The sequence below is a fragment of the Mycobacterium sp. NGS63 genome, assembly GCF_059812295.1.
Genome location: NZ_JCALCJ010000001.1, coordinates 449,308 through 506,978 on the forward strand (window position 1 = coordinate 449,308; position 57,671 = coordinate 506,978).

41 protein-coding genes (2 of these 41 only partly in view) are annotated in these 57,671 nt (G+C 66.8%); 17 read left to right on the forward strand and 24 right to left on the reverse strand.

Annotation, left to right across the window (positions count from 1 at the left end; all coding sequences use genetic code 11):
* Positions 1 to 1,202: the 3' portion of an aminotransferase class I/II-fold pyridoxal phosphate-dependent enzyme gene (locus AC5Y4Z_RS02190; RefSeq protein WP_499960609.1), read on the forward strand. Its footprint begins 106 nt before the window's first position; the window shows 1,202 of its 1,308 coding nt (coding positions 107-1,308); its start codon lies off the left edge, out of view; it ends in the stop codon at positions 1,200 to 1,202.
* On the opposite strand, the gene mug is transcribed toward AC5Y4Z_RS02190, so the two are convergent.
* The 3 genes from mug to AC5Y4Z_RS02205 all read right to left on the reverse strand — a co-directional run bounded on the left by mug (position 1,180) and on the right by AC5Y4Z_RS02205 (position 4,001).
* Positions 1,180 to 1,770 (reverse strand): G/U mismatch-specific DNA glycosylase, encoded by a 591-nt coding sequence (gene mug / locus AC5Y4Z_RS02195; protein ID WP_499960610.1) that lies wholly within the window; start codon positions 1,768 to 1,770, stop codon positions 1,180 to 1,182. The two genes, AC5Y4Z_RS02190 and mug, sit on opposite strands and share 23 nt — an antisense overlap.
* A 17-nt stretch (positions 1,771 to 1,787) precedes the next feature.
* Positions 1,788 to 2,687, reverse strand: a complete 900-nt coding sequence (locus AC5Y4Z_RS02200) for a class I SAM-dependent methyltransferase (protein WP_499960611.1) — start codon at positions 2,685 to 2,687, stop codon at positions 1,788 to 1,790.
* 84 nt (positions 2,688 to 2,771) lie between these two features.
* A complete protein-coding gene (locus AC5Y4Z_RS02205) occupies positions 2,772 to 4,001 on the reverse strand; it encodes a serine hydrolase domain-containing protein (RefSeq protein ID WP_499960612.1) in 1,230 nt (409 codons plus the stop codon).
* Positions 4,002 to 4,120: 119 nt separating this feature from the next.
* Here AC5Y4Z_RS02205 and AC5Y4Z_RS02210 point away from each other — a divergent pair, with 119 nt between their 5' ends.
* Complete coding sequence (locus AC5Y4Z_RS02210) at positions 4,121 to 4,282, forward strand: type II toxin-antitoxin system VapB family antitoxin (protein WP_499960613.1); 162 nt, start codon at positions 4,121 to 4,123, stop codon at positions 4,280 to 4,282.
* Between the two features lie 137 nt (positions 4,283 to 4,419).
* On the opposite strand, the gene treZ is transcribed toward AC5Y4Z_RS02210, so the two are convergent.
* The 6 genes from treZ to AC5Y4Z_RS02240 form a co-directional block, all read right to left on the reverse strand.
* Positions 4,420 to 6,144, reverse strand: a complete 1,725-nt coding sequence (treZ, locus tag AC5Y4Z_RS02215; RefSeq protein WP_499960614.1) for a malto-oligosyltrehalose trehalohydrolase — start codon at positions 6,142 to 6,144, stop codon at positions 4,420 to 4,422.
* Positions 6,137 to 8,437: a malto-oligosyltrehalose synthase gene (gene treY / locus AC5Y4Z_RS02220; RefSeq protein WP_499960615.1), complete on the reverse strand. Its 2,301-nt coding sequence runs from the start codon at positions 8,435 to 8,437 to the stop codon at positions 6,137 to 6,139. Before treY ends, treZ begins: the two co-directional genes overlap by 8 nt.
* A gap of 3 nt (positions 8,438 to 8,440) precedes the next feature.
* Positions 8,441 to 10,651 (reverse strand): glycogen debranching protein GlgX, encoded by a 2,211-nt coding sequence (gene glgX / locus AC5Y4Z_RS02225; protein WP_499960617.1) that lies wholly within the window; start codon positions 10,649 to 10,651, stop codon positions 8,441 to 8,443.
* Between the two features lie 37 nt (positions 10,652 to 10,688).
* Positions 10,689 to 12,830: an acetyltransferase SucT gene (sucT, locus tag AC5Y4Z_RS02230; RefSeq protein WP_499960618.1), complete on the reverse strand. Its 2,142-nt coding sequence runs from the start codon at positions 12,828 to 12,830 to the stop codon at positions 10,689 to 10,691.
* A 78-nt stretch (positions 12,831 to 12,908) separates the two neighbouring features.
* Positions 12,909 to 13,673 (reverse strand): NlpC/P60 family peptidoglycan-binding protein RipD, encoded by a 765-nt coding sequence (ripD, locus tag AC5Y4Z_RS02235; RefSeq protein WP_499960619.1) that lies wholly within the window; start codon positions 13,671 to 13,673, stop codon positions 12,909 to 12,911.
* A 411-nt stretch (positions 13,674 to 14,084) separates the two neighbouring features.
* A complete protein-coding gene (locus tag AC5Y4Z_RS02240; RefSeq protein WP_499960620.1) occupies positions 14,085 to 14,492 on the reverse strand; it encodes a hypothetical protein in 408 nt (135 codons plus the stop codon).
* A 62-nt stretch (positions 14,493 to 14,554) separates the two neighbouring features.
* Between AC5Y4Z_RS02240 and AC5Y4Z_RS02245 the strand changes: the two genes are divergently transcribed.
* The 3 genes from AC5Y4Z_RS02245 (at position 14,555) to AC5Y4Z_RS02255 (ending at position 17,236) form a co-directional block, all read left to right on the forward strand.
* Entirely contained in the window at positions 14,555 to 15,859 is a 1,305-nt protein-coding gene (locus tag AC5Y4Z_RS02245) for an adenosylmethionine--8-amino-7-oxononanoate transaminase (RefSeq protein WP_499960621.1), read from the forward strand.
* A gap of 96 nt (positions 15,860 to 15,955) precedes the next feature.
* Positions 15,956 to 16,426 (forward strand): YbjN domain-containing protein, encoded by a 471-nt coding sequence (locus tag AC5Y4Z_RS02250; protein ID WP_499960622.1) that lies wholly within the window; start codon positions 15,956 to 15,958, stop codon positions 16,424 to 16,426.
* A gap of 276 nt (positions 16,427 to 16,702) precedes the next feature.
* Positions 16,703 to 17,236 (forward strand): PE family protein, encoded by a 534-nt coding sequence (locus AC5Y4Z_RS02255; RefSeq protein ID WP_499960623.1) that lies wholly within the window; start codon positions 16,703 to 16,705, stop codon positions 17,234 to 17,236.
* A gap of 102 nt (positions 17,237 to 17,338) precedes the next feature.
* Here AC5Y4Z_RS02255 and AC5Y4Z_RS02260 read toward each other — a convergent pair whose 3' ends face one another.
* The 4 genes from AC5Y4Z_RS02260 to AC5Y4Z_RS02275 all read right to left on the reverse strand — a co-directional run bounded on the left by AC5Y4Z_RS02260 (position 17,339) and on the right by AC5Y4Z_RS02275 (position 24,335).
* Positions 17,339 to 17,848: a PE family protein gene (locus tag AC5Y4Z_RS02260; RefSeq protein ID WP_499960624.1), complete on the reverse strand. Its 510-nt coding sequence runs from the start codon at positions 17,846 to 17,848 to the stop codon at positions 17,339 to 17,341.
* Positions 17,849 to 18,012: 164 nt separating this feature from the next.
* The gene (locus AC5Y4Z_RS02265) at positions 18,013 to 20,931 is read right to left on the reverse strand and encodes an MMPL/RND family transporter (protein WP_499960625.1); all 2,919 of its coding nucleotides are present in this window, start codon (positions 20,929 to 20,931) and stop codon (positions 18,013 to 18,015) included.
* A 102-nt stretch (positions 20,932 to 21,033) separates the two neighbouring features.
* Positions 21,034 to 23,922, reverse strand: coding sequence for an MMPL/RND family transporter (locus AC5Y4Z_RS02270; protein ID WP_499960626.1), 2,889 nt, complete (start codon positions 23,920 to 23,922; stop codon positions 21,034 to 21,036).
* On the reverse strand, positions 23,919 to 24,335 hold the full coding sequence (locus AC5Y4Z_RS02275) for an MmpS family transport accessory protein (RefSeq protein WP_499960920.1): 417 nt from the start codon (positions 24,333 to 24,335) through the stop codon (positions 23,919 to 23,921). The genes AC5Y4Z_RS02270 and AC5Y4Z_RS02275 overlap by 4 nt, the downstream gene beginning before the upstream one ends.
* A gap of 421 nt (positions 24,336 to 24,756) precedes the next feature.
* On the opposite strand from AC5Y4Z_RS02275, the gene AC5Y4Z_RS02280 reads away from it, so the two are divergent.
* Positions 24,757 to 26,031, forward strand: a complete 1,275-nt coding sequence (locus tag AC5Y4Z_RS02280) for a glycosyltransferase (RefSeq protein WP_499960627.1) — start codon at positions 24,757 to 24,759, stop codon at positions 26,029 to 26,031.
* A gap of 3 nt (positions 26,032 to 26,034) precedes the next feature.
* On the opposite strand, the gene AC5Y4Z_RS02285 is transcribed toward AC5Y4Z_RS02280, so the two are convergent.
* Positions 26,035 to 27,684, reverse strand: coding sequence for a GMC oxidoreductase (locus tag AC5Y4Z_RS02285; RefSeq protein WP_499960628.1), 1,650 nt, complete (start codon positions 27,682 to 27,684; stop codon positions 26,035 to 26,037).
* 215 nt (positions 27,685 to 27,899) lie between these two features.
* Here AC5Y4Z_RS02285 and AC5Y4Z_RS02290 point away from each other — a divergent pair, with 215 nt between their 5' ends.
* From AC5Y4Z_RS02290 to AC5Y4Z_RS02315, 6 genes are all read left to right on the forward strand, one after another.
* On the forward strand, positions 27,900 to 29,390 hold the full coding sequence (locus AC5Y4Z_RS02290; RefSeq protein ID WP_499960629.1) for a PE family protein: 1,491 nt from the start codon (positions 27,900 to 27,902) through the stop codon (positions 29,388 to 29,390).
* A gap of 268 nt (positions 29,391 to 29,658) precedes the next feature.
* On the forward strand, positions 29,659 to 31,182 hold the full coding sequence (locus AC5Y4Z_RS02295; protein WP_499960630.1) for a PE family protein: 1,524 nt from the start codon (positions 29,659 to 29,661) through the stop codon (positions 31,180 to 31,182).
* Between the two features lie 283 nt (positions 31,183 to 31,465).
* Positions 31,466 to 32,398 carry an ATP-binding cassette domain-containing protein gene (locus AC5Y4Z_RS02300; RefSeq protein ID WP_499960921.1) on the forward strand — a complete coding sequence of 311 codons (933 nt, stop codon included), beginning with the start codon at positions 31,466 to 31,468 and terminating at the stop codon, positions 32,396 to 32,398.
* Complete coding sequence (locus tag AC5Y4Z_RS02305; protein ID WP_499960631.1) at positions 32,395 to 33,156, forward strand: ABC-2 transporter permease; 762 nt, start codon at positions 32,395 to 32,397, stop codon at positions 33,154 to 33,156. The genes AC5Y4Z_RS02300 and AC5Y4Z_RS02305 overlap by 4 nt, the downstream gene beginning before the upstream one ends.
* Positions 33,153 to 33,944, forward strand: coding sequence for an ABC transporter permease (locus tag AC5Y4Z_RS02310; RefSeq protein ID WP_499960632.1), 792 nt, complete (start codon positions 33,153 to 33,155; stop codon positions 33,942 to 33,944). Before AC5Y4Z_RS02305 ends, AC5Y4Z_RS02310 begins: the two co-directional genes overlap by 4 nt.
* 53 nt (positions 33,945 to 33,997) lie before the next feature.
* Complete coding sequence (locus AC5Y4Z_RS02315; RefSeq protein WP_499960633.1) at positions 33,998 to 35,245, forward strand: glycosyltransferase; 1,248 nt, start codon at positions 33,998 to 34,000, stop codon at positions 35,243 to 35,245.
* 84 nt (positions 35,246 to 35,329) lie between these two features.
* Here AC5Y4Z_RS02315 and AC5Y4Z_RS02320 read toward each other — a convergent pair whose 3' ends face one another.
* Positions 35,330 to 36,382, reverse strand: a complete 1,053-nt coding sequence (locus tag AC5Y4Z_RS02320; RefSeq protein ID WP_499960634.1) for a putative capsular polysaccharide synthesis family protein — start codon at positions 36,380 to 36,382, stop codon at positions 35,330 to 35,332.
* Positions 36,383 to 36,730: 348 nt separating this feature from the next.
* Here AC5Y4Z_RS02320 and AC5Y4Z_RS02325 point away from each other — a divergent pair, with 348 nt between their 5' ends.
* Positions 36,731 to 38,020 carry a glycosyltransferase gene (locus tag AC5Y4Z_RS02325; protein ID WP_499960922.1) on the forward strand — a complete coding sequence of 430 codons (1,290 nt, stop codon included), beginning with the start codon at positions 36,731 to 36,733 and terminating at the stop codon, positions 38,018 to 38,020.
* 10 nt (positions 38,021 to 38,030) lie between these two features.
* Here AC5Y4Z_RS02325 and AC5Y4Z_RS02330 read toward each other — a convergent pair whose 3' ends face one another.
* On the reverse strand, positions 38,031 to 39,275 hold the full coding sequence (locus AC5Y4Z_RS02330; RefSeq protein ID WP_499960635.1) for a glycosyltransferase family 4 protein: 1,245 nt from the start codon (positions 39,273 to 39,275) through the stop codon (positions 38,031 to 38,033).
* Between the two features lie 101 nt (positions 39,276 to 39,376).
* Here AC5Y4Z_RS02330 and AC5Y4Z_RS02335 point away from each other — a divergent pair, with 101 nt between their 5' ends.
* Positions 39,377 to 40,357 (forward strand): Gfo/Idh/MocA family protein, encoded by a 981-nt coding sequence (locus AC5Y4Z_RS02335; RefSeq protein ID WP_499960636.1) that lies wholly within the window; start codon positions 39,377 to 39,379, stop codon positions 40,355 to 40,357.
* A gap of 3 nt (positions 40,358 to 40,360) precedes the next feature.
* Here the strand turns inward: AC5Y4Z_RS02335 and AC5Y4Z_RS02340 are convergent, their stop codons facing one another.
* The 3 genes from AC5Y4Z_RS02340 to AC5Y4Z_RS02350 all read right to left on the reverse strand — a co-directional run bounded on the left by AC5Y4Z_RS02340 (position 40,361) and on the right by AC5Y4Z_RS02350 (position 45,251).
* Positions 40,361 to 42,037 carry a GMC oxidoreductase gene (locus tag AC5Y4Z_RS02340; protein WP_499960637.1) on the reverse strand — a complete coding sequence of 559 codons (1,677 nt, stop codon included), beginning with the start codon at positions 42,035 to 42,037 and terminating at the stop codon, positions 40,361 to 40,363.
* Positions 42,038 to 42,152: 115 nt separating this feature from the next.
* Entirely contained in the window at positions 42,153 to 44,330 is a 2,178-nt protein-coding gene (locus tag AC5Y4Z_RS02345) for an acyltransferase family protein (RefSeq protein WP_499960638.1), read from the reverse strand.
* Between the two features lie 126 nt (positions 44,331 to 44,456).
* Positions 44,457 to 45,251, reverse strand: a complete 795-nt coding sequence (locus AC5Y4Z_RS02350) for an alpha/beta fold hydrolase (protein ID WP_499960639.1) — start codon at positions 45,249 to 45,251, stop codon at positions 44,457 to 44,459.
* Positions 45,252 to 45,395: 144 nt separating this feature from the next.
* Here AC5Y4Z_RS02350 and AC5Y4Z_RS02355 point away from each other — a divergent pair, with 144 nt between their 5' ends.
* Positions 45,396 to 46,778, forward strand: coding sequence for a nucleotide sugar dehydrogenase (locus tag AC5Y4Z_RS02355; protein WP_499960640.1), 1,383 nt, complete (start codon positions 45,396 to 45,398; stop codon positions 46,776 to 46,778).
* 49 nt (positions 46,779 to 46,827) lie between these two features.
* Positions 46,828 to 47,829: an NAD-dependent epimerase/dehydratase family protein gene (locus AC5Y4Z_RS02360; protein WP_499960641.1), complete on the forward strand. Its 1,002-nt coding sequence runs from the start codon at positions 46,828 to 46,830 to the stop codon at positions 47,827 to 47,829.
* Between the two features lie 35 nt (positions 47,830 to 47,864).
* Here AC5Y4Z_RS02360 and AC5Y4Z_RS02365 read toward each other — a convergent pair whose 3' ends face one another.
* Positions 47,865 to 50,033, reverse strand: coding sequence for an acyltransferase family protein (locus tag AC5Y4Z_RS02365; protein WP_499960642.1), 2,169 nt, complete (start codon positions 50,031 to 50,033; stop codon positions 47,865 to 47,867).
* A gap of 99 nt (positions 50,034 to 50,132) precedes the next feature.
* Between AC5Y4Z_RS02365 and AC5Y4Z_RS02370 the strand changes: the two genes are divergently transcribed.
* Positions 50,133 to 51,413 carry a glycosyltransferase gene (locus tag AC5Y4Z_RS02370; protein WP_499960923.1) on the forward strand — a complete coding sequence of 427 codons (1,281 nt, stop codon included), beginning with the start codon at positions 50,133 to 50,135 and terminating at the stop codon, positions 51,411 to 51,413.
* Positions 51,414 to 51,419: 6 nt separating this feature from the next.
* Here AC5Y4Z_RS02370 and AC5Y4Z_RS02375 read toward each other — a convergent pair whose 3' ends face one another.
* The 4 genes from AC5Y4Z_RS02375 to AC5Y4Z_RS02390 all read right to left on the reverse strand — a co-directional run.
* Positions 51,420 to 52,520: an NAD-dependent epimerase/dehydratase family protein gene (locus tag AC5Y4Z_RS02375; RefSeq protein ID WP_499960924.1), complete on the reverse strand. Its 1,101-nt coding sequence runs from the start codon at positions 52,518 to 52,520 to the stop codon at positions 51,420 to 51,422.
* 53 nt (positions 52,521 to 52,573) lie between these two features.
* A complete protein-coding gene (locus AC5Y4Z_RS02380; protein ID WP_499960925.1) occupies positions 52,574 to 54,739 on the reverse strand; it encodes an acyltransferase family protein in 2,166 nt (721 codons plus the stop codon).
* Between the two features lie 85 nt (positions 54,740 to 54,824).
* Positions 54,825 to 57,017 carry an acyltransferase family protein gene (locus AC5Y4Z_RS02385; protein ID WP_499960643.1) on the reverse strand — a complete coding sequence of 731 codons (2,193 nt, stop codon included), beginning with the start codon at positions 57,015 to 57,017 and terminating at the stop codon, positions 54,825 to 54,827.
* 105 nt (positions 57,018 to 57,122) lie between these two features.
* Positions 57,123 to 57,671: the 3' end of an Rv1490 family membrane protein gene (locus AC5Y4Z_RS02390; RefSeq protein WP_499960644.1), read on the reverse strand. Its footprint extends 783 nt past the window's final position; only the last 549 of its 1,332 coding nucleotides appear in the window; the start codon falls outside the window, past its right edge; its stop codon occupies positions 57,123 to 57,125.

Genomic DNA, 57,671 nt, shown 5'->3' on the forward strand with positions numbered 1-57,671 from the left:
GCGAGCTGGCCGGCCGGCTGGGCGTCAACGCGAACACCGTGGCCGCGGCCTACCGGCTGCTGCGCGATCGCGGGGCCGTCGAGTCGGCCGGGCGGCGTGGCACCCGGGTGCGGCGGCGCCCGGCGACCACCCCGCGTTCGCTGCTGGGGCTCGACGTCCCCGCGGGTGTCCGCGACCTGTCCACCGGCAATCCCGATCCGGCACGGTTGCCGATCGCGCTCGGCCGGTCCCCGCGGCCCAGGGCGCTGCTGTACGGGGAGTCGCCGATGTCGCCGGAGTTGGTCGCGCACACCCGCGCGGCCTTCGTCGCTGACGGCGTCCCGGCCGAGCATGTGGCGGTGACCAGCGGTGCGCTGGACGGCATCGAGCGGGCCCTGACCGCGCACCTGCGCCCGGGCGACCGGGTGGCCGTCGAGGATCCGGGCTGGGCAAACCTGCTGGATCTGCTTGCCGCGCTTGGTCTTTCGGCCGAGCCCATGCGTGTCGACGACGACGGCCCGCTGGCCGCCGACATGGCGCGGGCGCTGGACCGCGGGGCCCGCGCGGTGGTGGTCACGAATCGCGCGCAAAACCCGACCGGTGCCGCGCTGTCCGCGGAGCGCGCGGATGCGCTGCGCGCCTTGCTGATTGGCTGCGAGGTGCTGCTCGTCGAGGACGACCACTGCGCGGGCATCGCCGGGGCGCCGCTGCACACGCTGGCCGGATCGACGGGCCACTGGGCGTTCGTGCGCTCGGCGTCCAAGGCCTACGGCCCCGACCTGCGCGTCGCCGTGCTCGCCGGTGACCGCCGCACCGTCGAGCGCGTGCACGGCCGGCTGCGGCTCGGGCCCGGCTGGGTCAGCCACCTGCTGCAGGATCTCGCGGTCAGCCTGTGGTTGGACCCGGCGGCGGCCCGCGTCGTCGGGGAGGCCGAGGCGCGCTACACCGGCAACCGCACGGGGCTGCTGGGGGCGCTGGCCGAGCGCGACGTCGCCTGTTGTGGGCGGTCGGGCCTCAACGTGTGGGTCCCGGTGCCCGACGAGACGGTCGCGATCACCCGGCTGATCGGCGCGGGCTGGGCCGCGGCGCCGGGGTCGCGGTTCCGGATCCGCACGGGTCCGGGAATGCGCGTCACCGTCGCCGATTTGGGTGCGCACGAGATCGATCCGCTGGCCGACGCGATCGCCGGCGCGGTGCGCGCTACCGGTCGTTCCAGCGTGTAGGGATGCCCGCCGCGCGGGCGATTTCGCCGTAGGCGGCTGCGAGGCCGGGCAGCGACGCGTGGGCGTTGCGGCCACTCGGATTGGGGACCACCCAGAGCTCGGTCGCCGGGTAGGGTGACGCCTGTTTGCCGGCCGTTGCCCGACGGTCGCCGAAGGCGGCGCGGTACGCGGTGATGCCCAGGACGGCGACCACCCGCGGCGAGAAGCGCCGAATCGTCCGGTGCAGCTTCCGCCCGCCCGCGACGAGCTCGTCGGCGGTGAGTTCGTCCGCGTTCGCGGTCGCCCTCTCGACCAGGTTGGTGATGCCAATCCCGCGGTCCAGCAGGTACTTTCGGTCGTCGGGTGCAAAGCCCGACGAGGCATCGATCAGGCGTTCGGTGATGCCCGCGCGGTAGAGCGCCGGCCAGAACCGATTGCCGCGCGGGGCGAAATGGGCCTGCACCGCAACGGTTCTCAACCCGGGGTTGATTCCCACGAACAGCAGCCGGACCTCGTCGGAGATCAGGTCCGGCAGGGTCTTGCCGCGGAACCGTTGCAGCTCGTCGCGCGTGAACCGGAGCTCGTCCATAGCGCCCGGCGGTGTCCCTAGCCGAGGGTTGCGGTCAGGTAGCCGGAATCGCCGCCGAAGGCGGCCAGCTCGTCATCGGGCAACTCGAAACCGTTGGCGGCGTAAGCCTGCTCGGTGGTCTGGATGTCCACCCGCCAGCCGTGTCCGGCGAGGTACTCGGCGGCGGTGTTGCGCTCGCCGGTGTAGAACAGCTCGGCCAGGTTGATGTTGGAGCCGATGCGGCGGGACCGCTCGGTCAGCCGCTGCGCCCAGTCGTCGGGGACGCTGCGCATGTCCAGGTGTTCGGTCGCGATCCGGCTGCCGGGCGCCGAGAGCGCGACGATGTCGTCGAACAGGCGGTCCTGAGCCTCGGGCGGCAGGTACACCAGCAGGCCCTCGGCGCTCCACGCCGTCGGCTGCGCGGGGTCGAATCCGGCCGCTCGCAACGCCGCCGGCCAGTCGTCGCGCAGGTCGATCGCGGCCGTGCGGCGCTGCGCGGTGGGCTCGGCGCCCAGGCCCGCCAGCGTCCGCGTCTTGAACTCGATGACCGCGGGCTGGTCGATCTCGTACACCGTCACCCCGGCCGGCCACGGCAGGCGGTAGGCCCGGGTGTCCAGGCCGGACGCCAGGATCACCGCCTGCCTGATGCCCGTGCCCGTCGCGCGCAGGAAGAAGTCGTCGAAGTAGCGGGTTCGCACGGTGATCTGCTCGTTCATGGCCTGCCGATTCAGCAGGGGATCGCGGCCGGGCCCGAGCTCGCCGTCGATCAGCTTGATGAACGTGTCGATGCCCACCGCCCGCACCAGCGGGTCCGCCCACGGGTCATGGAGCAGGGCGTCCGGGCCCTGGGAGGCCATCGCGCGCGATGAGGCGACGGCCGTGGCGGTCGCGCCGACGCTGGACGCCAGATCCCAGGTGTCGTTGTCCGTGCGGGTCATCCGCGAGTCCTTTCCGCGGACGCTTTCGCGCGCGCATTACTTAGGTCGTTTAAGTGATACGTCCACTGTACGCCTCGCTACGGTTCAGACTTGGGGTCTGGCTTTCAGGACGTCGTGAAACAGGGCCTGGCGGAGGGCGAGTTCCCGGGGATCGCTGACGAGGTGAAAGCCCAACTTGTTCATCACGTAGCCGTATCCGATGCCGGTGTCCGGGTCGGCGAACCCAAATGAGCCGCCGGCTCCCGGGGTCCCGAAGGCATTGTCCGATGAACCGAAGACGCACACGGGGATCGGCTTGTTGAAGCCCAGGGAGAACGTCGAGTCGACGTGCAGCACCTTGTCACGCAGCCCGTCGGTCGGGGGCAGCGCGGGCCGCTTCAGGGCGTCGAGCGTGCTCGCGTCCAAACCGAGCGCCGGATCGCCGGTGGCGGCGGCGCCGTACAGTTTGGCGATCGCCCGCGCGGTGCCGGTGCCGTTGACGGCGGGCATCTCTGGCACGCGCAACTCGTCGCGGTTGAACACCGCGGGGTTATTGATTCCCTTGACGAAAACCAGCGATCGGGCGGACAGGCTGCGCGGGCTGGCCAAGGCCAGCGCGAACCGCGGCGGCATGGTGTTCATGTGCAGGAGCAGCTTCGGGAACGACCAGGCATGCAGGTGCGCGACGCGGTCGCGGTCGACGGAGTCCGGCAGCCCTATGTAGAAGTCGAGCCCGAGGGGGCGGGCTATCTCGTCGGCGAAAAACCGGCCCAGCGAACGCCCCGCGGGGTCGACCCTGCGGATCAGCTCGCCCTCGTACCAGCCCAGCGTGATTCCGTGGTAGCCGTGTCGCGTTCCGGGCGTCCATGCCGGTTTTTGCGCCGCAAGCTTGGCGGACATCTTCGGTGGGTCGGCCAGTTCCTGCAGCGTCAGCGGCGGGTCGACGGCGACAAGCCCGGCTTGATGCGCCAGCAGTTGGCGCACGGTGATTTCGTGTTTCGCGGATTGTGCGAACTCCGGCCAGTAGTCGGCGACTTTGGCGTCGTACGAGAGGTGGCCGCGCGCGGCGGCGACCGCAACAGTAAGGGAGGCAACGCCTTTGGTGGTGGAGAACACGTTGACGAGGGTGTCGCGCTCCCACGGGGTCTTGGTGGTGCCGTTGCGGTAGCCGCCCCACAGATCGACGACCTTGCGGCCCTCCCGATAGACCGCGATCGCGGCGCCGATCTCCTGTCCGCTGTTCAGGTTGCGACGGAACGCGTCGGCGACCTTGCTGTAGCCCTCGTCGACGTCGCCTCCGACGAGGTCGGTAGGGATCTGAGCCGTTCGGGCCATGTTTGCTCCATCCGTCCGCGTGTAGCGGTCGATGGTAGCGGTGGATGGCCGCAGTTTGCATAGTTGGAGAATGGCGCGCACCGGCATCGACATCGACGACGAGCTAGTCATCCGAGGTAATGCGGCGGTTCGGCCTCAGCACGAAGGAAGCGGCCGTTGACCTTGCTTTGCGGCGGTTGGTCGGTCCGCCGTTGACGCGGGAGTTTCTGTTCGGACTCGAGGGGATCGGGTGGGAGGGTGATCTCGACACCTTGCGAAACGAACAGCCCGACAGCTTCTGATGATCGTTGTCGATACGTCGGCCGGTCGAAGTACGTCGGCTCGAACGACTCGTGAACGGCCTGCCATCTGAGCTCGCGAGCAGACGCAAAAGCACCCAAAACGGCGCGTTTTTGGGTGCTTTTGCGTCTGCTCGGCATTAACTACAGCGCAGGATCGCGAACGAATGTCCTTCCAGCACAGTGCTGTCGGCGCCGACCTGTGGTTCGCCCCACGCGAGCACCACCGCACCGGCGACCGGCAGCGTCACCGGCTCAGCGCCGAGGTTGCACAGGATGCGCAACCGGCCGCGGTGCACGACGATCCAGCGTTGCTCCTCGTCGAACTCGACGGTCAGGTGCTCCAGCCAGGCATCGGCCAGGTCGGCGTCGTTGCGCCGCAACGCGATCAGGTCCCGGTAGACGGCCACCAGGCGGGCGTGTTCCCCGAAGTCGACCTCGCCCCAGTTCAGCTTGGAACGCAGGAAGGTCTCCGGGTCCTGGGGGTCGGGAATCTCGTCGGCGTCCCAGCCGTGCTCGGCGAACTCCTCCTTGCGCCCCTCCGCGGTGGCCCGCGCCAGATCCGGTTCCGGGTGGGAGCTGAAGAACTGGAACGGGGTCGACGCGCCCCACTCCTCGCCCATGAAAAGCATTGTGGTATAGGGCGATCCGAGCACGAGCGCGGCCTTGACCGCCAGCTGGCCGGCGGTCAGATTCTGCGAGGGGCGATCCCCGAGCGCCCGGTTGCCGACCTGGTCATGAGTGCAGGTGTAGGCCACCAGCCGGCCGGCCGGAACGGAATCCGTATCCAGCGGCCGGCCGTGGCGGCGGCGCCGGAACGACGAATACGTGCCGGCGTGGAAGTAGCCGCGCCGCAGCGTCTCGGCCAGCGTGGCCAGCGATCCGAAGTCCGCATAATAGCCCTGCCGCTCGCCGGACACCGCGGTGTGGATGGCGTGGTGGATGTCGTCGGCCCACTGCGCGGTCAACCCGTAGCCGTTGCGGTCGCGCGGGGTGATCAGCCGCGGGTCGTTGAGGTCGCTCTCGGCGACCAGCGAAAGGGGACGTCCCAATTGGCTGGCCAGCCAGTCGGTTTCGGTGGCGAGCTCCTCGAGGATGTGGATGGCCGTCGTGTCGACCAGCGCGTGCACGGCGTCCAGGCGCAGGCCGTCGGCGTGGAAGTCGCGCATCCAGCGCAGCGCGCACCCGATGATGTAGCGGCGCACCTCGTCGGAGTCGGCGTCGGCGATGTTGATGCCCTCGCCCCACGGGTTGCTCGCCGACGACAGGTACGGGCCGAACCGCGGCAGGTAGTTTCCCGACGGGCCGAGGTGGTTGAACACCGCGTCGATCAGGACGCCCAGCCCGCGCGCGTGGCAGGCGTCGACGAACCGGACCAAACCGTCGGGGCCGCCGTAGGGCTCGTGCACGCTGTACCACAGCACCCCGTCGTATCCCCAGCCGTGGGTGCCGGCGAAGGAGTTGACGGGCATCAGCTCGACGAAGTCGACGCCGAGATCGACCAGATGGTCCAGCCTTTCGATGGCGGCGTCGAACGTGCCCGCGCCGGTGAAGGTGCCGACGTGCAGCTCGTAGATCACCGAACCCTCGACCGTCCGGCCCGGCCAGTCGCCGTCGGTCCACGGCGCCGCGGCGGGGTCCCACAGCTGCGAGCGCTCGTGCACCCCGTCGGGCTGGCGGGCCGAACGCGGGTCGGGCAGCACCGTGGGGTCGTCATCGAGCAGGAACCCGTACCGGGCGTCCGCCGGCGCCTCGACGTCGGCGTGCCACCAGCCGTCGCCGGAGCGCGTCATCGGGTGCACGGTGCCGTCGACATCGAGGCGAACGAGCTCGGGTTTGGGCGCCCAGAGGCGGAATTCAGTCATGGTGGCGTTCCAGCAGCACGACGGGCAGGTCGGCGAAGAGCTGGGCCGCCGACGTCGGTCCGTCCGCGACGGCCCCGCTGAGCGCGTCCTTCCAGGTTCCGTCGGGCAGCGGCAGCACCGTGTTGCCCCAGCCGGTTTCGGTCAGCCGCACGGTCCAGCGGGTCACCGCGACCACGATGTCGTCAGCGCGGCGAAACGCGACCACGTGCTCGGCGGCCTCGCCGTCGGCGAGCACGGGCGCGTAGTCGCCGCGCAAGAACGTCTCCGGATGGGTACGGCGCACCCGCAACGCCGTCGTGACGACGCGAATCTTGGGATGCTGCAACTCCTTCAGCGCGGTGCGGCGGGCGGCGTAGTCGACGGCGCGACGGTTGTCGGGGTCGACGAGGCTGTCGTCCCACAGCTCGGTGCCCTGGTAGACGTCCGGAACCCCGGGCACGGTGAGCGCGAGCAGCTTCTGGCCCAGCGCGTCGCTGGCGGCGTGCGGGTTGAGCTTGGCCACGAGCTCGGTCAGCTGGCCGGCCACCGGTCCGTCGAGCACGGTGTCCAGCCAGCGGTGCACCGCGTCCTCGAAGTCGGCGTCCGGGTCGTGCCAGGTGGTGTGCCAGGCCGCCTCCCGGATCGCCTTCTCGACGTAGGCGTGCAGCCGGGCGCGCAGCTCGTCGGTCACCTGGCCGCCCACCGGCCACACGCCGAAGATGTTCTGCCACAGGAACTGTCCGGTCGCGGGGTCCGGGGAGGGGGCCTGGACCTCCCAGCGGGCGAGGAACTCGGTCCACAGCGACGGCACCTGGGACAGCACGCCGATCCGGGCCCGCACGTCCTCGCCGCGCTTGGTGTCGTGGGTGGTCAGGGCCGACATCGTCTGCGGCCACAGCCGGGCACGCACCGCGGCGCTGTGATGGAACTCCGCGAGCCCCACGCCGAAGCGGTGCGGCTCGCCGCCCACCTCGTTGAGGGATACCAGCCTGGCGTCGCGGTAGAACAGGCAGTCCTCGATGGCCTTGGCGGTCACCGCGCCGGACAGCTGCTGCAGCCGGGTGGCGGGCTCGGGGTCGTTGGCCAGTGCGGCGGCGAGCACCTCCAGCGCGGGCCCCAATCGCGGTGACTGCGCCTGGGTTTCGGCCAGCGCGGTGGGCAGCAGCGCGACCAGGCCGGGGTAGTCGCTGCGGTACACGTCGATGTGGGTGAGCAGGGCGGCCACCGCCTCGGGCAGCAGCGGGTGATCGGTGCCCGCCGCCGCGACGATGGACCGCCGCAGCCGGGCCAGCTCACTGGCCAGGGTGTCGCTGGCCGCGCGGATCTTGAGCTCGGCCAGCAGCTTTGGCATGGCCCGGTAGTCCATGCCCGCGGAGTCGACGAGCGCGGTGAGCGCGTCTTCCCCGGCGGGGTCGACGAAGACGCCGCCCACCTGCCGCAGCACGTCGTAGCCCGTGGTGCCGGCCACCGGCAGCGTGGGCTCCAGCGCCTCGTCGACGGCCAAAATCTTCTCGATGACGATCCAGGCGTCCGGTCCCACCAGCTCGCGCAGCCGCGCCAAATACCCGCAGGGATCGGACAATCCGTCGGGGTGGTCGATGCGCACGCCGTCCACGAGACCCTCGGCGAACCAGCGGGCGACCTCGGCGTGGCTGGCGTCGAACACCGCGCGGTCCTCCTGCCGCAACCCGGCCAGCGAGGTGATCGAGAAGAAGCGCCGGTAGCCGCACACCCCGTTGCGCCAGCCCACCAGCCGGTAGTGCTGCGCGTCGTGAACCTGCGGGCCGCTTCCTTCGCCGGTGCCGGGGGCGATGGGCAGCGCCAGGTCGCCCAGGCGCAGCAGGTCGCCGTCGACCTTCAGATCGGCCACGTCGTCGTCAGAACCCAGGATTGGCAGCACGATTCGGCCGTCGTCGTCCAGGTCCCAGTCGATGTCGAAGAACGCCGCGTACGGCGAGTCCCTGCCGTGCCGCAACACGTCCCACCACCAGGCGTTCTGCTGCGGGTCGTCGATGCCCACGTGGTTGGGGACGATGTCGACGACCAGGCCCATGCCGCGCGCGCGGGCGGCCGCGGACAGCCGCGCCAGCCCGTCTGGCCCGCCCAGCTCCGCCGACACGCTCGTCGGGTCGGTGACGTCGTAGCCATGGTTCGAGCCGCGGGCTGCGGTCAGGATCGGCGACAGGTACAGGTGCGAGACCCCGAGCTCGTCCAGGTAGTCCAGCAGGTTTTCGGCGTCGGCGAAGGTGAACGCGAACCCGCTGGACTCACCCCGCAGCTGCAGCCGGTAGGTGGACGAAACGGGTAAGGCCATGCGTCACAGCGTCTTACGAAGTATCAGCAACGAACGCGAGGGCAGCGAGACCTTCTCCCCGGCGTTCACCACCAGGTCGGCGTCGCCTGTTGGATGGTTGGTGTCGAGCTCCGCGGTCCACTCGGCGGCGTAGTCGTGGTTCGGCATCGCGAACTCGATCGGCTCGTCGCCGGCGTTGAAGCACAACAGGAACGAGTCGTCGACGACCCGCTCGCCGCGGGCGTTGGGCGCGGTGATGGCGTCGCCGTTGAGGAACACCGCCACGCACTTGTGAAAGCTCTGGCCCCAGTCCTCGTGCGTCATCTCCCGGCTACTCGGGTTCAGCCAGGCGATGTCGCGGACCTCGTCGCCGGTGCGGATCGGCTCGCCCTCGAAGAAGCGGCGCCGGCGAAATACCGGGTGGTTCCTGCGCAGCGTGGTGACCTTGCGCGCGAACGCCAGCAGGTCCGAATTCTTGTCCACCAATGACCAGTCCATCCAAGACAATTCGGAATCCTGGCAGTAGACGTTGTTGTTGCCGTTCTGGCTGCGCCCGAACTCGTCGCCGTGGGCGATCATCGGCGTGCCCTGGCTGACCATCAGCGTCGCCCAGAAGTTGCGCATCTGCCGAGAGCGCAGCGCAACGATGTCGGGGTCGTCGGTGGGGCCCTCCACGCCGCAGTTCCACGAGCGGTTGTGGCTTTCGCCGTCGCGGTTGTCCTCGCCGTTGGCCAGGTTGTGTTTTTCGTTGTAGGACACCAGGTCGGCGAGCGTGAACCCGTCGTGGGCGGTGACGAAGTTGATGCTGGCGCTGGGGCGCCGACCGGTCACCTCGTAGAGGTCCGACGACCCGGTCAGCCGGGAGGCGAACTCGCCCAGGGTTGCGGGCTCCCCCCGCCAGTAGTCGCGCACAGTATCGCGATACTTCCCGTTCCACTCCGTCCACAAACCCGGGAAATTCCCGACCTGGTAGCCGCCCTCGCCGACGTCCCACGGCTCGGCGATCAGCTTGACCTGGCTGACCACCGGGTCCTGCTGCACCAGGTCGAAAAACGCGCTCAGGCGGTCGACGTCGTGCAGTTCGCGGGCCAGGGTGGCGGCCAAATCGAAGCGGAACCCGTCGACGTGCATCTCGGTCACCCAGTAGCGCAGCGAGTCCATGATCAGCTGCAGCACGTGCGGGTGGCGGGGGTTGAGGCTGTTGCCGGTGCCGGTGTAGTCCTTGTACAGCCGCAGGTCCTCGTCGACGAGCCGGTAGTAGGCCGCGTTGTCGATGCCGCGGAAGTTGATCGTCGGACCGAGGTGGTTGCCCTCGGCGGTGTGGTTGTAGACCACGTCGAGGATGACCTCGATGCCGGCCTCGTGGAAGCTGCGCACCATGGACTTGAACTCGGCGACGCTGGAGCGCCGGTTGGCCGCGTACTGGTTGTGCGGGGCGAAGAAGCCAAAGGTGTTGTAACCCCAGTAGTTTCGCAGCCCCAGATCCAGCAGCCGCGCGTCGTGCATGAACTGGTGCACGGGCATGAGCTCGATCGCGGTGACGCCCAGTGACCTGAGGTGGTCGATGATCACCGGGTGGGCGAGCCCGGCGTAGGTGCCCCGCAGCTCCGGCGGCACGCCGGGGTGGGTCTGGGTCATGCCCTTGACGTGGGCCTCGTAGATGACGGTCTCGTGGTAGGGCGTCAGCGGCGCGCGATCCGACCCCCAGTCGAAGAACGGGTTGCTGACCACGCTGGTCATGGTGTGGCCCAGCGAGTCGACCATGGGCGCGGTCGCGGGGTCGGCCGGGTCGGCGTCGGGATCGTCGGGGTCGACCGCCGCCAGGTCGTAGGAGTAGAGCGACTGGCCGATGTCGAAGTCGCCGTGGAAGGCCTTGCCGTACGGGTCGAGCAGCAGCTTGCTCGGGTCACACCGGTGGCCCGCCGCCGGGTCGAAGGGCCCGTGCACGCGGAATCCGTAGCGCTGGCCCGGCGTGATGTTGGGCAGGTAGGCGTGCCAGACGTATCCGTCGACCTCGTCGAGGGGGATTCGCGTCTCGCCGCCGCGTCCGTCGATCAGACACAGATCGACCTTCTCGGCGATCTCGGAGAACAGCGAAAAGTTCGTCCCCGCACCGTCATAGGAGGCGCCGAGCGGATATGGGTTGCCCGGCCACACGGTGGCCAGCCGCGGCTGGGCCCTGCCGGCATCGGGTCCGCCGGAGTCTGCTTCCCGGCTCGGTTGGTTCGTCGGCATCACTTGACCTTAACCGCGCCCGGGACGCGCGTGCCCGTCACCACCAGCCGGTGTTGGCCCCGATCTGACGGCCGAGCTCGTCGGTCATGGTCCGCACGTAGGTGGGGGACAGGTGGTGGGCGCCGTGGTAGACCAGCACGTTTCCCTCGACCGGGCGGCAGACGTCGGTGCGGCAGATCGCGTTAGACATGTCGAGGACCTTCAGCAGCGGGAACTGCGTGACGAAGTCGAGGGTCTGGTTGCGATCGGAAAGCAGATCGGAGCGCTTGACCGCGCACGACTGCGCGTTGCCGCCCTTCTTGGCCAGGCAGTCCGCGGGGTCGAACGGCTTGCCGTTCTTGACCAGCCACGGGGTGTCGCGCATGCCGAGGATCGGGATGTTGTTGTCCGACAACGTTTTCCAGATGCCGATGTAGGTCGCGGGCATCACGTCGCCGCTCTTGATGTTCCACGGGCGCGTCGTCGTGGTGAACACGTAGTCGGGGCGGTCGGCGACCAGCTTGCTCATCGTCCGTTGCACCCACTCGCGGCACTGCGGATACGGGGCGTTGTTGCCCATGATCAGCGGCACTTCCTCGGTGGACAGCGGGCAGCCCATCTTGAGGTAGGTCACCACCTTGAAGTGGTGCTCACGGCCGAGGAGATCCAGCGCGGGCAGCCAGTGCTCCGCGTGCGAGCCGCCGGCCAGGGCGATGGTCTGGGGCGCGGCCACGTCGCCGTAGGCGCAGTTGACCACCGCCGGGTTGACGAAGTCGGCGATGCAGCCGTCGCGGGTCGAGGCAGGCAGGTCGTCCTTGACCTCGAGCACGCTGGGCCGCATCGGCAGCGCCGGCACCCGCAGGTGCTGGGTCAGGGCGCGCGCGCCCGGATAGTCCTGCGGGTTGAGCACGGACAGCTCCTTGCCCGCCGCGCGCAACACCGTGACGTGCTGACGCCAGGTGAACGACGTCGCGGTCAGCGTGACGCCGAGCAGCACCACCATCGATCCCAGCGCCATCGTGGGCCGGCGCAGCCGTGACCAGACGGGCGGCGCGGGACTCGCCGGCTTGCGGGCGCCCGCGGGGGAGCGGGAGCGCAGCGGATCCTCGACGAGCCGGGTGGTCAGGTAGGCCAGCACCCCGGACACCACCAGCACCGCCGCGCCCTCGACGAAGTTGGCGTGCCGATGTCCGCTGTAGGACAGCCAGAAGATCAGCAGCGGCCAGTGCCACAGGTACAGCGAGTAGGCCATCGCGCCCAGCGCCACCAGCGGCCCGGCCGCCAGCACCCGGTTCGGCAGCGGCATCCGGTCGCCCCGCAGGTTGGCGCCGGCGAGGATCATCAGCATGGTGGCCCCGACCGGGACCAGCGCCCACGGGCCGGGAAATTCCTTGACGCCGTTGATCAGCGCGCCGCACGACACGATCGCCGCCAGCGCGACGGTGGCGACGGCGCCGCGCAGCCACATCGGCCAGCGGACGCGCGGCACCACCGCGCCGACGAGCGCGCCCAGCAACAACTCCCAGGCCCGGGCGAAGCTGTCGTAGTAGGCGACCGCCTGGTTGTCGTTATGCGCGACGATGGCGTAGCCGAACGACGCCGCCGTCAGCGCGCCGAGCAGCACCAGGAACACGGTCCGCCGGTGTGGCCGCCGCACGAGGTAGGCGCACCCCGCCACGAGCAGCAGGAAGGCGACGTAGAACTGGCCCTGCACCGACATGGACCAGATGTGCTGCAGGGGGCTGACGGCCTCACCCGCGCGCAGGTAGTCCGAGGCGGTGTTGGCCAACTCCCAGTTCTGGTAGTAGCCCAGGCTCGCCAGGCTCTGGTCGGCGAACGTCTCCCAGCGGGTCTCCGGCTGCACCAGGATGGTCAGCACCGCGCAGCCGGCCAGGACGACGACCAGCGCGGGCAGCAGGCGGCGCACCAGCCGCGTCACCTCGGCGACCGGCGACAGCGACAGGTGAGGGCTGAGCGCGGCGCGCAGGATCTTGCCGCCGAAGAAGAACCCGGACAGCGCCAGGAACACGTCTACGCCGCCGGACACCCGCCCGAACCAGACGTGGAACATGGCCACGAGCGCGATCGCGATGCCCCGCAGGCCGTCGAGGTCGTAGCGGTAGAAACCCCTACCAGGAGCCGTCTCGGACACCGGTTTCGCAGGGGCAACCGGTGGGTGGGGCGGTGACAGGCTCTGCATGGTCAACCGCTAACTTACCCAAACCCGCCCCCCGCTCCCGCACGCCGGCGGTGCGGCGTGGCTGCTCAGCGCGCGGAACTACCGCGTGATGCCGAAGGGGGCCTGCTGGGCCGGCACCTGCTGCGCCGGCGGCTGCAGCAACGGCAGCTGCTGCAACTGCGCCTGCTGCAGCGGGGCCTGCTGGGCCGGGACTTGCTGAACTGGCGCCTGCTGGGCGGGCGCCTGCTGGGCCGGCACCTGCTGCAGCGGAGCCTGCTGGGCCGGCACCTGCTGCACGGGCGCCTGCTGGGCCGGGGCCAGCTGCGCGGGCGCCTGCTGGACCGGGGCCTGCTGGAACGGCGTCTGCTGGGTCCCGAGCACCCGGACCAGGTACGGCGTCATGCCGTTGGCGCGCACCGGCGAGACCTGGACGACGTCGCCGACCTCCAACATCTGGTTGTTGCCCAGGTACATCGCGACGCTCTGTGTGCCCTCGGGACCGTAGAAGAGCAGGTCACCGCGGCGCGCCTGCTGCGGCAGCACCTTCTGGCCGACCCGGTACAGCTCACCCGACGAACGCGGCAGCTTGATCCCAGCACCGGCGTAGGCGTACTGCATCAGGCCCGAGGCGTCGAAGCCGACGGTCATGGCGCCGCTGCCCTTGCCGCGGGTGGGGCCGGTGACGCCGCCCCCCGCCCACGAGAACGGCACGCCGCGCTGCGACAGACCGCGCATGACCACGATGTCGGTGGCCTGTTGGTAGTCCATCGACCGGGCGCCCGGGTCGGCGGTCGCTATGCCCGCGGTGGCCAGGGGGGCGACCAGCATCGCGAGACCGATCGCGACTGCAGAGATGCGTTTCATGGGGATCCCCACCTTCTTGGGTCCTGGGCCTCTGTCGCGGTGACTTCGCGCATCGGCCGCTGTTGCAGGTGGCGAGGGCCGCCCCGTCGGGGCCCTGCGCCGCTGCATGACGCTTGGCGCGCGCCCGGCCGGCCTCGCCGCCCGAATTCACACCAGTCACTACAGACACTTTTACAACAGAAGCGGCGGCCCGAAAATAGCTGGTGAGCTCCACGAAGGATTTTTTGTCGTACCGTGACCGGACGGTGACTGGCGGTGCGCCCGATCGGCGCGCATTGATTGTGAATCCCGGGCTTCGCGAGTGAATCCTTGGCGGAAAAACCGCGAGAACGGCGCCCTCAGCTCACAGGCAAAGCCACCAGCTCACAACGAAAGCTCGTGGGCTCAAGACTTAGCGCTGACTAGTGGCCCTCAGAGCCAATAGCGCTCGCTGAAGGTGGTCAGCACCGAACCGACCACCGCGCTGACGATCAGCAGGGCCAGGGACAGCACCGGCCAGAAGGACATGTACCAGCCCTTCAGCAGCGAGACGAACGGGCCGATCCCGGCCGCGGCGATGGCCGCGCCGATGCCGCCCCACGCCAGCGGGCGGATGTAGTAGTCCACCCCGGGGGGCACCGGCCCGCAGCTGTCCCCGTCGCACACGTGGGACAGGAAGCCGAACAGGCGCGTCGGCCAGGTGGTGGCCGTCGCCAGGACGACCAGCAGCGCCAGCAGCGTCACGGTGCAGACGACGTCCCAGGCTGCGATGCGCAGCCGCAGGACACGCGGCGCCCGCTTGTGCTGGTCGGGCTGGTGCGGCTCGGGCATGGCGGGCATGGGCTTAGATGCTCCCCGATGGCCGCGGTTTGCGCGAACCGACTGCTCTACGCTCGATCCCTATGCGTGCGGCGAGGGCCGGGCTGACGCCCGGGCAGATCAGCGCGATCGACGCGGCGCACCTGTGGCACCCGTACAGCACCATCGGTCGGGAGGCGGTGGCGCCGGTGGTGGCCGTCGCCGCCCGCGGCGCCTCGCTGACCCTGATCCGCGACGGCGAGCCGGTCGAGGCGCTCGACGCGATGAGCTCCTGGTGGACTGCCATCCACGGGCATGGTCACCCCGAGCTGGACGCGGCGCTGACCGCCCAGCTGGCCACCATGAACCACGTCATGTTCGGCGGGCTGACCCACGAACCCGCGGCCCGGCTGGCGGAACTGCTGGTGGACATCACCCCGGCGGGGCTGCAGACCGTCTTCTTCAGCGACTCCGGGTCGGTGGCGGTCGAAGTCGCGGTGAAGATGGCGCTGCAGTACTGGCGCAGCCGGGGCCTGCCCGGCAAGCACCGGCTGATGACCTGGCGGGGCGGCTACCACGGGGACACGTTCACGCCGATGAGCATCTGCGACCCGGACGGCGGCATGCACTCGCTGTGGACCGACATCCTGGCGCGGCAGGTGTTCGCCCCGCAGGTGCCGACCGAGTACGACGCCGCCTACAGCGCGGCGTTCGAGGCGCAGCTGGCCGAGCACGCCGGCGAGCTGGCCGCCGTCGTCGTCGAGCCCGTCGTGCAGGGGGCCGGCGGCATGCGCTTCCACGACCCGCGCTACCTCGGCGACCTGCGCGACGCGTGCAACCGGCACGACGTGCTGCTGATCTTCGACGAGATCGCCACCGGCTTCGGGCGTACCGGCGAGCTGTTCGCCGCCGACCACGCCGGGGTGAGCCCGGACATCATGTGCGTCGGCAAGGCGCTGACCGGCGGCTACCTCAGCCTGGCCGCCACGTTGTGCACCTCGGAGATTGCCCGCACCATCAGCGCCGGCGCGGCGGGCGCGCTGATGCACGGGCCGACCTTTATGGCGAACCCGCTGGCCTGCGCGGTGTCGGCGGCCAGTGTCGAGCTGCTGCTCGCCCAGGACTGGCGCTCGCGGGTGGCCGGGATCGGTGCCGGGCTCGCCGCGGGGCTCGAGCCGGCGCGGGCGCTGCCCGGCGTGACCGACGTCCGGGTGCGCGGCGCCATCGGCGTCGTCGAATGCGACCGCCCCGTCGACCTGGCCGTCGCCACCCCGGCCGCGCTGGACCGCGGCGTCTGGCTGCGCCCGTTCCGCAACCTGGTCTACGCGATGCCGCCGTACATCTGCTCGGACGACGAGATCGCGCGGATCTGCTCCGCGATGGTCGAGGTGGCGCGGCTCGTCGGCTGAAATCGCGCCGTGCTCAGCGAATTCTCAGCAGATTCTTCGATGTCGGTTAGCTCGGCTCAAAGGGTCCTCAAAGTCGTCGGCCTCAGGATCTACCTCATGAACAGTGAGTCGCGCTGCGCCAAGATGATCGAACGCTACGTACACACCTCCGGGCTGCAGTTCCTCAAGGGCGAGCACGATGGCGAATACTTCTGTGTCGCCAACGCCAACGGCAGGCGGCTGCACATCCACCTCGAGATCTCACCGTCGTTCGACGACATGCTGATCGTCCGCGTCGCCCCCGCGGGCTCCTACCGCGCCGCCGATCGCCGCCGCCTGACCCGGTTGGCCAACGCGTGGAACCAGCAGAACCGCAAGGTCAGCGCGATCCTGCACGGTTGCGCTGACCCGCAACGCGTCCGTCTTGTGGTTCGCGGCTCCCGGTGGATCCGGGACGGCGCCTCGTTCGAGGATTTCGCGTCCTTCGTCGACCACACCGTTGCGGAGGCGGTCGATTTCTTTGCCGACGCGACGGTGGTTGTCGAGTTGCCCTCGACGGCACCGGCCGTGCTGCGCGACGCCAGCTGAGAGACGCGCCGCGCCGGGTACGAGGCCACCGCGTGGCCGTCGGCCCCGAGGGGTCGCGGCGCGTCGAGCTCGGCAGAAACGCGCACTGTCACGCCCGCGCCGACACATGTCCATAGCGTCACTACCAGGCAGTTTGTGGTGCTGAGGGGTTTTTTTCGTCGGATCAGCGGAAGCCGCCCCGCGTAGTTGCACTTGTGTGTAATCTCCGTTTCGGGCGTGCCCAGTCATGGTTCTTGCTTTGCCGCTGGGTCGTCGTTGACCGGGTGGAGGATAGACATGTCGTATTTGTTCACGGCGCCGGACATGATGGCGGCGGCGGCCGCGGACGTGGCTGCTATTGGTTCGACGGTCAGCGCGGCCCACGCGGCGGCGACGGTTCCGACCGTCTCGGTGCTGCCCGCCGCCGCCGATGAGGTGTCGGCGGGCATTGCGCAGATTTTCTCCGGGGCCGCCCAGGAATTTCACTCGCTCGTCGGGCAGGCGACGGCGTTCGGTGCGCAGTTCGCCCAGCACTTGAACGCGGGTGCGGGTACATATACCGCCGCCGAGGCCGTCAATAACGCGTCGTTGATGCCGAGTGCGCAGTCAATTGTCGATGTCGTCAACGGCTTTGCCGCGCCCTTCATCAATTCGATCAACAACATGGTGGCCACCGTCACGTTCATCTTGCAAAAACTCATGAGCGCAATCACACTCTCCTTCCTAGTGCCCTACGAGGCATTGGTCTTGACGTATTTGACTTTGGCTCTACTGATCGGCGCAATTCAATTGCTGACAGGGTTCCTCGGTATAAACATTCCGGTTCCATAATCAGTTTCGGTGGCGGTGGGCCGGGATCGGCCCGGGTGCCGACATCGTCGGAGACGGCGGGCGAGGCGGCGAGCTGAAATGTTTCCTCGCGCAGTGGGCCCGCTACAATCCATACTGGTTTAGCGCGCCGGCAACAAAAAGAAACAACAAAAGGGCAGTTATGGCGCCAAGGAACGGCGGGGCGCCCAGTATGACGGCAAGCGGAAAAAGCAACTCGGGATTGTCGAGGATAGGTGATATGAGTGGAAACACCACGTCTTCTATCAATTGCTGGGGCGGCGACGTGACAATAAAGCTGACAAACCCGTTCGCGTCCTGCAACAACGAGACTAAGGCGGCCTCAATGCTGGCATATGAGAATGCACCGGCAGTCAAGTGCTGCACAACCTGGTCGTTAAACGCCGCTGCCTGACCGGCTAGCACCTGATAGTTCGCGGCGTGCTGGGAGAACAGGTGGGCGATGGCTGCCGACACCTCATCGGCGGCGGCGGGTATTACCGCGACGGTTGGGGCCGCCGCGACCAGGTGGGCCGCGTTGACGTTCGAGCCGACAATTGCCAAGTCCCCTGCCGCCGCCCTCATCATCTCCGGGTCCGCGATCACATAGGACATCTCACCTCCTTGGCCGCCCACCCAGGATGCGCTCTTCCTCGGGGATTGGCATCAGTAGGGGAGTACTGCTTTTCGGCAAAATCGGCGGGAGGCGTAAAGCCCGGTCAAGCTGGAATTTCTCCAGGTCCGCCGTCGCCGGAGCCAATGAACGTGCGAACGTTGACCTAGACGGACACCTTCGGGAGTTCGACCGTGGCCGGGTCGTCGTTGGCGGGCGGGTCTTGCCTCAGCAGCAGGGACCGCACCAACGGACGCGGGCCAACATCCCGCAGCATGAAACTGGCCGGGCGCGGCCGCACCGTCTTCGGCCACCAGAACCACCGCCCGAGCAGCGCGGCGATGGACGGCGTCATGAACGAGCGCACAACCAGGGTGTCGAACAACAGGCCCAACCCAATGGTGGTGCCGACCTGGCCGATGATCCGCAAGTCGCTGAACACCATCGAGGCCATGGTGAACGCGAACACCAGGCCCGCGTTCGTCACGACCTTCCCGGTACCGCCCATGGCGCGGATGATGCCGGTATTCAAGCCGGCGGCGATTTCCTCTTTCATGCGGGATACCAGAAGCAAGTTGTAGTCAGATCCCACGGCCAACAGGACGATGACGGACATCGGCAGCACCATCCAGTGCAATTTGATGCCAAGCATGTACTGCCAGGCCAGGACCGACAGCCCAAAGGATGCACCCAGGGAAAGCAGTACCGTCCCGACGATGACGAGGGCGGCCACGAAACTCCGGGTGAGGGTCAGCATGATGACGAAGATGAGGCAGAGCGCACCAACCAGCGCGATCCACAGGTCGTATTTCGAGCCGTCGTGGAAGTCTTTATAGGTGGATGCGGTGCCGGCCAGCTGGATCTTGGCGCCCTCCAGGGGCGTCGTCTTGAGCGCCTCCTCGGCGGCCAGCTTGATCCGATCGATCCGCGCGATGCCCTCGGGCGTCGCGGGATCGCCGCGATGGGAAATGATGAATCGTGCCGCTCTCCCGTCGGGGGAGACGAAGGAAGTCATCGCGCGCTGGAAGTCCGCGTTCTGGAAGATATCCGGCGGCAGGTAGAAGGAATCGTCGTTGTGGGCGTCGTCGAAAGCCTGGCCCATGGCGGTGGCGTTCTGGGTCGTGTCGTCCATCTGCCCTAGGAACCCGGACATCGTGCTGTGGTTGGTCAGCAGGTTGGTACGCGTGGCCTCCAAGATCGCGATCATCGGCGGGAGCTGCGCGAGTATCTGCGGCAGTAGCTCGACGAGTTTCTCCGCATCCTTCAGGATGTGGTGCGTCTGGTCGGCGAGCGCATCGAGGCCGTCGAGCGAGTCGAATATGCTTCTGAGGGCGAAACAAATGGGAATGTCGTAGCAATGCTTTTCCCAGTAGAAGTAACTTCGCAGCGGCCTGAAGAAGTCCTCGAAATCCGCGAATTGAACTTCTGTCTCGTCGATTATGGCAACCATTTCTTTCGTGAGTCCGACCGTGTGCAGGGCAAGGGTGGTGAGTCGCTCCTGCAAGGCGTAGAGGCGTTTCATCACCGCAATTTGCTGGGTCAGGAGGTCGGCCTGCTTGAGCAGGTCTTTCATAGTTGTCCTGACGAACGTCATGTTTTGTAGCATGGCCGCGTTTTGCAAACTGATCAGGAAGGGTATCGAAGTGTGCTCAATCGGTGTCCCTTCGGGCCGGGTTATGCCCTGGACCCGAGATATCCCGGGCACCCGGAAGATCGCCTTGGCGAGTTTGTGCAGCACGATGAAATCGGCGGGGTTGCGAATGTCGTGATCCGCCTGGATCATCAGAATGTCGGGCATCATTCGGGATTGGGAAAAATGGCGATTGGCGGCCTCATACCCCAGGTTGGCCGGCAGGTCTTTGGGCAGATAGGACCGGTCGTCGTAGCTCGTTTTATAGCCGGGCAGTGTCACCAGCCCGATCAGCGCGACGGCCAATGTCGCGGCGAAAATGGGCGCGGGCCAGCGGACAATCGCCGTGCCGATCCCTCGCCACCGGCGTTGCGCGATCTTGCGCTTGGGGTCGCATAGCCCGAAGCGACTCCCGACGGCCAGAACGGCCGGAACCAGCGTGATGGCGATGGCGACGGCCACGAGCATGCCGATGGCGCACGGCACGCCGATGGTCTGGAAGATCGGCATCCGGGTAAAGCTCAGGCACAGCATCGCTCCGGCGATCGTCAACCCGGAACCCAAGACGACCGGAGTGACCCCGCGGTAGGTGGTGTAGTAGGCCGCTTCGGGGTCTTCGCCGGCCTGGCGGGCCTCCTGATAGCGGCCGAAGAAGAATATTCCGTAGTCGGTTCCGGCCGCCATCGACAGCGTCACGAGCAGATTGATGGCGAATGTCGACAGCACGACCATGTTGTGGTCGGCGAGAAATGCGATGATCCCCCTGGCCGAGCCGACTTCGATCCCGACCCCGACCGAGACCAGGACCGCGGTGGTGATCGAGCGGTAGACGATCAGCAGCACCACAAAGATGATCGCGGCGCCCACCAGGGCCATCTTCAGGAGTGACGCGTCGCCGCTGCGCTGCATGTCCGGAATGAGCGCCGCCGGACCGGTGAGGTGCACTTCGACGCCGGGCGGAGGCGGCTTCTGCTTCATGATGTTCCGGACCGCCGCGACGGAGTCCTTCGCCAAGGTGGTGCCCTGATTGCCGGCCAGGTTCAATTGCACATATGCGGCCTTGCCGTCGGGGCTTTGCACGCCCGCCGCCGTCAGTCGATCTCCCCACAAGTCCTGCACGTGTTCGACATGCTTCGGGTCGTTTCCTAATGCGCGAACCAATTCCCGGTAGTAGGTGCGAGCATCCTCGCCCAGTGGTTGCTGCCCCTCCAGGACGATCATGGCGAAACTGTCCGAATCGGACTCCCTGAACGCTTTGCCCATGCTCGTCATGGCTTGCACCGACGGCGCGTCTTGGGGAGCCAGCGGTACGGAGTGCTCTTCGCCGACCTGCTCCAGCGGCGGAACCGCAAAAGTCACGGTGAGCGTCAACGCCACCCAGGCCAAAATGATGACCGGTGCGAGCCTGCGGATCGTCCGGGCTACGGAGGGCGGACGGGGGTTTTCGGTGCTCATGCGGCCCTCCACCGGCAGACGGTGAAGGAGCTTGCGCCCTGTGCCACGGTGCTCCCCACGGTTGCCGGTGTGCTCAGCTGAAATTTCGCCACTGAACCGCAGCTATCTCAGCAACAGGGCACGTACCAGCGGACGGGGCCCGGTGGGACGGAGCAACGAGCTTGCGGGGCGGGGGCGCACCCGTTGCGGCCACCAGAACCACCGCCCGAGCAGCGCGGCGATGGAGGGCGTCATGAACGCGCGCACCACCAGCGTGTCGAACAGCAGACCCAGGCCGATCGACGTGCCCACCTGACCGATGACGCGAAGGTCACTGACCAGCATGGACCCCATGGTGAACGCGAACACCAGCCCCGCGTTGGTCACGACTTTGCCGGTGCCGCCCATGGCGCGAATGATGCCGGTGTTTATGCCGGCCCCAATTTCCTCCTTCATGCGGGCGACCAGCAGCAAATTGTAGTCAGATCCCACCGCCAAAAGGACGATCACTGTCATCACGAGGACCGACCAGTGTATTTGGATACCCAGCAAATCCTGCCAGGCAAATACGGAAAGTCCGAAGGACGCGCCCAGCGACAGTAATACCGTGCCCACGATAACGAGGGCTGCAATAAAACTTCGTGTGATGATCAGCATGACGATGAAGATCAGGCACAGCGCGGCGATCCCCGCGATCATGAGATCGATCGTGGATCCCCGCACCACGTCCCGCACACCCGCTGCGGTGCCGGCGAGGTAGATCTTCGACCCCTCCAGCGGGGTTCCCTTGAGCGCCTCTTCGGCCGCGCTTTTGATCGGATCGACCCGGGAAATGCCCTCCGGCGACGCAGGATCGCCCTTTTGCAGGATGAGCATGCGGACATTTTTTCCGTCCGGCGACAAGAATATCTTCATGATTCGCTGGAAGTCCTTGTCCTTGAAGGCTTCCGGCGGCAGGTAGAACGAATCATCGTTTTGAGCGGTGTCGAACGCCCTGCCCATGGCGCTCGCGTTACTGCTGTCGTCGCCCATGTTTCCGAGCACCCCGGACATGGTGCTGTGCATGGTGAGCAGCATGGTCCGCGAACTCTCCATGATCGAGATCATCTGGGGCATCTGAGCGAGTACCTGCGGCAGCAGCAGGTCGACCTGGCCAAGGTCTGCTACCACATCGCCCAGCTTGTCGGTTACCGCGTCAACGCCGTCGAGAGCATCGAATACGCTTCTCAGCGAAAGGCAAATCGGAATGTCGTAGCAGTGCTTTTCCCAGTAGAAGTAGCTGCGGATCGGCCTGAGAAAATCCTCGAAATCCGAAATATGGTCTCGCAGCTCGTTCGTGAGGCTCTGTATGTCGCGCGTCGTGGTGACCATGTCGTGCGTCGTAGCGACCAACTGCTCCGTCAGGCCATATAGGCGCCGCGTGATGTTGATCGCTTCCCCCAGCATGTCGGCCTGCTTGAGCATGTCCTTGAGCCGCGCCTTCTGAAAAAACAGGAATTGCTGCTGGCCGGCGACTTGCATGCTGAGGAAATACGGTGTCGTCGTGTGCTTGATCGGGGTTCCCTCGGGCCGGGTCACGGCCTGCACCGAGGAAATGCCGGGCACGGCGAGGACCGCCTTGGCGAGTTTCTCCAACACCAGAAAATCGGCCGGATTGCGCAGGTCGTGACCGGTCTCGACCAACAGGATCTCGGGCGTCATCATCGCCGATGGGGGAAAATGTCGGGCCGCGGCCTCATACCCCAAATTGGCGGGGATGTCCTTGGGGATGTACTGCTGGTCGTTGTAGCTGGGTTTGTAGCCGGGCAGCGTCAACAGTCCGACAAGCGTGACCGCCAGGGCGGCGACGAGAATGGGCCCGGGCCATCGAACGATCGCCGTGCCCACCCGTCGCCAGGCGCGGGCGTGGGTGTTTCGGCGAGGCTCGAATCGGCCGAACCGGCTTCCGATGGTCAGAACCGCCGGAATCAGCGTGACCGCGACCGCGACAGCGACCAAGACGCCCACCGCGCATGGGATGGCGAGTACGTAAAACGAAGGCAATCGCGTGAAGATGAGGCAGAAGAGCGCCCCGGCGATCGTCAAACCCGAGGCCAGCACGACCTTGGTGACCCCATGGTACGTGGTGTAGTACGCCGTTTCCGGGTCCTCGCCGGCCTGACGCGCCTCCTGATAGCGGCCGACGAAAAATATCCCGTAGTCGGTTCCGGCCGCGATCACCAGGGATACCAGCAGGTTAACGGCGAAGGTGGTAAGACCGATGGCCCCGTGATGGCCGAGAAAGGCGACCATTCCCCGCGCCACTTGTAGCTCGATCCCGACCACCAGCAACAGCAGAACGACGGTGACGATCGATCGGTAGACGAGGAGCAACGTGATGAAGATGACCGCGATGCTCACCGCGGTGATCGTGGCGACGGTTCTGTCGCCGCTGTGGCTCATGTCCGCGTTGATCGCCGCGGGTCCGGTGACATACGCCTTGACTCCCGGCGGCGCCGGCGTGCGCGCGACGATGCGTTGAATGGCTCCGATCGAATCGTTGCCCGCGGTCTGGCTCGCGTTGTTGGCGAGAACCACCTGAACGTATGCGGCCTTGCCGTCGACGCTTTGGGCGGCGTGTCTGGTTAGTTCGTCGCCCCAGAAGTCCTGGACGTATGCCACATGCTTCGGATCGTCTCGCAACTGGGCGATCAAGCGCTCGTAGTACTTGTGGGCGTCGTCGCCGAGGGGCTGCTGACCCTCCAACACGATCGAAGCCATTGCGGCGGAACCCGATTGACGAGATTGGTCAGCAGACTTGAAGTCCTCGTTCATCCGCTGTGCCGCCGTGACGGACGGCGCGTCGGTCGGATTCAGGGATACCGAATGCTCGCTCTCCACCTGCTCCAATGAGGGGACGCAGATAACCAGGAAAGCGATGAGCCCCAGCCACGCCAAGATGATGGGCACCGAAAACCGACGGATCGTCCGCGCGACAAACGGTCGACTGCTGTGTAGCTGGTCGTTGCTCATGCGGCGTTCAGCGAGCAGGACGTAAAGGCGCTGACCTCGTGCGTGGTCTTCTCCGCCTTGACCACGCCGTCGAGCAGGATGCGGCAGCCGATGCTGTCACTGTCGCCCTGCGCCGCGACGCTTCTCATGCCCGTCGACGCGGTGATGGCGAACTCGAGTGACCACGGCAGGCTCGCCCCCTCGATATGCTGCGGGTCGCCGTTGGCGCCGAAATAGCTGATCAGGGCCACGGTCCCGGGCGGTCCGAAGACCTCGTATCTGAGCTGCGGGGGGTTATAAGGTTTGTTGTCGACCCTGGTGTCGGCGTACGAGAGGCTTTTCTCAGAGCCGAACAGGCCGTGCAGTCGCGACACGGTCAAGCCTCCGACGGCGATCACCACCAGTACGACCAGCGGGATCCATAGTTGCTTCAGCGCTCGGAGGACCACGGATCCCGTATTTCGGCGAGTCTTTCCCGATCCAACTTGTGCCCGAGGCTCGGACGGCGGCTCGCCGACACGCCGGGGCGCGGGCGGTTGGTTAGCGTCTTGGCCGCTTCCGGCGGGGAGATCGGGCCACGCCGGTTCGACATCGCTCACACTGCCCCAGACCACCGCACCACCCTAGCTGACACGAGTTTAATTACGGCTCCAAACCATACTGGCGGTCCGCAGGTGCCGACCGGGATTTGTCCGTGATTTAAGGAAGTTCTCAGTGTCGGCGTCCGGCCACCCGATCGGTGTGGTGCGTTAGATCCCCGGCCCCGGCTATTGGGTTATGCTGCCGCACGCCGAGCGAGGCTGCGGCTTTCGTTTCGCAGCAGGCGCACGAGAACTGAAGGGCCAGGATGACGCGATGAAATTTGTGCTGGCGTTCTATGGAACTCGCGGCGATGTCGAGCCCGGTGTCACCGTCGGCCGTGAGTTGCTGCGCCGCGGGCACGACGTGTGCATGGCCGTCCCGCCCGACCTGGTCGCCTTCACCGAGGCGACGGGGCTCGCGGCGGTCGACTACGGGCCGGATGTGCAGGCCTGGCTGGAGTCGACGCGTAATTTCTGGACGTTTTTCTTCCGGAACTTCTGGAGGGTTCGGGATGTACTCGCGTTTTTGCGCGAATCTCGGGCACCCGGTACGCAGCGTTGGGGCGAGATGAGCACCCTGCTGACCTCGCTGACGGACGGGGCCGATCTGCTGGTGACCGGCATGAGTTACCAGGAGCTTGCCGCCAACGTCTCGGAGTATCGCGGCGTGCCGTTGGCAACCCTGCTTTGGTTCCCGATCAGGGTCAACGGCCGCCTCCTCCCGACCCTGCCGCCGCCGCTGATCCGTTCGGCGATGAGGGTCTACGAGTGGCTGGTATGGCGCGGGGTGAAAAAGGTCGAGGGCGCGCAGCGCCGCGAACTGGGCCTACCGGAGGCCAGCTGTCCCGCGCCGCGGCGCATCGCCGAACGCCGATCGCTGGAAATACAGGCGTACGACGAGGTCTGCTTTCCGGGGCTTGCGGACGAATGGACGAAATGGGATGGGCAGCGGCCCTTTGTCGGCACACTGACGATGGAGTCGGCGACGGACGCCGATGACGAGGTGGCCGCGTGGATTGCCGCGGGAAAACCGCCGATTTTCTTCGGGTTCGGCAGCATTCCGGTCGAGTCTGCCGCCGACACGATCGCCATGATCGGCAGGGCTTGTGCGCAGTTGGGAGAGCGGGGGTTGGTTTGTGCCGCCGCGACCGACTTCAGCGACGCCCCCCGTTTCGAACACCTCAAGGTGGTGGGCGCGATGAATTACGCGACGATTTTTCCCGCCTGCCGCGCCGTGGTACACCATGGCGGCGCGGGCACCACGGCCGCGAGCCTGCGCGCCGGAGTCCCCACCCTGATCTTGTGGATGGCGGACGTACAGCTGATCTGGGGAGCGGCGGTCAAACGGCTGAAAGTGGGTACTGCCCGCCGCTTTTCGGCTACCAGTGAGAAGTCGTTGGTCGCGGATCTGCGCACCATACTCGCCCCGGAATACCGCGACCGGGCCCGCGAGGTCGCCACTCGAATGACCAAACCCGCCCAGAGCGTTGCGACCGCCGCCGATCTTTTGGAGGATGCCGCGCGTCTCAAGCTCGTTGGCTCAGCGTAATCGTCACGTGACGAAATGCGCCTGGTTGAGGTGTTCGGCCACCCGCAGGGCGTTGGCCGCGACGGTCAAACTGGGATTCAAGCCGGCGCTGGACGGGAAGAACGAGGCGTCCACGACGTAGAGGTTGTCGACTTCGTGGGCGCGGTTGTATGCGTCGAGCACGCTGGTTTTGGGATCGGTACCGAAGCGGCACGTCCCGCAGACATGGCCCAGCGTCGAGTTGTTGGCGCCGGTCCGCAACGTGAGCGTGCGAAGCGGCTTCAACACCTCTTTTATCTGCCGTATGAACACCGCGCGGCGTTCGATCTCACTGCGGTGTAGGCGGTACTGCATGCGCAGCCGTTGGCGCCCGTCGGTGCCGGGTCGGTCACTGGGCAGGACGCGGTTCTCCAGATACGGCAGGTCTTCCATCATCGGGGCCAGCACCAACCCACCGTTGAAGAAGCGGTCGTAGATTGGTCGCACCGCGGGGCTCATCAGGCGCAGCATCTTGGGCGGCCAGCCGGGCTGGTTGGTGAACATGTCCATCGATGCCAAATTGGCCATCGCGCCGGCCGACTGCAACGTGCCGTATTTCTGGCCGTCCCAGAAGTAGAAGTCGTTGAGCCCGATCTCCTTGTTTTCGGCCGTGATGTTGCAGCCGGGTTCTGGCCAGACCTCGACCCAATCCATCAGATGGCGCATCAGGTTGCGGCCGACGTAGTCGGAGCCGTTGGCCAGCCCGTTCGGCCAGTCTCCGGACCGGGAATCGAGTAGCAGTACCGGGGTGACCAGGGCTCCGGCGGCCAGTACGACGACTTTGGCTTTGAGGGCGAGTGTCTCGGAGTGGTGCTGGGCGATCACCTGCTGGACGTGGGTGCGGTCGGCCTCGAGGCGCAGCACCCGGCATTGGTCGAGCAGGTGCGCGCCGTGCTCGGTGAGCGCGGGCAGCACGCCGTTGCGGGCGGCGTCGTTCTTGCACGACTGCGGACACAGATGGGCCTGGCAGGTGGCGCAGCCCTCGGTGTAGTCGCAGGCCATCGGCAGGTGGTAGGGGTGCAACCCGCGGCCGGTCAGGTGGTCGACCAAACGTTGATTGTCGGGCGAAAACGGCGGCGCCGCAGGCAAACACGCGTCGGCGGCTTCGGGCCGCAAGGGATCGCGCTGGCCGTGCACCCCGAGCAGTTTTTCGGCCTGGGCGTACCACGGGCTCAGTTCGCCGTAGGTGATCGGCCAGGCTTCGGGCACGGTGGATTCGCCGGGGTCGCGGAAGTTTTGGCGGGGGGTGAAGTCTTGGGCGAAGAAGCGTTCGCAGACCATGCCGTAGAGCGCCGAGGAGCCGCCGGTGCCGGCACCGATGAACGGCACGAACCGCTTGGGGCGCCGCCCGCTGATGTCTTCGATCTCATCGGTGGAGCGCCCCGCCCGGGCCAGCGCGTCGTAATAGGTCTGCGCCGAACGGGCAGCCCGCGGCTCGGCCAGTTCGGGCATCGCCGCGCGGATGGTGCCCGGTGTACCGGGCAGGGTGGAGCGCCCCTTCTCGAGGAACAGCACCCGCCGGCCCGCGCGGGCCAGCGAGTAGCCCAGCATGCCACCGCCCATGCCGGTGCCCACCACGATCACGTCCCACACCACGCGCTCGGCCTCACGCGCGCTCAGTACGCCGTCAGCCAATCGAGCTCCTCAGCCGATGATGGGCCCAAAACGCGACCGGCCTGGGCGAATCGGGATCGTACCACCCGATACGAGCGTCACAACGGACCCGTTTTGCCCGGCGGATCGAGTCAAGTCAAGAAAGGGGCCTCCGATTTCAATTTGACGTGTGTACTGTAGGCACCGTCCTGAAAGGCTTGGTTGTGGCCAGGGTCTGCCTGTAATCGGAGCCGCGTATGTCTCCTTATGTGATTGCTACGCCGGAGGTTTTGGCTGCGGCGTCGTCGGAGTTGGCCGGTATCCGGGAGGCGGTTGTTTCTGCTGCTGCGGGGGCGGCGCCTGCGACGGTGTCGTTGGTGCCCGCGGCCCAGGATGAGGTTTCGGGGGCGGTTTCGCGGTTGTTTGGTGCCTATGGGCAGGCGTATCAGGCGCTTAATGCGCAGGCGGGGTTGTTTCATCAGCAGTTCGTGCAGGCTTTGACTGGTGCCGGGGCGCAGTATGCGGCGGCTGAGGCGGCTAATGCGAACCCGTTGCAAAGTGTGCTCGATCCGATTAATGCGCAGGTGCAGGCGCTGACTGGGCGTCCTTTGATCGGTAATGGCGCCAATGGTGCGGACGGGACGGGGTCGGGGGGTGCGGGCCAGGCCGGTGGCAACGGTGGGTGGCTGATCGGCAACGGGGGCAATGGTGGTCGCGGCGCCGATGGGCCCAATGGCGGCAATGGCGGGGCGGGTGGGGCGGCGGGCCTGTGGGGTCAAGGTGGTAACGGCGGGGCCGGGGGCAACGCCACGAGTGCGGGCGGCAATGGCGGTAACGGTGGGGCCGGTGGGGGCAATGGGTTCTTCGGCGGCGGCACCGGGGGGTTGGGCGGCAATGGCGGCAACGGCGCCTCGGCGACGGCGGCCGGGCAAAACGGCGGCAATGGCGGTAACGGGGGGGCTGGCGGTAATAACCGGGCGATGTTCTCGTTCAACGGTGTTGGTGGCACCGGCGGCAGCGGTGGTAGCGGCGGCAGCGGTGTCGATGGCTCTTCGAGCACGACTCCTGGGGCCGCGGGGATGGCCGGCGGGGCTGGGGGCAATGGCGGGTACGGCGGGGCCGGCGGGGATAACGCGGCGCTGTTGGGCGGTGCCAGTGGGGCCGGTGGCCAGGGCGGTGCCGGCGGTGGCGGGGGTAATGGCGGTAACGGTGCCTCTGGTGTGGGGCATAGCCTTGCCGGGGGCGCGGGTGGGGCCGGCGGCAATGGTGGCTTCTCCGTGGGCGGGACTAGTGGGCAGTCGTTCTTCTGGAACTTCCTAGCTCACCCCGGTGGTGCGGGTGCTGGTGGCGTGGGTGGCAATGGCGGATTCGGCGGTAACGGCATGGCCGGCGACGTCGGTGCGGCCGGGCACAACGGCTTTGCCGGCGGCAACGGCGGTTCCGGTGGTTTTGGCGGGTATGCCAGCGCCGGCGGCGTCAACGGCAATGGCGGCAACGGGGGTAACGGCGGCAACGGCGGGGCCGGCGGCACCGGCGGCACACAAGCCTACGGCGGTTTCGGCGGCCAAGGCGCGCCAGCCGGCGGCGGTCTGGGCGCCCCGGGTACCGCGGGCCACGCGGGATCGCCCGGTACGCCGGTGCCCCCTGTGCCCGCACCGCCTTCGCCCCTACCGCTGCCTCCTCCGCCACCCCCGCCGCCCCCGCCCCCGTTGCCGCCGCTGCCGCCGCTACCTCCGTGGCCCCTATGACCCAGTCCAGAGGTACGTGCACCACGGCCGAGCGCCCGGTGCCTATGAATGGTGGTTGTCACAAGATTTTCCGCGAGCCCGCTCGCTGACGCCGCGCCTGGCTACCGGTCAGACCGATCGTCCGGTGCCGGACCGCGTATTGGTCGAATAGGTATCGGATCGAGACAAGTTCATGAAATGAGTCCCGATTCCAATTAGACGTGTGTACTGTAAGCGAAGTCGTTAAGAGCTATGTTGAGGCCGGTCGCGCCTGTAATCGGAGCCGCGTATGTCTCCTTATGTGATTGCTACGCCGGAGGTTTTGGCTGCGGCGTCGTCGGAGTTGGCCGGTATCCGGGAGGCGGTTGTTTCTGCTGCTGCGGGGGCGGCGCCTGCGACGGTGTCGTTGGTGCCCGCGGCCCAGGATGAGGTTTCGGGGGCGGTTTCGCGGTTGTTTGGTGCCTATGGGCAGGCGTATCAGGCGCTTAATGCGCAGGCGGGGTTGTTTCATCAGCAGTTCGTGCAGGCTTTGACTGGTGCCGGGGCGCAGTATGCGGCGGCTGAGGCGGCTAATGCGAACCCGTTGCAAAGTGTGCTCGATCCGATTAATGCGCAGGTGCAGGCGCTGACTGGGCGTCCTTTGATCGGTAATGGCGCCAATGGTGCGGACGGGACGGGGTCGGGGGGTGCGGGCCAGGCCGGTGGCAACGGTGGGTGGCTGATCGGCAACGGGGGCAATGGTGGTCGCGGCGCCGATGGGCCCAATGGCGGCAATGGCGGGGCGGGTGGGGCGGCGGGCCTGTGGGGTCAAGGTGGTAACGGCGGGGCCGGGGGCAACGCCACGAGTGCGGGCGGCAATGGCGGTAACGGTGGGGCCGGTGGGGGCAATGGGTTCTTCGGCGGCGGCACCGGGGGGTTGGGCGGCAATGGCGGCAACGGCGCCTCGGCGACGGCGGCCGGGCAAAACGGCGGCAATGGCGGTAACGGGGGGGCTGGCGGTAATAACCGGGCGATGTTCTCGTTCAACGGTGTTGGTGGCACCGGCGGCAGCGGTGGTAGCGGCGGCAGCGGTGTCGATGGCTCTTCGAGCACGACTCCTGGGGCCGCGGGGATGGCCGGCGGGGCTGGGGGCAATGGCGGGTACGGCGGGGCCGGCGGGGATAACGCGGCGCTGTTGGGCGGTGCCAGTGGGGCCGGTGGCCAGGGCGGTGCCGGCGGTGGCGGGGGTAATGGCGGTAACGGTGCCTCTGGTGTGGGGCATAGCCTTGCCGGGGGCGCGGGTGGGGCCGGCGGCAATGGTGGCTTCTCCGTGGGCGGGACTAGTGGGCAGTCGTTCTTCTGGAACTTCCTAGCTCACCCCGGTGGTGCGGGTGCTGGTGGCGTGGGTGGCAATGGCGGATTCGGCGGTAACGGCATGGCCGGCGACGTCGGTGCGGCCGGGCACAACGGCTTTGCCGGCGGCAACGGCGGTTCCGGTGGTTTTGGCGGGTATGCCAGCGCCGGCGGCGTCAACGGCAATGGCGGCAACGGGGGTAACGGCGGCAACGGCGGGGCCGGCGGCACCGGCGGCACACAAGCCTACGGCGGCTATGGCGGCCCCGGTGCGGCGGCCGGCGCAGGTCCGGGCGCCCGAGGCGCCGCGGGCCACGCGGGATCGCCCGGTAACCCGCCGCCGCCATCGCCGGCTCCGCCGTGGATATTCCCGCTGCCGCCCGTTCCGCCGCCGCCTCCGCCGCCTCCACCGCCCCCGCCCCCGTTGCTGCCTATCCCTCCGCTACCCCCGTTGCCGCCGCCACCGCCATGGCCCGTGTGACCGGTCCCACGCGGACCGAATTAGCGGGCGCCAGGTGCTAATGAATTGTTCCTTTGCGGCCCAAGGTTTTCCGCGAGCTCCCTCGGTGTTCGGCCCGCGTGTCAGTGCAGATATCTCGCCAATTTGCGCTCACGTCGCGTCACGCGTGAGGGCGGTCGGCCGCTCTGTGCAGGTCCCGCGCCGGCCCCGAAACGCCGAACGGTTAATCACGTGAGCCCCGGCCTGGGGAATTACGCCCGGTTCTTGCTCAACACGTGTATATCGACGGGTATCGTCTGTGATCGTGATCGAACTAGACGGCGTAGCCAAGACGTTCGACGGGGCAATCCACGCCTTAAACGACGTGAGCTTTTCCGTTCCAACGGGGTCGATTTGCGCCCTGCTCGGTCATAACGGCGCCGGCAAGACGACCACTATCAAGATCCTGTCCACGCTGCTGCAGCCCACCGCTGGCCGAGCAGTGGTGGCCGGGTACGACGTCGTCCGGGAGCCGGCACAGGTGCGCGCCAGCATCGGCAGCATCGGCCAGCTTGCCGCGATCGATCTCGAGCTCACCGGCCGGGAGAATTTGGTGTTGTTCGGCCGGCTACGGGGATTGCGGCGCAAACATGCGCGGCTGCGAGCCGACGCCTTGATCCACCAGTTCGATATGTCGCACGCCGCCGACCGGCCGGTGCGCACCTATTCCGGTGGCATGCGGCGCCGCATCGATGTGGCCGCCGGACTGGTGGTGCTGCCGAAAGTGCTGTACCTCGACGAGCCGACCACCGGGCTGGACCCGCGTAGTCGCCGCGAGGTGTGGGACCTGGTGTCGTCGTTGTCAACCCAGGGCGTCACGATCCTGCTCACGACGCAGTATCTCGAAGAAGCCGACATGCTCAGCGACTCGATCGTCGTTCTGAACAACGGCCGTATTGTCGCCAACGGGACCGCCGAAGACATCAAGCGCCGCGTGGGGTTGGGCTACTGCACCGTGAGCCCGGTAAACCCGGCCGACCTCGCCAAGATTTTTGCCGCGGTCGCCGATCTCGACGGCGCGGAAGCCGACTACGAGGCGAACACCGTCTCGGTGCGCTCGCCCGACGGTGTCGCGACGCTCGGCGAGGTGTTTCGCCGGGTGGACCGGCTTGGCATCGAGCTCGCCGACATAGCCCTGCGCAAGCCGTCCCTGGACGAGGCATTTTTGCACCTCACCGAGCGGGTCAGCACGACGTGACGGGGCTGGCTGCTCTGACCGAGCGCGTCGTGCGCCTCGCAATGCGCGACGATTTGCCGTTTGCGGTTCTGTCGCCCGCCGTGAGCTTGGTCGTCTTCAACTTCATGCTGAACAACGTGATCGACACCGGTGGCATGAGCTACCCGCAATACGTGCTGCCGGTTGTCATCGTCCAGGTGATACTCCTCGGTGCGCTCACGACCCTTGACCGGGCTGCCCGCGACGAGCGTGGCGACTTCGGGGACCGGCTTCGCACACTGCCCATCTCCACGGTGACACCGATGATGGCCCGCATGCTGTATTGCCTCTTCCGGGGAACCCTCGCCCTGCTCGCCGCGGTCGCTGTCGGGTACGCGTTCGGTTTCCGGTTGTTCGGCGGATTTGGCTACGCGGCGGCCTTCGCCGTCCTTACCCTCACGCTGACGCTGGCGCTATCGCTCGCGGCCGATGCCGCAGGGGTTCTTTCCGAAGCGTCGCAGGGCAAGATCGCGAGAAGCGGAGGGCTCACGCAGTTGCTGCTCGTTCCCCAAATGCTGTTGGTCATGCTGTCCACCGGGACGGCGCCCGTGGACTCGTTCCCCGACTGGCTGCATCCCTTCGTGCGCAACCAACCTATTTCCCAGGTGACGGAAACCCTGCGTGGCTTCGCCGCGGGCCGCGTGGTGGTCAGCAATTTGACGACCAGCTTGGCATGGTGTCTCGGGTTGCTGATGGTGTTCGGCGCGTTCGCGGTGCGGGCACAGAGGCGCAAACAATGACGGCCGACGCACCGCCGCGGAGTTCACTGGCCGCCGAAAGCCTGGTGTTTGCCGGCCGGCTCTTCACCGAGTGGCGGCGCCAGCCGGCGGTGCTGATCCAGGCTCTGATATTCCCGACCTTTCTGCTGATCACTTACAAACTGCTGGTCGGTAAATCGATATTGAGAATCACCGGCACCGACAGTCTCTACGGCCTTGTGCCGATGTGCGCCATAGCCGGTGCGATGTTTGGGGCGGTGCTGGCCGGACGCACCATTCCCTTCGAGCGCGACACCGGTCTGATTGCCAGATTGTGGGTGTTTCCGGTACACCGGGCCAGCGCCCTGACCGGTCGGCTGCTCGCCGAGGCCATTCGCACGCTGGTGAGTACCGTGGTGATCACGGCGGTCGGCGTTGGACTCGGCCTTCGGTTCAAAGGCGGCTGGCTCGCCGTGATTCCGTTCATCTTGGTGCCCGTGCTGATCGTTGTCGTTTTTTCGATGGCAGTGATTGCGATCGCGATACGTTCCCAGACCGGTGCTGTGCTTTCCTGGCTGGCGGTGCCATCCGTCGGTTCGGTGTTCTCCAGCTCCGGTGTTATTCCCCCTGAGAATTTGCCGTCGGCGGTGCGGCTGCAAATGCACCTGCAGCCGATGTGGCCGACGATTGAGTCCATGCGGGCACTTGCTCAGGGCGATCCCGCGTTGTGGCCGCTCGTGCTGACTGTGCTCTGGGCGCTGGGTCTGGCTGCGGTCCTCGGACCGCTGGCCGTGCGCGGTTATCGCGCGGCAGCGATAACCCCACACTGATACCGCGCGCCGTCATCCAATCGCACGTACGACAACTGAAAGGCCGTTGCGCGATGAAAGTTGTGCTGGCATGTTATGGAACTCGCGGCGATGTGGAGCCCTGCGTTGCCGTCGGCCGTGAATTGTCGCGCAGGGGACACGACGTACGCATAGCCGTCACCCCCGACTTGGTCGGCTTCGCAGAGGCGGCTGGGCTTGCTGCGGTGGCTTTCGGGCCAGATTTCCAGTCCTTCAACGACACGCAGCGCAACCTGTTGCCCGCGATGGATTTCCGCATCCTGTTGAACATCCCGCGCCTTATCAGGTTGTCGCTCGAAGCTCAGGCACTCGTGACCAAGACCTGGAGAATGACGAGCGACCCGCTGATACCGCTGGCGGAGGGGGCGGACCTACTGGTCACCCATCAGAATCTAGAGGAGTCCGCCCTCAACATTGCGGAGTATCACGGGATTCCGTTGGCCACGGTGCATGTCACCCCGAGACGGGTCAACCGCCAGATCCGCTCGGCCACGGCGTTCAACGAGTGGCGGCACTACCGGGGAATCTTGAAGAAGGTCGACAACGCGCAGCGCCGTGAACTTGGCTTGCCGAAGGCGACAACTCCGTCGCGGCGGCGGATCACTGAACGAGGATCGCTGGAACTTCAGGCTTACGACAAGGCGGGCTTTCCCGGGCTGGCGGCCGAATGGGCGAAATTCGATGGCCAACGGCCCTTTGTCGGGACGCTGACGCTGGCCTTGTCCACGGATGCCGACGACGCGGTCGCGTCATGGATCGCCGCGGGGACTCCGCCGATTTATTTCGGGTTTGGCGGCACGCCGCTCGAATCCCCGGCCGACACAATCGCCATGATCGCCGCGGCGTGTGAGCAGTTGGGCGAGCGGGCGCTGGTTTGCGCCGCGTCATCTGATTTCAGCGACGTCCCGCAGTTCGAGCACGTCAAGGTGGTTCGCGAGATGAATTTCGAAGCCGTCTTCCCGCTCTGCCGTGCGCTCGTCCATCAGGGCGGCTCCAGCACCACGCCGATCGGCCTGCGCGCCGGGGTACCCGCGTTGATTCTCTGGACGTGGCCCGATCAGGCCCTTTGGGGGACTCAGATTGCCCGACTCAAGGCGGGCGCCGGCCGGCGGCTTTCGACCGTTACCGAGAAAGCCTTAGTCGCCGACCTGCGCCAGATTCTCACCCCTGAATACGCCGCCCGAGCTCGCGAGCTCTCCACGCGGATGACGAAGCCGAGTGAAAGCGTTGCCAACGCTGCCGATGTATTGGAAAACTTCGTGGGCTCGAAGTGTTTCCGCTAACTCGCAAAGGCGGCTACCGGAGCGATCGGGCGATTGAAGCCTTGGCAGGCGACGAAAACCCTCTACGCTGGCACGCCTTGTCTGCTAGCGGCCCCGCGGTCCCGAATGATCTCCATCTGCGGCGGCATTGCTAGTGGCTGCTTTTCGCCATTTTGATCGCATGCTCGCCAACTCTTGATCGGTGTAGAAGTAGCGGGCATAGGGCGTGCAGTAGGCGGCGTCGATATCGGCATCCGAAAACTCGATCTGCTGTATGAAGTCCTTCATCAGATCGAAGTACCACTTCCGGGAAGAAAGGTTGGCCGGCCAAAGTCGGTCGACTCGGGAGGGCTCTCCATAACGCTCAACCACAAACTCGTTCAACGCATCAAGATAGTTCTTGCTGATGTCTTCGAACCGCAGGACCAACACCCGCCATCTTCCATCCCGGAAAATCTGCCAGCCCTTTTCCGGATCGAACCCATGGTCATAAATCCGAATGTCGGTAGCCGGCTCGAAATGGCGGTCAAACCATTCCGTCGCCTCCTGTATCCCGGTGTCCCATGCGTGAAACCGCGCGATCAATTCATCCATGCCCGCGTTCTGGGCGGCGTCCACCGACTCGAAGCAAAAGGGATACTCGGCGACGGGGTTCAACTTGGGATGCACAGCTAGGTGCTGGAAAAAGCATGAGATCTTCCGGGCCAGCGGATCCCGTACGGCAGTGATGATGTCGAAATACTCAACGTCCTTGGTGTTGCGGCCCACCCGGTACGGTTCGTATTTTGAACAGAAGTCCGCGCGATCGTGCAGATGGTAGTAACGGTAACGGGCCTCAAGCGTTTCCTCGAGCGTCGTGGACCCAACCTTGCCCATCTGAAACACAAATAGCGGGTCTTGGAAGCGGCCGCGAGTTCGCCGCCACGCGAGCACGGGATTCAGGGTCCACTTCATCCTGGCAATTTGCTTGATTCTGCCAATATCGGGGATCGCCGTCAGCGACGCGTCGGAATGCTGGATACCCGCGAAGCGATCCCTGACAGGCCGCTGTCGAGATAGACGGCGGCTTGGCTGTTCCACTCGGGCAGTATGCAGCAAACCTGACCGCTCCCGCAACGAAATCATCAGTGATTGTCCCGCAAGGGATACAACGGTCATGCCGACCCCGAGCGGTTGGTCGGCAAACCATTGTCGAGGCCGCATTCATCATGGCAGGTTCCGCTTCGATCGCAGTCCCGAGACTGCGGTGAATGTGGCGGTCGATAGCCGCACAGGCGGCCGGATCCCAACGTTATGCCGCTGGGGCCGCGCGAAGTCCCGCCCTTTTGGGAGCGGTCGGTGTCGACGAATGCCGCAGCGGGACGGAACGAACGATGGACTGATGGAGGCCAGTGGCCCAACGCCCCACCGATGATCGGACAACCGGTAATAATGATCGGTGCCTCTGACTTCGCCTATGCGCATGAGAAGAAAATGCCCATGACAACTGAAAGGCTAGAGCCCGCGATGAAATTTGTGCTGGCGTGCTACGGAAGTCGCGGTGACATCGAGCCCTCCGTCGCTGTCGGTTGCGAGCTGCAGCGCCGAGGGCACGACGTGCAGATGGCCGTTTCCCCCAACCTGGTCGGCTTCACCGAGGAGGCGGGGCTCACGGCCGTCGGCTATGGACTGGACACGCAGGCGCTGCTGGACGCGCAGCGCAACTACTGGACATGTCGCTTTCACACGCCCTGGAATTTCAAAGAGCTGAACAGGCTGCAGCGCGAAAACCTCGAGATCTCCATCCAATGCTGGAGAGAAATGAGCAAGGCGCTTACCTCGCTGGCGGAAGGGGCTGACCTCCTGTTCACCGGGCTGACCTTCGAGCAGCCCGCTGCCAACGTCGCCGAGTTCTACGACATTCCGCTGGCGACACTGGATTACTACCCGATCCGGGCCAACGGGCAGCTCGTACCGTTTTTGCCGGGGCCGCTGATTCGCCGCGCATGGTCGATGGGCGAGTGGATGAATTGGCGCGCGATGAAGAAGACCGAGGACGAGCAGCGCCGGGAACTGGGCCTGCCGAAGGCCACGCGGCCCACGTCGCGACGGATCACCGAACGCGGTTCGCTGCAGATTCAGGCTTACGACGAGTTGTGGTTTCCGGGGCTGGCCGCCGAGTGGGCGAAATTCGATGGCCAGCGGCCCTTCGTCGGCACCCTGACGATGGAGTCGCCGACCGATGCCGACGAGGAGGTCGCGTCGTGGATCGCCGCCGGGACACCGCCGATCTTTTTCGGGTTCGGCACCATCCCCATCGCATCTCCGGCCGACACGCTCGCCATGATCGGCGCGGCCTGCGCGCAGGTAGGCGAGCGGGCTTTGGTCTGCGCCGGGTCGAGTGACTTCGGCAATGCCCCCGGTTTGGAGCACGTCAAGGTCGTGAGCACGGTCAATTACGCGACGACCTTTCCCGCCTGCCGCGCGGTCGTGCACCACGGTGGTGCGGGCACCTTGGCCGCGGGCCTGCGCGCCGGGGTCCCGACGTTGATCCTGTGGACACTGCCCGATCAGATCATTTGGGGAAGCCAGCTCAAACGACTCAAGGTTGGCTCCGCGCGGCGCTTTTCGTCCGTTACCCGCAAATCGCTGGTCGCGGAACTTCGCACCATCTTGGCCCCGCAATACATCGCACGTGCCCGTGAGATCGCCACCCGGATGACCAGACCCGCCGAAAGCGTCGCAGCCTCAGCAGATCTCCTCGTAAAATTCACCCGCGAGCAGCGCGCCGGCCGATCGGCGAAGCCGAGTTGTTGAGGTAAGCCCGTCACAGACCGACAACGGTGGCGAGATCGTCGTCGTGACGGCTGCGTTCGAAGCGCTGCGCGGTTTCCACCGCACGCACAGCGAGGCGGCGCCGCAGGTCCTCGTCCGATTCGAGCAACATCAGGTTGGCCGCAAGTGCTTTCGCGTCCCGGGCCGGGCTCAGCAGCCCGTTGACGCCCGGATCGATGATCTCCAGCGTGCCACCCGCGTTCGTCCCACACACCGGCAATCCGGCTCTCAACGCCTCCACGGTGACCCGGCCGAAGGCCTCGCAGTCGCTGCACATGAGGCCGACATGGGCTGCGGCCCAGTAGGGTCCGACGTCGTTGGTGACTCCGTGAATGCTCACCAGGTCGGCAACGCCCAAGGATTGCGCCAGCTTTCGCACGGGTTCGGGGTCGCCCGGACCGACCAGTGTCAACTCGAGCTCTACACCGGCATTCCGTGCGATGGCAACAGCCTCGACCGCCACGTGTTGCCCCTTGGATTGAAAGAAATGACCGACAAGCACAGCTCGCATGCGCTCGCCCGCCTGCCGCTCCGGTGGCGTGCCGAGTGGGGTGTCGACCACCGGATAGATCACGTGTGTCTTCATGTCGGGATCCTGCGCGAGCAGAGCCCTTTCCACTGCATGCGAATTGCAGACCACCGCTTCCGACAGCCGTCCGATCAGGCGCACGGTGATGCGGTCGCCGAACAGGAACCGAAACCAATGGTCGTCTCTGCCGAACTCGTGGACCATCCAGTAGTGCGGAATTCCGAGCAGTTTGGCAGCGACCGCGTGCGAAGGAATAACCATGGTGTTGCTGAGCACCATCTGTGGCCTCAGTCGAACAAGGAGCAACAGCGCTCGCAAGATGCCTGGAAGGAGAAGCGCGGCAACCACCACGTTAGCGAGCGGTACGAGAACCGCGCCGACGAGCGCCTCGACGACCGGCGAGTTGATGCGTTCTCGCCACAGTTCTAAATAAGCCCATGAGGGTACCCAGGAAATCTCGGTCCGGATACCGTATCCGGAGCATTCGGCTGCGAGGCTTCCCTTTCGCGGGTAGACGCCGACAAGTTCAAGGTCGGGCTGCTTTTTCTGGAGCGCCAAGACGAAGTCACAAAAAGAGAGGGCGCCGCCGCCGCCCAAATCGGCGACGTTCGAGACCACCAACGCTCGCGGGACTGTGGTCTCTTTGCGTCGAGCTTTGATTGCGCGAAGCCGGGATCCCGCGCGGCGTAAGGGTTCAGCGGCAACCATTGGCAGAGTGTATGCCCGCAGTATTGGGGGCACACGAAAGACCCGGGTCAATTGCTCGATCTCTCCGAGTGATTCTGAGGTCAGGTGCTAGCATCCGATCCGTGCCTGAAAGCGTGCGGATCGGCATCCTGGGAGCAGCGAGCATCGCACCTGCGGCGCTGATCAAACCGGCGAAGGAAAACAACGAGGTCGTGGTCGCCGCGGTGGCCGCGCGCGATGTTTCCAATGCTCAAATCTATGCCGCCAAAAACGGTATTCCGCGAGTGCACGACAGCTACGAGGCGCTGTTGGACGATCCGGACCTGGACGCGATATACAACCCGCTGCCGACAGCCTTACATGGCAGGTGGACTCGGGCTGCACTCGACGCCGGCAAGCACGTTTTGTGCGAAAAGCCGTTGACCGCCAATGCCGCCGAGGCCCGAGAGGTCGCCGAACTGGCCGCCAAGGCGGACCGGGTGGTGATGGAGGCATTTCATTACCGCTATCACCCTTTTGCTTCGCGCGTCGAGGAAATAATTGCCTCGGGGGAGCTGGGCGAGTTGCAGCGACTGGAGGCGCACTGGTGCTTCTGGATGCCCAAGTTTTCCACCAACCGCTACAACTACGCCCTTGGCGGCGGTGCGCTCATGGACCTGGGTTGTTATGCGGTCGACATGGTTCGGACGTTCGGCGGGTCGACCCCGGAAGTGATTTCGGCGCGTGCGAAGCTGCGTGGTTCTGAAATCGACCGGGCCATGACCGCCGAATTGCGGTTCGCCGAAGGGCACACCGGCCGAGTGCGCTGCTCGATATGGTCGTCGGCTCCACCGCGGTTTACGGCGAAAGTGGTGGGAAATCGCGGGGAACTGCGGCTCAATCCGCTGTTTCCGTTCCAGCGGTTCTCGGTCCGATCAACAAACGGAAAGCGCGTGGAAAACTTCGGGACGCGGCCCACCTATGCGTATCAGCTCGACGCTTTCGCCGCGGCCGTGCTGCGGGGCGAACCGGTGAAGACCGGGCCGGAAGATGCAATTGAGACGATGAGCGTCATCGATGCGATCTATCGCGCGGCCGGCCTTCCGCTGCGCAAGCCGGTCTGAACGCTAATCCGCTTGCCCAGCAGGCACTTCCGACCGATCGGGACTTGTGGCGAAATGCGCCTGGTTGAGGTGTTCGGCCACCCGCAGGGCGTTGGCCGCGACGGTCAAACTGGGGTTCAAGCCGGCGCTGGAGGGGAAGAACGAGGTGTCCACCACGTAGAGGTTGTCGACTTCGTGCGCCCGGTTGTATTGGTCGAGCACGCTGGTTTTGGGATCGGTACCGAAGCGGCACGTCCCGCAGACATGGCCGAGGTTCGCGTTGCCTTCGCCGTTGCCCAGGCTGATTTGGCGAAACGGTTGTAGCAGTTCTTTGACCCGCGATAGAAACGCCGCGTGGCGTCTGGTCTCGCTGGGGTGTAGGCGGTACTGCATGCGCAGTCGTTGCCGACCGTCCGTGCCGGGTCGGTCGCTGGGCAGGACGCGGTTCTCCAGATACGGCAGGTCTTCCATGATCGCGGCCAGCACCAGTCCGCCGGTGAAGAACCGGTTGTAGACCTGGCGCACCGCGGGGTTCATCAGACGCAACGCCTTGCCCTGCCAGCCGGGGCGGTTGGTCATCATCTCCATGGGCGGCATCGCGCCGAATGACTGCAGGGTGCCGTATTTCTGGCCGTCGCAGAAGTAGAAGTCGTTGAGCCCGATCTCCTTATTGGCGGCCGTGGTGTTGCCGCCGGGTTGCAGCCAGATCTGGAACGGGTCCATCAGATGGCGCATTAGGTTGCGGCCGACGTAGTCGGAGCCGTTGGCCAGTCCGTTGGGCCACTCTCCGGACCGGGAATTGAGGAGCAGCGTCGGGGTGATCAGGGCTCCGGCGGCCAGTACGACGACTTTGGCTTTGAGGGCCAGCGTCTCGGCGCCACGCTGGGCAATCACCTGCTGCACCTGGGTGCGGTCGGCTTCGAGGCGCAGCACCCGGCATTGGTCGATCAGGTGGGCGCCGTGCTCGGTGAGAGCGGGCAGCACGCCGTTGCGGGCGGCGTCGTTCTTGCACGACCGGGGGCAAAGGTAGGTCTGGCAGGTGGCGCAGCCCTCGGTGTAGTCGCAGGCCATGGGCAGGTGGTAGGGGTGCAGGCCGCGGCCGGTCAGGTGGTCGACCAGCGGTTGGTTGTCGGCCGAAAACGGTGGTGGCGGAGGCAGATTGACGTGGGCGGCTTCGGGGCGCAAGGGGTCGGGTGTGCCACGTACCCCGAGCAGATTTTCGGCCTCCGCGTACCAGGGACTCAGTTCGTCGTAGGTGATCGGCCAGGCTTCGGGCACGGTGGATTCGCCGGGATCGTCGAAGTTTTGGCGGGGGGTGAAGTCTTGGGCGAAGAAGCGTTCGCAGACCATGCCGTACAGAGCCGAGGAGCCGCCGGTGCCGGCACCGATGAACGGCACGAACCGCTTGGGGCGCCGCCCGCTGATGTCTTCGATCTCATCGGTGGTCCGCCCGGCGCGGGCCAAGGCGTCGTAGTAGGACTTGGGGGAGCGGGCCGACTTGGGTTCGGCGAGTTCGGGCATGGCCGCGCGGATGGTGCCCGGCGTGCCCGGCAGGGTGGAGCGTCCCTTTTCCACGAACAGCACCCGCCGGCCCGCGCGGGCCAGCGAGTAGCCCAGCATGCCACCGCCCATGCCGGTGCCCACCACGATCACGTCCCACACCACGCGCTCGGCCTCGCGCGCGCTCAGTTCGTCAGGCAATCGAGCTCCTCAGCCGATGATGGTCTAGCGCTTGCCCCGGTTTGGGTGCTTCGGGATCGTCATGAACATACTCAATGTGTTCAACAGGTGTGTGATAACGCCAGGACTCGAAGCGTCAACGGTGGGCAAGCGCGCGGTCGGCCAGCACGCCGATGACCGGTGCCAACTGTCGGGAGTATTGGAGCGACAGGTGGCTCGCATCAACGTAGACGAGGGTGTTGCCGACGATGGCCGGGCAGCGGACCGTGGCGCAGAACAGCTGGGTCAGGTCGGCGTATTGTCCGCCGCCGGCAGTTGTGGCGGCGGTTTCGGCCGCGATGCCGGGTTGGTTGACCGCGGTCGACCTTAAGGGCGAGCAGGCCGTCGCGGCATCGAGGTGGCCAGACAGGCAGATCGGCACCACCGAGCGCGGATTGGGGACCGGTCCCAGCACCAGCACCTGCGCACCGGTACCTCGCAGCCGTTGCACGAGGCGGGTCAGGCCATCTATCCATGCCGGGCCGTATGACGGCAAGCCTGTGGCGGCGCCGTAGGTGCGCGCGATGCTGAGCACGACCAGCCGCGGGTGTTCGGCCTGTAGTCGGGCGATGATCGGACCGCGCCATTGCTCGCACTCGGTGTACTCGCGATGCAGAAGTGAACTGTTGATGGGCAGGTCCAGCAATGGACATTCCGCCTTGTTCAGCATTTCCAGCCGCCAATGTCGCTGTGCGGCGATTTGCTGGAACGCGGGGTTCCACATCGCGGCATGTGAGTCGCCGACCACCGCCACCGTCGTGGCCGAGGCGGTATCCCCCGATGCGCACTCTGGCTGTGCGACTTCGAAAAGACTGCGCGCGCAGCTGTCGCGGCCCATGGATTTCACTTCGGCTTCCGCATCGACAAGGGGCGGCGCCAGGTTCGACGGCACGGCGTTCAGGTCGGCGGATGCGGCGACCGCGATCTGCACCTGGGCGAAGGCATGCTGTACCGCGGCGTCGTACGCATCCATTTCGGAGCCCGCGGGTGGTGGTATCACCGTGACGGACAGCGCCGCGGCCGGCGCGCCACGCCCGATCGGGGCGGGCACCCAGACCAGGAGCGCGACGCCGACGCACACCGCAACCGCCGTCGCGGCACCGCCGAGTGCGAGGCTGCGGCCGGCCGACTCTCGCACGGAAGGGGCGAATCGCAGCGGGTTCTCGATGAAGCGCAGTGTCAGCACGGCCAGCCCGCCGGAGATGGCGACCGTCGCCAGCCTCTCGGGCAGCCCCAGCGGATGGCCCAACAACGGCGCCGCGAGCACCAGCACCGGCCAGTGCCAGAGGTACCACGAGTACGACACCCGCCCGACCGCCCGGACCGGGCCCAACGCCAGAACACGCCCGACGCCCCGAGCAGACGCGGCGCAGCCCGCGCCGATCACCAGGGCCGTACCGAGCACGGGCAGCAGCGCGGCGGTACCCGGGTACGGCGTGGCGCTGCCCAGCCGGGAGCAGGTCACCAGGATCACCCCCAGACCTGCCCACCCCGCGATCACGGTGACCGGTGCCGGTAATCGGCGCCACTGGCTAGCCGTCAAGGCCACCACGCCGCCCGCGGCGAGCTGCCAGGCCCGAGTGGGCATGAGGAAGAACGCGGCAGGCGGCCACATGTCGGTGAGCGCCAGGGAGATCGCAAATGACACCGCCGCGACCAAACACAGGATTACCAGGTACGGCCGCACCGACGACCTCGCGTCGGCGCGGGTGCGCCGGCGCATGCGCCGGATGAGCCACGCCGTGCCGATGATCATGGGCGGCCACACCAGGTAGAACTGCTCCTCGACCCCCAGGGACCAGTAGTGCTGGAACGACGACGGAATTTCCGGATGCGCGAAGTAATCGGCGTTCTGCAAGACGAACCACATATTGCCGACGTACAGCGCGCTGGCGATGCCGTCATAGATCACGTTCCGGACTTGCAACGGCGATAACAGCACCGCCGAGGCGATCAGGGTGATGACCCCGACCGCGGCCGATGCCGGCAGCAAGCGGCGGGCCCGCGCACCGTAGAAGCGGCGCAGCCCCACGGTTCCAGAGCTGCTTACCTCGCGCCAGAGCAGCCCGGTGATCAGGAAGCCCGAGATGACGAAGAACACGTCCACCCCGACGAACCCGCCGCCCACGCCGGGCACCTCGGCGTGAAACAGGACGACGGCCAGCACCGCGACCGCGCGCAAGCCTTCGATGTCCCCGCGAAATCGCGCCGGTGCCGAGTGCCGACCTTGCAGTCCTTCGGTAGGACTAACGCGGTCGCCCTGGAGCACTGTCACCTACCTGGGTAAGAGGACCCGTTCTTCGAATGAGGCATTATCACACATCTGTTCAATTCCGATGAGGGACTTGCGCCATGGGGGTTGTGCTGGGAAAACGGCCCGATTCCGGCTGGCCCGCGCCAATCAGCGACGAGCCGGCTTCGGCAGGACGATCTCGGGTGGCAGCGCACCATCGGTGAGCCAGCCGTCGACGGTGCGCGTGAACAGGTCCGGATAGTGGATGGGCCAGTCATGGGGCATGCCGAGTGCGACCCTGGCGACTCCGTTGGGCATGTGCTGAGCGAGTGCAGCAGCCCAGCGTCGCATGATCGGCAGCTCCTTGCCGCCCGCGACGAACAATGTCGGCGAAGCCGATTTGTCGAGGCCCTCGGGAAGCGTGAACCCCGCGGCCGCCATGGTGACGTCGACGAGCTGCCCGCTGGTAATGAGTCGCACGTCCTCGTGATACTCCTCGATACGGGCCGGTGAAACCTTCGCCTGCCACGCATTCCGGTACTGGCGCACCATCCAGCGATACAGCGAGCTGCGGGCCGGCAGTGCCGACAGCCGCCGCGTCAACCTTGGGAATGGCAGCGTGTTGATGAAGGTCCCGCACAGCACCGCCCGATCGACGACCTTCGGTTCGGTTGCCAGCAACTGCACCCCCACTTGGGCCCCGAGCGACCAGCCCACCAGGTGTGCCCGGCCGGTCGCTACCCGGGAGCGGATGAGTTCTGCCACCGCGGCGGCGGCTCGCCCCATTTCGAACGGTCCCAGCTCGAAACTCTTTCCGAAGTGCGGCATATCGGGGACGAGACAGCGATATTGCTGCAGGCGTTCGACGACCGGCTCCCAGGACCAGCCGCTGGTATACGCGCCGTGAAGTAAGACGATGGCGGGCGCCCTCGCCGGACCGGATTCGCGCGCGAACAGGTCCACGTCAGGGAACCTACGCCCAAAGTTCCGGGTTCGAGGTCTATTGCACGGGTGTTGGATTAGACTGCCGGACGGGCTAGCGGGGGCGGGAGGCCGCCGCTGTCAATCACAGAACGCGCACGGGGGACCGAAGGGCTGGGTTCCGCGATGGCTGAAGGCGTGTTCGGGCGCAGCGACGCCGAGATCGACCTGCTGGTGCGTGGCATGCGGTCGGGCATCGCGGTGGTGGGCTTCGGCTACATCGGCACCGTGATCGGTGCCGTGCTGGCCGACCGCGGCTGGCCGGTGACAGGGATCGACGTGCGGCAAAGCGTCGTCGACGAGATCAACCTGGGCAAGTCCACGGTCCCCGAGCCGGGGCTCGGCGAACTCGTCGCCAACAGCGTGCGGGTCGGCCGGCTGCGCGCCACAACCGACTTCGGCGCGCTCGCTGACAACGACTTCGTCATCGTGACCGTGGGCACGCCGCTGGGCCCGGACTTCGAGCCCATCGTCGACGACATCAAGGGAGCGGCGAAGGCCGTGGGGACGCACCTGCGTGCCGGCCACCTCGTCATCCTCAAGAGCACGGTGCCACCCGACACCACCGAGAAACTCGTTCGGCCGATCCTCGAAGAGACTTCGGGGCTGCGGGCCGGCGTCGACTTCGGGTTGGCGTTCTGCCCCGAGCGGCTCGCCGAGGGGCAAGCCATTCACGAGCTGACCTCGATCCCCGTCGTGGTGGGTGCCGTCGATGAGCGCAGCGCTCGCGCCTGTTCCACGCTGTGGCGACACGCCCTGGGCGTGGACTCGATCGTCGTCGACGATCCGCGGACCGCCGAGATGGTCAAGCTGGCCGACAATCTCTGGGTCGACCTCAACGTCGCGCTGGCCAACGAGCTGGCCAAGGTGTGCGACCGGCTGGGGATGGACGCCCTGCAAGTCATCGAGGCGGCCAACACGATGCCCAAGGGGGGCCGCGACGCGAACATCCTGAGGCCGAGCATGGGCGTCGGCGGTTACTGCCTGACGAAGGATCCGTGGTTCGTCAACCATCTGGGGCAGTCCGTCGGGCTGGAGCTGGCGATCCCGCGGACGTCGAGGACCGTCAACGACACGATGCCGGCCTATACCTACGGGCTGCTCACCCAGCTCCTCGGCGATCAGGGCAAGGCGGTCGAGACCAGCAAGATCGCGGTGCTGGGCATCGCGTTCAAGAACAACACCGGCGACTGCCGGCTCACGCCCACCAAGTACGTCGTCGCCCTGCTCGAGGAGTCGGGCTGCCAGCTGTCGGTGCACGATCCGTGGGTGCCGGACGAGGAGGCCCACACGGTGACGAAGATTCCGTTGACCGCCGATATCGAGTCGGCCGTCAAGGACGCGGACGCCCTGGTGGTGCTCGCGGGCCACCGGGAGTTCCACCAGATCCCGCTGGTCCGCCTGGCGGAACTGACGGCATCCGGCTGCGTGTTCCTGGATGGACGCAATAGTTTTGACCCGGCGGCGGTGCGCGCGGCAGGCTTCGTCTACAAGGGGATCGGCCGATAACGGGTCGATAGGCGAACGAAGACCGCTACACGGAAACGAAAGAGCAAATATGTCTAATGTCGTCGTGACGGGCGGCTACGGCTTCATCGGATCGCATTTGGTTTCGGCGCTGCTGGACCGCGGAGATTCGGTGACGGTGTTCGACTTCGCCAAGAACACCCGCGACACCAGCATCGACTTCGACCGGCACGCCAACTTCCGGTTCGTGCAGGGCGACGTGACCGACATCGGCGCCCTGGAGAAGGCCCTGACGCCCGGCGTCGACACGGTCTTCCATCTGGCCGCGGTCGTCGGCGTCAAGAACTACATGAAGGACCCGTTGCGGGTTCTGGACGTCAACGTGACCGGCACGCGCAACGTCTTGGAGTTGAGCCAGCGGCACGGGACCCGCGTGCTGTTTTCCAGCACCTCGGAGGTGTTCGGGAAGAACCCCAACCCGCCCTTCGCCGAGGACGACGATCGCGTTGTCGGCTCGACGCGGACCGCGCGGTGGAGCTACAGCACCAGCAAGGCCATGGCCGAGCACCTGGTCTTCGCGATGCACACCGCCTACGGGCTGCCGGTGACGGTGGTGCGCTACTTCAACGTGTACGGCCCGCGGCAGAACCCGATCTTCGTGATCTCGCAGAGCATTCACCGGATCCTCAACGGCCGCGAGCCGCTGCTGTACGACTCGGGCGATCAGACGCGCTGTTTCACCTACGTCGACGACGCGATCGCCGGCACCTTGCTCGCGGCCGACAGCGACGCGGCGATCGGCGAGGCCTTCAACATCGGCAGCATGACCGAGACCACCATGCGTGACGCCGTCGCGCTGGCGATCAAGATCGCGAACGTCGACTCGGTGTCGGGCGCCGAAGCCGTGGACACCGGCGAGCGCTACGGGGGCCGCTACGAGGACATTCCCCGTCGTATCCCGGACTCGACCAAGGCGCAACGGGAGTTGGGATGGCGCCTTCGGGTCGACGTCGAGGAAGGGATCCGTCGCACCATCGAATGGGCGCGCGCCAACCCGTGGTACCTCAAAGGGCCCGCCGGGGATCAGGCGTAATACCGCCGCTTTGTCGGGGGCCTCGCCCCAGCATGTCAACGACTGGCGAGTAGGCGGTCGGCCAGCGTCCCCATCACCGGCGCCAACAGCCCGGCGTACTGGGCGGTCAGGTGGCTTTCGTCGACGTAGACCATCGTGTTGCCCACGATGACCGGGCAGCGGTCAGCCGTGCAGAACAGCTCGGTGAGGTCGGAGTATTGCCCGCCGCCGAGTTTGGTCGCGGCCGCTTCGGCCGCGATCCCGGCCTGGTTGACCGCCTTCGAGGTGGGCGGAGAGCAGGCCGTGGCGTCGTCCAGATGGCCGGCCAAGCAGTCCGGCAGGTTTGCCTGCAGAACCGGGACCGACCCGAGGACCCAGACCTGCGCGCCGGTGCCACGCAGCTGCTTGACGAGGCGGTTCAAGGCGTCGACCCATACCGGGTCGTATGACGTCATGCCCGGCTGCCGGTACGCGCGCTTCATGTCCAGCACGACGAGCCGCGGGTGCTCGGCCTGTAGCCGTGCCGCGATCTCGCCGCGCCACTCGTCGCACTCGGTGTAGGCACGGTCAGCGGCTCCGTTGATGGTGGGCAGGTCCAGCATGGGGCAGCCGGCCTTGGCCAGGGTCTCCAGCCGCCAGTGCCGCTGGGTGGCGACTTGCTGAAACGCCGGATACCACATCGCGGCGTGCGAGTCGCCGACCAGGGCCACGGTCGTCGCCGAGGCGGTATCGCCGGACGCGCACTCAGGCTGTCCGACTTCGAAGAAATTGCGCAGGCAGCCGTGCAAGTACAGGGACTTGACTTCGGCTGTGACGTGGGCGAGCGGCGGGGTCAGGTTCGAGGGGACGGCTTTCAGTCCGACGGATGCCGCGACCGCCGCCTGCACCTGCGCGAACGCATCCTGCACCGCCGCGTCGTAGGCTTCCACGCCGGACCCGGCGGGCGGAGACGACGCGGTGATGTGCAGCGCCGGAGCCGCCGGACCGCGTCCCACCGGGACGGGCATCGCCACCAGCAGTGCCACGCCGACACCGACCGCGACCGCGGTGGCGGCGCCGCCAACGGCGAGGCTGCGGTTGGCCGACCGGCGCAGGCGAGCGGCGAAGCGCAGCGGGTTCTCGATGAATCGCAGGGTCAGGAAGGCCAGCGCAAGGGAGACCAAGACCGCAGTCAGCCTCTGCCCCAGGGAGTTGGCGGTCGCCGATGCCGGTACCACCAGCAGCAACGGCCAGTGCCACAGATACCACGAATACGACACCCGGCCGATGGCCCGCATCGGCCGCATCGCCAGGGCGCGCCCGACGCCCCGGGCGGGTGTGGCGCAGCCCGCGCCGATCACCAGCGCGGCACCCAGCACCGGCAACAGCGCGGCGGTACCCGGATAGGGCGTGGCGGGGCCCAATCGGACGCAGGCCAGGAGGATCATCGCCAATCCGACGCATCCCGCGATCGCGGCGGCCAGGCCCGGGAGACGACGCCACCCGCCCGCGGTGAGGGCCACCAGGCCCCCGACGGCCAATTCCCAGGCCCGGGTGGGCAGGGAAAAGAAGGCCACGGGGGGGATCACGCGGGTGAAAACGACTGAGAGCGCGAACGACACCGCCGCGACCAGGGCCAGGACCACCAGATACGGGCGTTGCGACGACACCGCATAAGCCCCGGTACGCCACCGCGCACGCCGGATCAGCCACGCAGTGCCAAGGATCAATGCCGGCCACACCAGGTAGAACTGCTCCTCGACGCCCAACGACCAGTAGTGCAGGAACGGCGAGGGCAGCGCGTCGGCGAGATAGTCGACGCCCTGCAACATGAACCGGTAGTTGCTGACGTACAACGCGCTGGCAATGCCGTCGCAGAAGACGCTCCGCAACCGCAACACGGGCGACATTGCGGCCGTGCCGAGCATGATGACGACACCCACCGTGGCCGACGCCGGCAGCAGCCGGCGCGCCCGCGCCCCGTAGAACCGGCGCAGGCCGACGGTCCCGGTGCTACTCACCTCGCGCCAGAGCAGACCCGTGATCAGAAAGCCCGAGATGACGAAGAATACGTCGACGCCGACCAGCCCGCCGCTCACGCCGGGCACGCGGGCATGAAACAGGACAACGGCCACCACCGCGACCGCACGCAGGCCCTCTATGTCCGGACGAAATTCCTTTTGTGGCGGGTGCTGGCGCTCTAGCTCTTCGGTAGGGGCAACGCTGTCGGCCTGACGCACGGGCACCTACCTAACGAGAGGATGCGTTCTACAAGTCGAGGCATTATCACACACCTGTTGAACACTGCTCGGACGAATCCTCGACTACTTGCTACGATCTCGCCGATGAAATTTGCGCTGGCAAACTGGGGAACCCGCGGCGAAGTCGAGCCCTACGTCACGGTCGGCCGCGAGCTGGTGCGCCGCGGGCACGAAGTGCACATGGCCGTCGCGCCCGAGATGGTGAGCTTCGTCGAGGCGGCGGGTCCTACCGCGGTGGCCTACGGGCCGGAGTTGAAGGCCATCCTGGACCCACATCGCGACTTCTGGGCGGGCTTGTTCACCACCCCTTGGAGGATCCGCGAGCTAGGCAGGTTGTCGGCCGAATATTCCGCGCCCCTTACCCAATGCCGGGCGGAGGTCAGCAAGACGCTCACGTCGCTGGCGGACGGGGCCGACCTGTTGCTTACGGGCATGAATTACGAGGACGACGCGCTCAACGCCGCGGAGCACTGCGACATTCCGTTCGCCACCCTGCACATCTTCCCGCTGCGAGTTAACGGCCAACTGCTGCCGTTTTTGCCAGCGCCGTTGGCCCGATCCGCGACGAGGCTGCTCGACTGGGCGGCTTGGCGCGGAGGAAAGAAGATCGAGGATGCCCAGCGCCGTGACCTCGGATTGCCGGCGGCAACGCGGTCCTGGCCGCGCCGGATCACCGAACGCGGATCGCTGGAAATCCAGGCCTACGACGAGGTGTGCTACCCGGGGCTGGCTGCCGAATGGTCGAAATGGAACGAGCAGCAACCACCCAGACGGCCGTTTGTCGGCGCGCTGACGATGGAGTTGCCGACGGACACCGACGACGAGGTCGCGTCGTGGATCGCGGCGGGAACACCTCCGATCTGCTTCGGCTTTGGCAGCGTGGGCGTCGAATCTGCTGCCGACACACTCGCGATGATCAGCTCCGCCTGCGCGCAGCTGGGCGAGCGGGCGTTGATCTGTGCCGCCGGATCCGACTACAGCAACATCGCTCACTCCGAACACGTCAAGGTGGTCGGCGTGATGAATTACGCGGCGGCCCTGCCGGGCTGTCGCGCGTTTGTGCACCATGGCGGTTGCGGCACGACGAACGCCGGTCTGCGCGCGGGATTGCCGACGTTGATCCTCTGGACCTTGCCCGATCAGGGGCTGTGGGGAGCGCGGGTCAAACGGCTGAAAGTCGGTACCGGGCGGCGCTTTTCGGCCACCACGGAGAAATCGTTGGTCGCCGACCTTCGCACCGTCCTGTCCCCGCAATGCCGGACCCGGGCCCGCGAACTCGCCGCCCGGATGACCAAGGCCTCCGACAGCGTGGCGACCGCCGCCGACGTGGTTGAAGATTTCGCCCGCCGCGGGCGGGTTGGCTGAGGGGTTCTACTGCAGCGCAGCTGGCATCGGCATGTGATCGCTTGGCTTGACTGGTGATTCGGGTTGCTCGCCTATCCAGTCAAGCAGGGCGCGCAGACCATCCTCGAGCGTCCATTTCGGGTGCCAGTCGAGTGCCTGCTGCGCCGGCTCGATATCGCAGCTGGCTGCGCGTACGTCGCCGTCACGGAATTTCGCCACGACGACCGGTTCGGGGGCGCCGCAGATGCCGGCGATCTGATGCGCCAGCTCGTGGATCGTGGTCGGGATACCCGACCCGATGTCCAGACAGCGTTGTGGGGCTGCGGGTTTCGCTATCGCGGCGAACAGCGCCTCGATGACATCGTCGATATAGACGAAATCGCGCACGATGTGTCCGTCTTCGTAGACCTCCAGCGCGCGCCGCTCGCGTGCCAGTCGCGCAAAAAGAGCCACTATTCCCGTGTAGGAATTCGTCAGCGACTGCCCCGGTCCGTAGACGTTCTGCAGCCGCAGCACGCTGAGACGGGTGTCGCGGGCGGCGGTCCAGGCGGCCAAGATGTGTTCCTGGGCGAGTTTGGTCGCCGCGTAAATGTTGGTGGGCCGGGGCTCGGTTTGGCCTGCGCAGCTCGGCAGCGGGACCGCGGGCTCGCCGGCTGGCCCGTGGGGATCCCAGATTCCGGCCAGCAGTTGAGCATGGCTGCGCGGCGGCGGGTAGAAGACTTTGTTGCCGCATCGCCAAGTGCCCTCGCCGTAGACGGCCCGCGACGATGCCACGACGAGCTGGTCGGGCACGTGTGCTGCGCGGCTCAGGGCGTCGAGAAGTTGGGTGGTGCCCACCACGTTCACCGAGCCGTGGCGGGTCGCCTCGGACAGCGACTGTGCCGTGCCCGTCTCGGCCGCCAGATGCACTACTTGGGACGGTCGGCACAACCGCAGCACGGCATCCCAGTCGGGGGAGTGGGTGACATCGCCGGTGCACATCCGCACCGATGGCGGCAGGTCGATCGGCAGATGTTCGCCGTGCACTTGGGGGTGCAAGACGTCCATGACAGCGACGTCGTACCCGGCTTGGACGAGTCGGCGCGCAAGCGCGGATCCAATGAATCCCGCCCCGCCCGTGATCAGCACCGATGTCGACAAGATCCGATACCTCTCGTTGCTCTGTGAAGGGAAGACGCCAGTCAGCCTGCGGCGAGTGCGCGATCGATCACGGCGCCGACGACGGGCGCCAACAGCCGGCTGTATTCGGACGTTGTGTGCATCTGATCGCGGTATAGCAGGGTGTTGCCGACGATGACCGGGCAGCGGTCGGCGGCGCAGAAGAGCTCGGTGAGGTCGGCGTATTGCCCGCCGCCGGCCTTGGTGGCGGCGATCTCGGCTGTGATGCCGGGTTGGTTCACCGCCTTCGAAGGGGGCGGCGAGCAGGCGCTCGCGTCATCGAGGTGCAGGGACAGGCAGATGGGCACCACCGACTGCGGATCCGGTATCGGCCCGAGCACCAGGACCTGCGCACCCATGCTCCGCAGCTGCTGCACTTGACGGGTCAGGCTGGCGATCCACGCAGGGTCGTATGACGTGACGCCTGACTGCCGATACCGCCGCATCATGTCGAGCACGACCAGCCGCGGGTGTTCGGCCTGCAACCGGGCGTGGATCTGACCACGCCACTGCCTGCACTCGGTGTACTCCCGGTGAAAGAGGGCGATCGCGACGGGCAGGTCTAGCGATGGGCAGTAGCCCTTGGTCAGGGTTTCGAGCCGCCAGTGCCGCTGCGTGGCGACCCTCTCCAATGCGGGCTCCCACATCGCGGCATTCGAATCGCCGACCAGGGCCACCGTCGTCGACGAGGCGGTATCGCCCGTCGCGCACTCCGGATGATCGGTTTGGAGAATATCGCGCAAGCAGTCTTTGGGGCCGAGGGGAATTTTCATCGCGTCGGCAAGCGGCGGGGTCAGGTTCGAGGGGACGGCTTTGAGGTCGGTCGATGCCGCGACCATTTCCTGAACCTGCGCGAACGCGTCCTTCATCGCAGTGTCATATGCGGCGATGTCGGAGCCCGCGGGGGGAGAAGCGGCGGTGATGGTCAGCGCTGGTGCCGCCGGACCACGGCCGACCGGGGTTGGCACCGCTACCAGCAGCGCCACGCCCACGCAGACCGCTACCGCGGTGGCGGCACCGCCAACCGCGAGACTGCGGCCAGCCGATCGGCGCACGGGATCGGCGAATCGCAGCGGGTTCTCGATGAAACGCAGGGTGAGCGCGGCCAGCCCAAGGGAGAATAAGATCGCCACAATCCCGAGCCAGAGCGGGTGCCTCGACCATGCCGCGGTAGACATCGCCACCAGCAGCACCGGCCAGTGCCAGAGGTACCACGAGTAGGACACCCGGCCGATCGCGCGCATCGGCCGCACCGCCAGAACGCGTCCGACTCCCTCAGCGGGCACGGCACAGCCCGCACCGATCACCAGCGCCGCCCCCAGCACGGGCAACAGCGCGGCGGTACCGGGATAGGGCGTGCTCCGGCCCAGCCGCACGCATGCCAACAGAATTAGGATCAGCCCGCCCCAACCGGCCACCGCGGCGAACCTTGGTGGGAGCCGCCGCCATTGGCCGGCGGTGAGCGCCACCAAGCCGCCGATGGCCAGCTCCCAGGCCCGGGTGGGCAGCGAAAAAAACGCCACCGGCGGCGCCAGCCGAGTGACCACCAGAGACAGCGCAAACGACACCGCCGCGACCAGCGCCAGGACCACCAGATACGGGCGCTCCGAGGAGGCGACATACGCGCCGCCGCGCCGTCGCGCACGGCGGATGAGCCAGGTCGTCGCGATGATCAAGGCCGGCCACACCAGGTAGAACTGCTCCTCGACCCCCAACGACCAGTAGTGCTCGAACGGCGAGGGCGGCAAGTTGGTGGCCAGGTATTCGACGCCTTGCAGCACGAACCGGTAGTTGCTGACGTACAACGCGCTGGCGATGCCGTCACCGATGATGGGCCGGGATTGCAACGCGGGTAACAGGGCGGCCGAGCCGAGCATGATCACCAGGCCGACAGTGGCGGACGCCGGCAGCAGTCGGCGGGCGCGCGCCCCGTAGAAGCTCGCGAGCCGGACGGTGCCGGTGTTGCTCGCCTCGCGCCAGAGCAGCCCGGTGATCAAAAAGCCCGAGATGACGAAGAAGACGTCCACGCCGACGAATCCGCCACGCACAACCGCTATGTCCGCGTGGAACAGGACAACGGCCACCACCGCGATGGCGCGTAAGCCCTCGATGTCGGGGCGGAATCCCGTTTTCTGCGCGCGTCGACTCGGCACTGCTTGGGTAGGGCTAGCGCTGTCAACCGGCTGCAAGGTCACCTACTTGGGAAGAGGACGAGTCCGTCGAGTCGAGGCATTATCACACACATGCCAAACAGGCCGGACCGGTTCCGCGATGTCAACCGTGGGCGAGCGCCCGATCGGCCAGGGCCCCGATCACCGGGGCCAACGCTTGGGCGTATTCGACCGTCATGTGGTTGCCGTCGAAGTACACGAGGGTGTTGCCGACGATGACCGGGCAGCCGCTGGCGGTGCAGAACAACTCGGTGACGTCGGCGTATTGTCCCCCGGCGGCTCGGGTGGCGGCGGACTCGGCGGCGACGCCGGATTCGTTGACCGCCGTCGACCTCGGCGACGAGCAGGCGCTCGCGTCATCGAGGTGCGAGGACAAACAGATTGGCGCAGCCATGCGCTGGTTGGGGACCGGCCCGAGTACCAGCACGCGCGCACCGGCGTCACGTAGCTGCTGCACCAGGCGGGCCAGGCCGTCGTTCCACGCCGGGTCGTAGGAGGTGAAGCCCGGCGTGTAGCTGTGCCCGAAGCCGTACCCGCGGTACATGCTGACCACCACCAGCCGCGGGTGCTCGGCTTGCAACCGGGCGAGGATCTGAGCGCGCCATTGCTGACACATGGCGTCGGACACCGCGCGACGGATGGTGTCGGCGATGGGCAAGTCCATCGGCGTGCAGGCGCCCTTCCCCAGGGTCTCCAGCCGCCAGTGCCGCTGCGTGGCGATCTGCTGGAACGCCGGGCTCCACATCGTCGCGTGCGAGTCGCCGAGCAGCGCCACCGTCGTCGCCGAGGCGGTATCGCCCGTGGCGCACTCGGGATGGCCCGCTTCGAAAAGGTTGCGCAGGCAACCGTTCTGGAACACGGCCGCGTGTTCGGCCGCCGCCGCGGCGAGCGGTGGGGCCAGATTGGATGGGACGGCGTTGAGCCCGGCCGATGCGGTGACCGCCGCCTGCACCTGCGCGAACGCCTGCTGCACCGCGGCGTCGTAGGCGCTGGGGGCGGACCCCGCGGGGGGCGGTGTCGCGGTGACGGACAGCGCCGCAACCGCCGGGCCGTGCCCGACCGGCACGGGAATCGATGCCAGCAGCGCCGCACCGACGGCGACCGCCATCGCGGTGGCGGCGCCGCCGAGCGCGAGGCTGGCCAGGGCGGAGCGGCGTATCGGGGCGGCGAACCGCAACGGGTTCTCGATGAAACGCAGGGTGAGCACGGCCAGCCCGGCGGAGACGGCGACCGCTGCCAGCCTGCCGGCCAGCCCGAGGGTGTGGCCCAGCAACGGCTCCGCGAGGATCACCACCGGCCAGTGCCACAGGTACCACGAATACGATATGCGGCCCATCGCGCGCATCGGCCGCACCCCCAACACCCGTCCGACGCCGGAAGCCGGAGCGGCGCAGCCGGCGGCGATCACCAGCGCCGCGCCCAGCACGGGCAACAGCGCGGCGACACCCGGATACGGCGTGGCCGGCTCCAACAAAGTGCAGGCCAGCAGGATCAGGACCAGCCCCGCCCAACCGCTCAGCGCGGCGGACCTCGGGGCCAATCGGCGCCACCGGTTCACGGTCAGGGCCAGCAGTCCGCCGGCGGCCAACTGCCAGGCCCGAGTGGGCAGCGAAAAGAACGCCACGAAAGGCGCCACATAGGTAATCGCCAGCGAGAGCAGGAACGACACGGCCGCGACCAGCGCCAGCACCACCAGATACGGGCGTTTCGAGGAGGTCGCCTCGGTCTTGGTGCGCCGCCGCGCAAGCCGGATGAGCCAGGCCGTACCGATGATCATGGCCGGCCACACCAGATAGAACTGCTCCTCGACGCCCAACGACCAGTAGTGCTGGAAAGGCGACCCCGCCCGGGACGCGGCGAAGTAGTCGACCTGTTGTGCGATGAACCAGTAGTTGCCCACGTAAAGCGCGCAAGCGATGCCGTCCACGACCACCATCGGGGCCTGCAGCGGCGGTAGCAGCACGGCCGACGCGATCATGGTGGCCACGCCGACCGCGGCCGATGCCGGCAGCAACCGGCGGGCGCGCGCCCCGTAGAAGCGGCGCAGCCGGACGGTGCCGCTGGTGTTCGCCTCGCGCCAGAGCAGCCCGGTGATGAGGAAGCCCGAGATGACGAAGAAGACGTCCACGCCGACGAACCCGCCGCTCACACCCGGCATGTCCGCGTGGAACAGGACGACGGCCACCACGGCGATGGCGCGCAAGCCCTCGATGTCGGGGCGAAATCCCGTTTTCTCCGCGCGCCGGCCCGGTTCCGCCTGCGTAGGGCTAACGCTGTCAACCGGGGGCAAGGTCACCTACCTCGAAAGAGGAACTCGTTCGGCGAATCTTGGCATAATCAACACCTGTCGAACAGGCCGAATCGCCGCCACGCCGTCATCGGGAGCAAACATCGCCGGCGGTCACGGGCAGATCCCCACCCACATCGGGTCGTTCACCAGCTGCGAGCAGCGGGTCACCAGACCCCGGACCGACTGCTCGGTGTTGATCGCGGCGAATACCTGGGACAGGGCAAAGAAGACGATCGCGACGGCGAAGAAGACCCGCGTCCCCCTGGTGGCCTCTCGGGTGGATTCAGGCCGACGGCTCGCATAGAGCAGGTAAACCACGCCCACATCGAAGGAGATTGCGATCCACCATCGGGTCCAATCGGCCGAGGTGGCGAAAACCGGAATCAGTAGCAGCGCCGCCAGAGTCACCCACGAAAGCGATCCGCGTGGGGCCTGTCGGAACGGCGCGAGGGGGACGCCGGAAATACCCCTGATGACCAGCATCGTCAGTGTGAGGATGACAACCCCCGCCACCGTCGACATGATCAACGGGGCCCAGCCAATCTGGTTGGGGCCGATGAAAGGTGTCTGCCGCGTTGTCACGGTGATAAAGCGGCACGTCCAATCGTGATAGTCCACGTACGCGTGTTCGCCGCTGGGACTGGGGCCGGGCGCCCAGCG

Bases quoted from the DNA above. Each gene is read 5' to 3' on its own strand.
- mug (WP_499960610.1), bottom strand. From the start codon at position 1,770: ATGGACGAGCTCCGGTTCACGCGCGACGAGCTGCAACGGTTCCGCGGC.
- AC5Y4Z_RS02200 (WP_499960611.1), bottom strand. From the start codon at position 2,687: ATGACCCGCACGGACAACGACACCTGGGATCTGGCGTCCAGCGTCGGC.
- AC5Y4Z_RS02205 (WP_499960612.1), bottom strand. From the start codon at position 4,001: ATGGCCCGAACGGCTCAGATCCCTACCGACCTCGTCGGAGGCGACGTC.
- AC5Y4Z_RS02210 (WP_499960613.1), top strand. From the start codon at position 4,121: ATGCGGCGGTTCGGCCTCAGCACGAAGGAAGCGGCCGTTGACCTTGCT.
- treZ (WP_499960614.1), bottom strand. From the start codon at position 6,144: ATGACTGAATTCCGCCTCTGGGCGCCCAAACCCGAGCTCGTTCGCCTC.
- treY (WP_499960615.1), bottom strand. From the start codon at position 8,437: ATGGCCTTACCCGTTTCGTCCACCTACCGGCTGCAGCTGCGGGGTGAG.
- glgX (WP_499960617.1), bottom strand. From the start codon at position 10,651: ATGCCGACGAACCAACCGAGCCGGGAAGCAGACTCCGGCGGACCCGAT.
- sucT (WP_499960618.1), bottom strand. From the start codon at position 12,830: ATGCAGAGCCTGTCACCGCCCCACCCACCGGTTGCCCCTGCGAAACCG.
- ripD (WP_499960619.1), bottom strand. From the start codon at position 13,673: ATGAAACGCATCTCTGCAGTCGCGATCGGTCTCGCGATGCTGGTCGCC.
- AC5Y4Z_RS02240 (WP_499960620.1), bottom strand. From the start codon at position 14,492: ATGCCCGCCATGCCCGAGCCGCACCAGCCCGACCAGCACAAGCGGGCG.
- AC5Y4Z_RS02245 (WP_499960621.1), top strand. From the start codon at position 14,555: ATGCGTGCGGCGAGGGCCGGGCTGACGCCCGGGCAGATCAGCGCGATC.
- AC5Y4Z_RS02250 (WP_499960622.1), top strand. From the start codon at position 15,956: ATGAACAGTGAGTCGCGCTGCGCCAAGATGATCGAACGCTACGTACAC.
- AC5Y4Z_RS02255 (WP_499960623.1), top strand. From the start codon at position 16,703: ATGTCGTATTTGTTCACGGCGCCGGACATGATGGCGGCGGCGGCCGCG.
- AC5Y4Z_RS02260 (WP_499960624.1), bottom strand. From the start codon at position 17,848: ATGTCCTATGTGATCGCGGACCCGGAGATGATGAGGGCGGCGGCAGGG.
- AC5Y4Z_RS02265 (WP_499960625.1), bottom strand. From the start codon at position 20,931: ATGAGCACCGAAAACCCCCGTCCGCCCTCCGTAGCCCGGACGATCCGC.
- AC5Y4Z_RS02270 (WP_499960626.1), bottom strand. From the start codon at position 23,922: ATGAGCAACGACCAGCTACACAGCAGTCGACCGTTTGTCGCGCGGACG.
- AC5Y4Z_RS02280 (WP_499960627.1), top strand. From the start codon at position 24,757: ATGAAATTTGTGCTGGCGTTCTATGGAACTCGCGGCGATGTCGAGCCC.
- AC5Y4Z_RS02290 (WP_499960629.1), top strand. From the start codon at position 27,900: ATGTCTCCTTATGTGATTGCTACGCCGGAGGTTTTGGCTGCGGCGTCG.
- AC5Y4Z_RS02295 (WP_499960630.1), top strand. From the start codon at position 29,659: ATGTCTCCTTATGTGATTGCTACGCCGGAGGTTTTGGCTGCGGCGTCG.
- AC5Y4Z_RS02310 (WP_499960632.1), top strand. From the start codon at position 33,153: ATGACGGCCGACGCACCGCCGCGGAGTTCACTGGCCGCCGAAAGCCTG.
- AC5Y4Z_RS02315 (WP_499960633.1), top strand. From the start codon at position 33,998: ATGAAAGTTGTGCTGGCATGTTATGGAACTCGCGGCGATGTGGAGCCC.
- AC5Y4Z_RS02320 (WP_499960634.1), bottom strand. From the start codon at position 36,382: ATGACCGTTGTATCCCTTGCGGGACAATCACTGATGATTTCGTTGCGG.
- AC5Y4Z_RS02325 (WP_499960922.1), top strand. From the start codon at position 36,731: ATGAAATTTGTGCTGGCGTGCTACGGAAGTCGCGGTGACATCGAGCCC.
- AC5Y4Z_RS02330 (WP_499960635.1), bottom strand. From the start codon at position 39,275: ATGGTTGCCGCTGAACCCTTACGCCGCGCGGGATCCCGGCTTCGCGCA.
- AC5Y4Z_RS02355 (WP_499960640.1), top strand. From the start codon at position 45,396: ATGGCTGAAGGCGTGTTCGGGCGCAGCGACGCCGAGATCGACCTGCTG.
- AC5Y4Z_RS02360 (WP_499960641.1), top strand. From the start codon at position 46,828: ATGTCTAATGTCGTCGTGACGGGCGGCTACGGCTTCATCGGATCGCAT.
- AC5Y4Z_RS02370 (WP_499960923.1), top strand. From the start codon at position 50,133: ATGAAATTTGCGCTGGCAAACTGGGGAACCCGCGGCGAAGTCGAGCCC.